This window comes from Bradyrhizobium sp. PUT101 (genome assembly GCF_052043945.1).
In the GTDB taxonomy this organism is placed as follows: domain Bacteria; phylum Pseudomonadota; class Alphaproteobacteria; order Rhizobiales; family Xanthobacteraceae; genus Bradyrhizobium.
Genome location: NZ_CP197207.1, coordinates 3,902,547 through 3,960,217, shown reverse-complemented (window position 1 = coordinate 3,960,217; position 57,671 = coordinate 3,902,547). Strand labels below are relative to the sequence as shown.

The 57,671-nt window shown below is 64.6% G+C and carries 44 protein-coding genes and 1 pseudogene (2 of these 45 cut by a window edge); 20 read left to right on the top strand and 25 right to left on the bottom strand.

The genetic code is table 11. The features are described from left to right. Both ACSHT2_RS19280 and ACSHT2_RS19275 read right to left on the bottom strand, forming a co-directional pair. On the bottom strand, window positions 1-307 hold the 5' end (the start) of the coding sequence (locus tag ACSHT2_RS19280; protein ID WP_440635808.1) for a response regulator. Its footprint begins 614 nt before the window's first position; 307 of the gene's 921 nt are visible here — the first part of the coding sequence; its start codon is at window positions 305-307; its stop codon lies beyond the left edge, outside the window. After that, window positions 297-3,668 carry a hybrid sensor histidine kinase/response regulator gene (locus ACSHT2_RS19275; protein WP_440635807.1) on the bottom strand — a complete coding sequence of 1,124 codons (3,372 nt, stop codon included), beginning with the start codon at window positions 3,666-3,668 and terminating at the stop codon, window positions 297-299. The genes ACSHT2_RS19280 and ACSHT2_RS19275 overlap by 11 nt, the downstream gene beginning before the upstream one ends. Before the next feature lie 170 nt (window positions 3,669-3,838). Here ACSHT2_RS19275 and urtA point away from each other — a divergent pair, with 170 nt between their 5' ends. The 8 genes from urtA to ACSHT2_RS19235 all read left to right on the top strand — a co-directional run bounded on the left by urtA (window position 3,839) and on the right by ACSHT2_RS19235 (window position 11,864). Next, the gene (urtA, locus tag ACSHT2_RS19270; RefSeq protein WP_028180849.1) at window positions 3,839-5,098 is read left to right on the top strand and encodes an urea ABC transporter substrate-binding protein; all 1,260 of its coding nucleotides are present in this window, start codon (window positions 3,839-3,841) and stop codon (window positions 5,096-5,098) included. Window positions 5,099-5,242: 144 nt separating this feature from the next. Next, complete coding sequence (urtB, locus tag ACSHT2_RS19265; protein WP_440635805.1) at window positions 5,243-6,169, top strand: urea ABC transporter permease subunit UrtB; 927 nt, start codon at window positions 5,243-5,245, stop codon at window positions 6,167-6,169. Between the two features lie 17 nt (window positions 6,170-6,186). After that, on the top strand, window positions 6,187-7,329 hold the full coding sequence (gene urtC / locus ACSHT2_RS19260) for an urea ABC transporter permease subunit UrtC (RefSeq protein ID WP_440635804.1): 1,143 nt from the start codon (window positions 6,187-6,189) through the stop codon (window positions 7,327-7,329). A 65-nt stretch (window positions 7,330-7,394) separates the two neighbouring features. Then, entirely contained in the window at window positions 7,395-8,150 is a 756-nt protein-coding gene (urtD, locus tag ACSHT2_RS19255) for an urea ABC transporter ATP-binding protein UrtD (RefSeq protein WP_091964397.1), read from the top strand. A 193-nt stretch (window positions 8,151-8,343) separates the two neighbouring features. Then, window positions 8,344-9,033, top strand: coding sequence for an urea ABC transporter ATP-binding subunit UrtE (urtE, locus tag ACSHT2_RS19250; protein ID WP_131874442.1), 690 nt, complete (start codon window positions 8,344-8,346; stop codon window positions 9,031-9,033). A 28-nt stretch (window positions 9,034-9,061) separates the two neighbouring features. Further along, window positions 9,062-10,291, top strand: a complete 1,230-nt coding sequence (fmdA, locus tag ACSHT2_RS19245; RefSeq protein ID WP_157285379.1) for a formamidase — start codon at window positions 9,062-9,064, stop codon at window positions 10,289-10,291. Between the two features lie 92 nt (window positions 10,292-10,383). Further along, complete coding sequence (locus ACSHT2_RS19240; protein WP_440635802.1) at window positions 10,384-10,761, top strand: FmdB family zinc ribbon protein; 378 nt, start codon at window positions 10,384-10,386, stop codon at window positions 10,759-10,761. Between the two features lie 62 nt (window positions 10,762-10,823). Then, the gene (locus ACSHT2_RS19235; RefSeq protein ID WP_440635801.1) at window positions 10,824-11,864 is read left to right on the top strand and encodes an aliphatic amidase; all 1,041 of its coding nucleotides are present in this window, start codon (window positions 10,824-10,826) and stop codon (window positions 11,862-11,864) included. A 60-nt stretch (window positions 11,865-11,924) separates the two neighbouring features. Here the strand turns inward: ACSHT2_RS19235 and ACSHT2_RS19230 are convergent, their stop codons facing one another. The 4 genes from ACSHT2_RS19230 to ACSHT2_RS19215 all read right to left on the bottom strand — a co-directional run bounded on the left by ACSHT2_RS19230 (window position 11,925) and on the right by ACSHT2_RS19215 (window position 18,266). Further along, complete coding sequence (locus ACSHT2_RS19230) at window positions 11,925-12,746, bottom strand: MlaD family protein (RefSeq protein WP_440635800.1); 822 nt, start codon at window positions 12,744-12,746, stop codon at window positions 11,925-11,927. A gap of 157 nt (window positions 12,747-12,903) precedes the next feature. Next, complete coding sequence (locus tag ACSHT2_RS19225) at window positions 12,904-15,120, bottom strand: acetate--CoA ligase family protein (protein WP_440635799.1); 2,217 nt, start codon at window positions 15,118-15,120, stop codon at window positions 12,904-12,906. 135 nt (window positions 15,121-15,255) lie between these two features. Continuing rightward, window positions 15,256-15,825: a class GN sortase gene (locus tag ACSHT2_RS19220; protein ID WP_440642877.1), complete on the bottom strand. Its 570-nt coding sequence runs from the start codon at window positions 15,823-15,825 to the stop codon at window positions 15,256-15,258. Window positions 15,826-16,001: 176 nt separating this feature from the next. Next, window positions 16,002-18,266, bottom strand: a complete 2,265-nt coding sequence (locus tag ACSHT2_RS19215; RefSeq protein WP_440635798.1) for a marine proteobacterial sortase target protein — start codon at window positions 18,264-18,266, stop codon at window positions 16,002-16,004. Between the two features lie 191 nt (window positions 18,267-18,457). Between ACSHT2_RS19215 and ACSHT2_RS19210 the strand changes: the two genes are divergently transcribed. Continuing rightward, window positions 18,458-19,213 (top strand): helix-turn-helix transcriptional regulator, encoded by a 756-nt coding sequence (locus tag ACSHT2_RS19210; protein ID WP_440635797.1) that lies wholly within the window; start codon window positions 18,458-18,460, stop codon window positions 19,211-19,213. A gap of 78 nt (window positions 19,214-19,291) precedes the next feature. Here ACSHT2_RS19210 and ACSHT2_RS19205 read toward each other — a convergent pair. Then, window positions 19,292-20,513: pseudogene (locus ACSHT2_RS19205) on the bottom strand (ABC transporter substrate-binding protein). A 74-nt stretch (window positions 20,514-20,587) separates the two neighbouring features. Further along, window positions 20,588-22,138, bottom strand: a complete 1,551-nt coding sequence (locus tag ACSHT2_RS19200) for an acyl-CoA synthetase (protein WP_440635795.1) — start codon at window positions 22,136-22,138, stop codon at window positions 20,588-20,590. 258 nt (window positions 22,139-22,396) lie between these two features. Between ACSHT2_RS19200 and ACSHT2_RS19195 the strand changes: the two genes are divergently transcribed. From ACSHT2_RS19195 to ACSHT2_RS19165, 7 genes are all read left to right on the top strand, one after another. After that, a complete protein-coding gene (locus ACSHT2_RS19195; RefSeq protein WP_440635794.1) occupies window positions 22,397-23,533 on the top strand; it encodes an acyl-CoA dehydrogenase family protein in 1,137 nt (378 codons plus the stop codon). Window positions 23,534-23,645: 112 nt separating this feature from the next. After that, window positions 23,646-24,809 (top strand): acyl-CoA dehydrogenase family protein, encoded by a 1,164-nt coding sequence (locus ACSHT2_RS19190; RefSeq protein ID WP_440635792.1) that lies wholly within the window; start codon window positions 23,646-23,648, stop codon window positions 24,807-24,809. Next, complete coding sequence (locus tag ACSHT2_RS19185) at window positions 24,809-25,465, top strand: glutathione S-transferase family protein (protein ID WP_440635790.1); 657 nt, start codon at window positions 24,809-24,811, stop codon at window positions 25,463-25,465. The genes ACSHT2_RS19190 and ACSHT2_RS19185 overlap by 1 nt, the downstream gene beginning before the upstream one ends. Before the next feature lie 191 nt (window positions 25,466-25,656). Beyond that, window positions 25,657-26,457, top strand: coding sequence for an AraC family transcriptional regulator (locus tag ACSHT2_RS19180; RefSeq protein WP_370116535.1), 801 nt, complete (start codon window positions 25,657-25,659; stop codon window positions 26,455-26,457). A 199-nt stretch (window positions 26,458-26,656) separates the two neighbouring features. Beyond that, complete coding sequence (locus ACSHT2_RS19175) at window positions 26,657-27,523, top strand: 3-keto-5-aminohexanoate cleavage protein (RefSeq protein WP_440635789.1); 867 nt, start codon at window positions 26,657-26,659, stop codon at window positions 27,521-27,523. 90 nt (window positions 27,524-27,613) lie between these two features. Next, entirely contained in the window at window positions 27,614-29,230 is a 1,617-nt protein-coding gene (locus tag ACSHT2_RS19170; RefSeq protein ID WP_440635788.1) for an acyl-CoA carboxylase subunit beta, read from the top strand. Continuing rightward, window positions 29,227-31,200: an acetyl-CoA carboxylase biotin carboxylase subunit gene (locus ACSHT2_RS19165; RefSeq protein ID WP_440635787.1), complete on the top strand. Its 1,974-nt coding sequence runs from the start codon at window positions 29,227-29,229 to the stop codon at window positions 31,198-31,200. Before ACSHT2_RS19170 ends, ACSHT2_RS19165 begins: the two co-directional genes overlap by 4 nt. A 95-nt stretch (window positions 31,201-31,295) precedes the next feature. Here the strand turns inward: ACSHT2_RS19165 and ACSHT2_RS19160 are convergent, their stop codons facing one another. The 7 genes from ACSHT2_RS19160 to ACSHT2_RS19130 form a co-directional block, all read right to left on the bottom strand. Next, window positions 31,296-32,282, bottom strand: a complete 987-nt coding sequence (locus tag ACSHT2_RS19160; RefSeq protein WP_440635785.1) for an ABC transporter ATP-binding protein — start codon at window positions 32,280-32,282, stop codon at window positions 31,296-31,298. After that, window positions 32,279-33,286, bottom strand: a complete 1,008-nt coding sequence (locus tag ACSHT2_RS19155) for an ABC transporter ATP-binding protein (protein WP_440635783.1) — start codon at window positions 33,284-33,286, stop codon at window positions 32,279-32,281. The genes ACSHT2_RS19160 and ACSHT2_RS19155 overlap by 4 nt, the downstream gene beginning before the upstream one ends. Next, window positions 33,286-34,179, bottom strand: a complete 894-nt coding sequence (locus ACSHT2_RS19150; RefSeq protein WP_440635781.1) for an ABC transporter permease — start codon at window positions 34,177-34,179, stop codon at window positions 33,286-33,288. The genes ACSHT2_RS19155 and ACSHT2_RS19150 overlap by 1 nt, the downstream gene beginning before the upstream one ends. A gap of 9 nt (window positions 34,180-34,188) precedes the next feature. Continuing rightward, on the bottom strand, window positions 34,189-35,136 hold the full coding sequence (locus ACSHT2_RS19145; protein WP_440635779.1) for an ABC transporter permease: 948 nt from the start codon (window positions 35,134-35,136) through the stop codon (window positions 34,189-34,191). A gap of 40 nt (window positions 35,137-35,176) precedes the next feature. After that, complete coding sequence (locus ACSHT2_RS19140) at window positions 35,177-36,775, bottom strand: ABC transporter substrate-binding protein (RefSeq protein WP_440635777.1); 1,599 nt, start codon at window positions 36,773-36,775, stop codon at window positions 35,177-35,179. 259 nt (window positions 36,776-37,034) lie between these two features. Further along, complete coding sequence (locus tag ACSHT2_RS19135; protein ID WP_440635775.1) at window positions 37,035-38,585, bottom strand: AMP-binding protein; 1,551 nt, start codon at window positions 38,583-38,585, stop codon at window positions 37,035-37,037. Between the two features lie 18 nt (window positions 38,586-38,603). Further along, window positions 38,604-39,758, bottom strand: coding sequence for an iron-containing alcohol dehydrogenase (locus ACSHT2_RS19130; protein WP_440635773.1), 1,155 nt, complete (start codon window positions 39,756-39,758; stop codon window positions 38,604-38,606). A gap of 286 nt (window positions 39,759-40,044) precedes the next feature. On the opposite strand from ACSHT2_RS19130, the gene ACSHT2_RS19125 reads away from it, so the two are divergent. The 3 genes from ACSHT2_RS19125 (at window position 40,045) to ACSHT2_RS19115 (ending at window position 45,783) form a co-directional block, all read left to right on the top strand. Further along, window positions 40,045-41,250 carry an efflux RND transporter periplasmic adaptor subunit gene (locus tag ACSHT2_RS19125; protein WP_440635771.1) on the top strand — a complete coding sequence of 402 codons (1,206 nt, stop codon included), beginning with the start codon at window positions 40,045-40,047 and terminating at the stop codon, window positions 41,248-41,250. Further along, window positions 41,247-44,411, top strand: a complete 3,165-nt coding sequence (locus ACSHT2_RS19120; RefSeq protein ID WP_440635770.1) for an efflux RND transporter permease subunit — start codon at window positions 41,247-41,249, stop codon at window positions 44,409-44,411. The genes ACSHT2_RS19125 and ACSHT2_RS19120 overlap by 4 nt, the downstream gene beginning before the upstream one ends. Window positions 44,412-44,589: 178 nt before the next feature. Then, on the top strand, window positions 44,590-45,783 hold the full coding sequence (locus ACSHT2_RS19115; protein WP_440635768.1) for an ABC transporter substrate-binding protein: 1,194 nt from the start codon (window positions 44,590-44,592) through the stop codon (window positions 45,781-45,783). A 206-nt stretch (window positions 45,784-45,989) separates the two neighbouring features. Here the strand turns inward: ACSHT2_RS19115 and ACSHT2_RS19110 are convergent, their stop codons facing one another. Genes ACSHT2_RS19110 through ACSHT2_RS19095 form a run of 4 tightly spaced genes read right to left on the bottom strand, consistent with a single transcriptional unit; the run spans window position 45,990 to window position 50,587 of the window. After that, window positions 45,990-46,376: an MAPEG family protein gene (locus tag ACSHT2_RS19110; RefSeq protein WP_440635766.1), complete on the bottom strand. Its 387-nt coding sequence runs from the start codon at window positions 46,374-46,376 to the stop codon at window positions 45,990-45,992. Window positions 46,377-46,402: 26 nt separating this feature from the next. Then, window positions 46,403-47,485, bottom strand: a complete 1,083-nt coding sequence (locus ACSHT2_RS19105; protein WP_440635764.1) for a lipocalin-like domain-containing protein — start codon at window positions 47,483-47,485, stop codon at window positions 46,403-46,405. Further along, a complete protein-coding gene (locus ACSHT2_RS19100; protein WP_440635762.1) occupies window positions 47,475-49,937 on the bottom strand; it encodes an FtsX-like permease family protein in 2,463 nt (820 codons plus the stop codon). The genes ACSHT2_RS19105 and ACSHT2_RS19100 overlap by 11 nt, the downstream gene beginning before the upstream one ends. After that, entirely contained in the window at window positions 49,934-50,587 is a 654-nt protein-coding gene (locus tag ACSHT2_RS19095) for an ABC transporter ATP-binding protein (protein WP_440635761.1), read from the bottom strand. Before ACSHT2_RS19095 ends, ACSHT2_RS19100 begins: the two co-directional genes overlap by 4 nt. A 144-nt stretch (window positions 50,588-50,731) precedes the next feature. Between ACSHT2_RS19095 and ACSHT2_RS19090 the strand changes: the two genes are divergently transcribed. Then, complete coding sequence (locus ACSHT2_RS19090) at window positions 50,732-52,069, top strand: MFS transporter (RefSeq protein WP_440635759.1); 1,338 nt, start codon at window positions 50,732-50,734, stop codon at window positions 52,067-52,069. Between the two features lie 286 nt (window positions 52,070-52,355). Here the strand turns inward: ACSHT2_RS19090 and ACSHT2_RS19085 are convergent, their stop codons facing one another. The 6 genes from ACSHT2_RS19085 to soxB all read right to left on the bottom strand — a co-directional run. Continuing rightward, complete coding sequence (locus ACSHT2_RS19085) at window positions 52,356-54,071, bottom strand: N-acyl-D-amino-acid deacylase family protein (RefSeq protein WP_440635757.1); 1,716 nt, start codon at window positions 54,069-54,071, stop codon at window positions 52,356-52,358. A gap of 206 nt (window positions 54,072-54,277) precedes the next feature. Next, window positions 54,278-55,483, bottom strand: a complete 1,206-nt coding sequence (locus ACSHT2_RS19080) for an MFS transporter (protein ID WP_440635755.1) — start codon at window positions 55,481-55,483, stop codon at window positions 54,278-54,280. 194 nt (window positions 55,484-55,677) lie between these two features. Continuing rightward, window positions 55,678-55,857: a hypothetical protein gene (locus ACSHT2_RS19075; protein WP_440635753.1), complete on the bottom strand. Its 180-nt coding sequence runs from the start codon at window positions 55,855-55,857 to the stop codon at window positions 55,678-55,680. An 88-nt stretch (window positions 55,858-55,945) separates the two neighbouring features. Continuing rightward, window positions 55,946-56,983 (bottom strand): MBL fold metallo-hydrolase, encoded by a 1,038-nt coding sequence (locus tag ACSHT2_RS19070; RefSeq protein ID WP_440635752.1) that lies wholly within the window; start codon window positions 56,981-56,983, stop codon window positions 55,946-55,948. Between the two features lie 225 nt (window positions 56,984-57,208). Next, window positions 57,209-57,667 (bottom strand): DsrE family protein, encoded by a 459-nt coding sequence (locus tag ACSHT2_RS19065; protein WP_440635751.1) that lies wholly within the window; start codon window positions 57,665-57,667, stop codon window positions 57,209-57,211. Next, on the bottom strand, window positions 57,664-57,671 hold the 3' end of the coding sequence (gene soxB / locus ACSHT2_RS19060) for a thiosulfohydrolase SoxB (RefSeq protein ID WP_440635749.1). 1,744 nt of this gene lie beyond the right edge of the window; the window shows 8 of its 1,752 coding nt (coding positions 1,745-1,752); its start codon lies off the right edge, out of view; the stop codon is at window positions 57,664-57,666. The genes ACSHT2_RS19065 and soxB overlap by 4 nt, the downstream gene beginning before the upstream one ends.

The following is a 57,671-nucleotide window of genomic DNA, read 5'->3' as shown; positions in this document are numbered from 1 at the left end:
CTTCCAGCCCACGCACGATGTGCTCGGTCTCGGCAAGTCCCGTCATGAAGATCACGGGGACATTGGCAAGACCCGCGTCGCGCTTGAGCCGGCGGCAGGTCTCGAAGCCGTCGATGCCGGGCATCACCGCATCGAGCAGAATGATGTCGGGCGTGAGCTGCTCGATGATGCGCATCGCCGCGGCGCCGTCAAGCGCCACCATGACCGTCATGCCGGCGCCGTCGAGCGCATCGGTGAGCAGCCGGAGCGTCTCCGGAGAGTCATCGACAACGAGCGCAACGTCGCGCTTCTTCGACTCAATGTTCATACGCGTGCAACGTCTTCAATGTGGCCATGTACTGGTCGAGATCGAAGCGATCGACCAGCGACCGCATCTGCGCGACGAAGTCGGCATGCCCGGGATGTTCGCTGCCGATCTCGTCCAGCTTCAACTGGATGCCCTTGACGTAGCCGATCTGGCCGAGCCCGATCAGCGCCTCGATGTGCCGCACCGGTGGCTTTGATCCGGTCTCGGGACGCCAGAGCGGCACCGCGATCTCGTCCGAACCGTATTGCCATTCGATCTTGAGCAGCTGGCGGATCGTCTCCAGGAGCCGCGGGATGTCGATCGGCTTCATCAGATAGCCGTCGTGGAAGGGTTGCGCCAGCGGAGCGCCGTGGGCCTCCAACGCGCTTGCCGACACCATGAGGATGCGCGCCTGGTGATGGCCGCTCGCGCGCAACGCCTCGGCCACGGTCCAGCCGTCCATGGCAGGCATCGAGATATCGAGCAGGAACAGATCGGGCCGACAATGCTGTGCCAGCGCGAGGCAGCCGGCGCCGTCCGGCGCGCTGAGCAGGATGAAACCGAGCGGCGTCAGCACCTCGCGCAGGAGATCGCGATGCACGGGGTCATCGTCGGTGACGAGAATCGTCTTGCGGGCGCCGTGATAGCCGGAGACCGGGGCCTCGACCGGTGCGATGCGCTGGGGATTGGTGACCTCCGAGAGCAGGAGCTTGACCTTGAACGTTGAGCCGGTGCCGACCGTGCTCACGACCTTGATATCGCCGCCCATCACGCCGGCGAGCAGGCGGCTGATGGTGAGGCCGAGGCCGGTCCCGGTCTGCGGCTGCGAGACGCCGAGCGCACCGCGCTCGAAAGGCGCGAAGATGCGTTCGAGATCGTCGCCCCGGATGCCCGGGCCGGTGTCGATCACCTCGAACTCGGCAACGGGACTACGATAGTGCACGACGAACTGCACGCTGCCGGACTGGGTGAACTTGATGGCGTTCGAGAGCAAATTGATCAGCACCTGACGCAGCCGCTTCTCGTCCGCATAGACCACGAGCGGCAGCGACGCCGGTCGCCTGAACACGAAGTCGATGCCCTTGGCCGCGGCCTGAAGGCGGAACATGCCGACGAGCTGATCGAGGAATTCGCCGAGGCGCACCTCGTCGCGCGACAGATACAGCCGCCCCGCCTCGATCTTGGAGATGTCCAGGATGCCGTCGATCAGGCCGGACAGGTGGTCGGCGCTGCGGCGGACGACGCGGACCTGATCGCGCGGCTTCGGGCCCAGTGTCGTATCCTGCTCGAGCAGCTGGGCATAGCCGCTGATCGCGTTCAGCGGCGAACGCAGCTCATGGCTCAGGCCCACCACGTAGCGGCTCTTGGCCAGGTTGGCGGATTCGGCGACCTCCTTGGCACGTTGGAGCTCGGCATCGGTGCGCTTGTGTGCGTCGATCTCTTGGATCAGCAGCGCGGTCTGCCGCCGCGTCTCGGCCTCGGCGGCGCGGCGGCTCTGCTGCGCCAGCACGAACAGCCACGCGATCACGCCGATGATGATGCTGAGCGAGAAGAATACCTTCCAGAGCACGTCGGAGACGAGCTCGTTTTCGCCACGGACGCTCGCCGACGTCTGCAGATAGATCAGTCCCAGCACCAGGGCGACCAGGCCGGCGGAGACCGCGAACACGCCGATATAGTGGCCGAGTTGCGAGTTGATCCGGGCATAGATCGATTGCGGCATCAGCTTGCCCAGCGTCTCTGCCACCTGTGCCTGGATTCGTGCATGCGGCTTGCAGAGATCGTGGCAGCGCGCGTCCAGCGAACAGCACAGCGAGCAGATCGGTCCGGCGTAAGCGGGGCAGGACGCCATGTCCTCAGGTTCGAACGAGTGCTCACAGATGCAGCACTGGATCGCTTCGATGTTCTGCCAGCTCCGCTTCGGCTTGCGTGCGATGTAGTACTTGCCGTCGGTGGCCCAAGCAATCAACGGCGCGGTGAGGAAGGCCACCGCGAGCGCTATGAAGGCTGACAGCGCCTTCGCGGTAGGTCCGAACAGGCCGTAAAAGGCGCTGATGGAGACGATGGTCGCGATCGTCATCGCGCCCACGCCGACCGGGTTGATGTCGTAGAGATGCGCGCGCTTGAATTCGATCTGCTGCGGTCGCAATCCAAGCGGCTTGTTGACGACGAGATCGGCCACCAGCGCGCCGACCCAGGCGATCGCGACGTTCGAATAGAGCGCCAGCGTCTGTTCCAGGGCCTTGTAGACGCCGATCTCCATCAACAGCAGTGCCACGATGACGTTGAAGACCAGCCAGACCACGCGCCCGGGATGGCTGTGGGTCAGACGCGAGAAGAAGTTCGACCAGGCGATCGAGCCGGCATAGGCGTTGGTGACGTTGATCTTGACTTGCGACAGGATCACGAAGGTGCCGGTCAATGCCAGCGCGAGGTCAGGCTGCGACAGCACATAGCGGAACGCTTCGAGATACATATGTGCCGGCTCGGCGGCCTCCTCGGGCGGCACGCCGTGGCTGAGCGCGAAGAAGGCGAGAAACGAGCCGGCCAGCAGCTTCAGCGCGCCGAGCACGATCCAGCCCGGTCCTGCGCTCATCAGCGCCATCCACCAGGAGGCCCTCGAGGCGCGGCGGTCGCGCGGCAGAAATCGCAGGAAGTCGACCTGCTCGCCGATCTGCGCCACCAGCGAAAACACGACCGAGGCCGCAACGCCGAACAGCAACAGATCGAAATGCCCGTTGAGATCGCCGTGCTCGCCCGAGAACTTGCGCCACTCCGTGAAGGAGTGCGGGTTGTGCCAGGCGATCGCCGCGAACGGAATGATATGAAGGATCACCCATAGGGGCTGCGTCCATAATTGGAAGCGGCTGATCAGCGTGATGCCGTAGGCCACCAGCGGGATGATGACGACGGCGCTGATGAGATAGCCGATCGGTCGCGGAATCCCGAAGCACATCTCGAGCGCGGACGCGAGGATCACGGCTTCGATCGCAAAGAAGATGAAGGTGAAGGACGCGTAGATCAGCGACGTGACGGTCGAGCCGATGTAACCGAAGCCGGCTCCCCGCGTCAGCAGGTCGATGTCGATGCCGCACTTGGCCGCATAATACGCGATGGGCACGCCGCAGCAGAAGATGATGATCGAGACCACGAGGATGGCGGCAGTCGCGTTGGTGACGCCATAGTTCAGCGTAATTGTGCCGCCGATCGCCTCCATCGCCAGGAACGAGATCGCGCCCAGGGCAGTGTTGGCGACGCGGGCGGCGGACCAGCGGCGTGCGCTCTTGGCGGTGAAGCGCAGGGCGTAGTCTTCCAGCGTCTGGTTGGCGACCCATTGGTTGTACTGGCGCCTGACGCGGTCTATTCGCTGCCGCCCTGCCACTTAACCCCCACTCCCGATACGGACCCGGACCCCTCGCAAATTCCGTACCAGAAGCCTACGTCGGCATTTTGCGGTGCAGTATACGCGATCTTGCGTATGCTTGTGCTGCATAAATTCGAGCCATCCTCACAGCACCAATAGCGTGTTCTCGAACAAAAGTGGGGGTGCTCATGTCAGACGAAGCAAACAAGGGCCTGTTGTCGCCGCTCCGGCGCAAATTGCTGATGGGGATGGCTGCCGTGCCGGCCGTCACGATGCTGCCGCGGGCGTCCTTTGCGCAGGCCCCGGCGACCTCGGCGGTCAACACCACGGGTCTTGCGGTCACCGACACCGAGGTCACGGTCGGCATCCTGCATTCGGCCACCGGCACCATGGCGATCTCCGAGACCGGCTCGATCGAGGCCGAAAAGCTCGCGATCGAGCAGATCAACGCGGCCGGCGGCGTGCTCGGGCGCAAGATCAAGTTCATCCAGGAGGACGGCGCCTCCGATTGGCCGACCTTCGCGGAAAAGGCCAAGAAGCTGCTGGTCAACGACAAGGTCGCGGCGATCATGGGCTGCTGGACCTCGGCCTCGCGCAAGGCGGTGCTGCCGGTCGTCGAGCAGTATAACGGCATGCTCTATTACCCGACCTTCTACGAAGGCCTCGAGCAGTCCAAGAATGTGATCTACACCGGCCAGGAAGCGACCCAGCAGATTCTCGCCGGCCTGAACTGGATCGCCAAGGAAAAGGGCGCGAAGACGTTCTTCTTCATCGGCTCCGACTACATCTGGCCGCGCACCTCGAACAAGATCGCGCGCAAGCACGTCGAGAACGTCCTGAAGGGCAAGGTCGTCGGCGAGGAGTACTACGCACTCGGCTCGACCCAGTTCAACTCGGTCATCAACAAGATCAAGCTGACCAAGCCCGACGTGATCTTCACCGACGTCGTCGGCGGCTCCAACGTCGCCTTCTACAAGCAGCTCAAGGCCGCCGGCATCGACCTCGCCAAGCAGCCGCTGCTGACGATCTCAGTAACCGAGGACGAAATCGACGGCATCGGCGGCGAGAACATTGCGGGCGCGTACGCCTGCATGAAGTACTTCCAGTCGCTCGACAATCCCAACAACAAGGCCTTCGTGCCCGCCTTCAAGAAGATGTGGGGCGAGAAGACCGTGATCGGAGACGTCACCCAGGCTGCGTATCTCGGCCCGTGGCTGTGGAAGTTGACGGTCGAGAAGGCCGGCTCCTTCGACGTCGACAAGATCGCGGCCGCGTCGCCCGGCGTCGAGTTCAAGGGGGCACCGGAAGGTTACGTGCGCATCCACGAGAACCATCATCTCTGGTCGAAGACCCGGGTGGGACGCGCCAAGCTCGATGGCCAGTTCGAGCTGATCTACGAGACCGCCGATCTCGTCGAGCCGGATCCGTTCCCGAAGGGCTACCAGTAAGAAGCGCTACCAGTAAGCGGCGGCATCCGCCGCGCTTTCTCCAGACGCCAAGCCGCTCCCTGGCGTGGATCGCAAGTCCATGCCCAAGCCCCCGCGTCGCGAACCTGCTCGCGACGCGGGACCTCATCTCGACGGAGGACATAGATGTTCGGCGACTATTCGATTGGCGACCTTGGCTCGATCTTCGTCATGCAGGGTTTTGCCGGACTGATCCTGTTCTCCGTCTATGTCCTCATGGCGCTCGGACTTGCCATCATCTTCGGCCAGATGGGCGTTATCAACATGGCCCATGGCGAGTTCATGATCCTCGGGGCCTACGTCACCTGGATGACCTCGAATTTCTTCCAGGCCTACATGCCGAACCTGTTCGGCGGCTACTTCTTCCTCGCGATGATCCTGGCCTTCATCGCATCCGGCGCGCTGGGCATGCTGGTGGAGTGGGTGCTGATTCGGCACCTCTACAAGCGCCCGCTCGATACGCTGCTTGCCACCTGGGGCCTCAGCCTGATGCTTCAGCAGGCCTATCGCTCCGTGTTCGGCGCGCGCGAGGTCGGCGTCGAGCTGCCGCAATGGATGCTGGGCTCGCTGCACGTGACCGACAGCATCGAAGTGCCGATCAACGGCGTCTTCGTGATGGGTCTCACCTTGCTGATCACCGTTTCCGTTGCCTACGTTCTCTACCTGTCGCGCTGGGGTCGCCAGGTGCGTGCGGTCGTGCAGAACCGCATCATCGCCGGCGCGGTCGGCATCAACACCGAAAAGGTCGATCGCTACACCTTCGGCCTCGGCTGCGGCATCGCGGGCGTCGCCGGCAGCGCCTTCACCATGATCGGGTCGACCGGGCCGACCTCCGGTCAGCTCTACATCGTCGATACCTTCCTGGTGGTGGTGTTCGGCGGTGCCGCGAGCCTGCTCGGCACCATCGCCTCGGCCTTCTCGATCTCGCAGACGCAATCAACCCTCGAGTTCTTCATGTCGGGTTCGATGGCCAAGGTGCTCACGCTGCTCGCTGTCGTCGGCATCCTGATGCTGCGGCCGCAGGGTCTGTTCGCCCTCAAAGTCCGCAAATAACGAGAAGCAGGCAAGTCATGATCATCAACTCACGCTTCTTCAATCGCTCCGAACTCACGGGCTTCATCGTCCTGGCCGCCGTGTTGTTCGTGATCCTGCCGCTGTCGCTGGATGTGTTCCGCCTCAATCTCGTCGCGAAATACCTGACCTACGCCTTCGTTGCGCTCGGCCTCGTGCTGTGCTGGGGCTATGGCGGCATTCTGAGCCTGGGGCAGGGCGTGTTCTTCGGCCTCGGCGGCTATTGCATGGCGATGTTCCTCAAGCTCGAGGCATCGAGCGTCGAGAACACCAAGATCCAGTCGACGCCCGGCATCCCTGATTTCATGGACTGGAATCAGATCACGTCGCTGCCGTTGTTCTGGCAACCGTTTCACAGCCTGACCTTCACCATCCTCGCCATCATCCTGGTTCCCGGTCTCTTCGCCCTGATCATCGGCACTGCGATGTTCAAGCGCCGCGTCGGTGGCACCTACTTCGCGATCATCACCCAGGCCGTCGCCGCCATCCTGACCATCCTGATCGTCGGGCAGCAGGGCTACACCGGCGGCATCAACGGCATGACCGATCTGCGCACGCTCAAGGGTTGGGACATCCGGCCCGACCACGCCAAGGTCATCCTGTACTTCGTCGAGGTGGTGCTGCTGTTCGCCTGCATCGGCATCGCACAGTTCATCCGCCTGACCAAGCTCGGCCGCATCCTGGTCGCGATGCGCGAGCAGGAAGACCGCGTCCGCTTCTCCGGCTACAGCGTCGCCAACTTCAAGATCTTTGCCTTCTGCATGGCCGCGATCTTCGCCGCGATCGGCGGCGCCATGTTCGCGCTCAATGTCGGTTTCATGTCGCCGTCCTTCGTCGGCATCGTGCCGTCGATCGAGATGGTGATCTACACGGCCGTCGGCGGGCGGACGTCGATCTTCGGCGCGATCTGGGGAGCCATCCTGGTGAACTTCGCCAAGACCAGCCTGTCGGAATCCTTCCCGCAGCTCTGGCTGTTCGGCCTCGGCGCGCTGTTCATCGCGGTCGTGCTTGCCTTCCCGAACGGTCTGTCCGGGCTCTGGGCCGACTACGTGCAGCCTCGCATCGATCGGTTGTTCGGCTCGCGCAAGACGAAGGCGGGCTGGAACGGCAATTCGGTCGCCGACGGCGCACCGGCAGAGTGAGGAGACCCATCATGCTCGTCGGTCATCACGATGCCGATGCCACGCTGGCAGTGAGGAGATAGATCATGCTCGTCGGTCATCAGCCGAAGGAATTCCTGCTCGCGGTCTCCGGACTGACCGTCTCGTTCGACGGGTTCAAGGCAGTCAACGACCTCTCCTTCTATGTCGAGGAGAACGAGATCCGCGTCATCATCGGTCCCAACGGCGCGGGCAAGACCACGGTGCTTGACCTGATCTGCGGCAAGACCAAGGCGACCTCGGGCTCGATTCAATTTCGTGGCAAGGAGCTCACGAAGATGAAGGAGAACGAGATCGTGCAGACCGGCGTCGGGCGCAAATTCCAGACGCCGTCGGTGTTCGAGGATCTCACGGTCTTCGAGAACCTCGAGATCTCGTTTCCCCGCGGTCGCACCGTGTTCGGCTCGCTGACCTTTCAGCGCGACCAGCTGGTGAAGGACCGGGTGGAGGAGGTCGCGGAGATGATCTTTCTCAAGGACAAGCTCAACACCTATGCCGACGAGCTGAGCCACGGCCAGAAGCAGTGGCTCGAGATCGGCATGCTGCTGATCCAGGACCCGGACTTGCTGATGTTGGACGAGCCCGTGGCTGGCATGAGCGTGTCGGAGCGCGCCAAGACCGCCGAGCTACTCAACCGCATCATCAAGAACCGGTCGGTGCTGGTGATCGAGCACGACATGAAGTTCGTCGAGGACATCGCGCACAAGGTCACCGTGCTCCACCAGGGGCAGATCCTCTCGGAGGGGACGATGGAGAAGGTGAAGAACGATCCCAAGGTCATCGAAGTCTATCTGGGCCACTGAGCGATGGCGAAGTTCGGCGAAGCTGCAGTGGCGATGACGGTCCACCTCTCCCATAGGGAGAGGTCGAATTGCGCAGCAATTCGGGTGAGGGGCTTCGCTCTCTCGTGGGGTCTGCACCCCCTCACCCGGCGCTACGCGCCGACCTCTCCCCGGTGGGGAGAGGTGAAGAAGCACCGAGTCTAGGAGCACGCTGATGCTGGCAATTTCCGATCTCCACGTCGCCTACGGCCAGAGCGAGGTGCTGCACGGCCTCAACGTCAAGGTCGCGCCCAACGAGATCGTCGCGATCATGGGCCGCAACGGCATGGGCAAGACCACGCTGATGAAGTCGCTGATGGGGATACTGCCGGCGAAAAGCGGCTCGGTGACCATGGACGGCGCTGAGCTCGGCAGCCTCAAGAGCTACGAGCGCGTCGCGAAGGGGATCGCCTATGTGCCGCAGGGCCGCATGATCTTTTCGACCATGACGGTGAAGGAGAACATCGAAACCGGGCTCGTCGTCTCCGGCGGCTCCGAGGTCCCCGGCGACATCTACGAATTGTTTCCGGTCCTGCTCGAGATGAAGGACCGCCGCGGCGGCAATCTCTCCGGCGGCCAGCAGCAGCAGCTCGCGATCGCGCGCGCGCTCGCAACCAAGCCGAAAGTGCTGCTGCTGGACGAGCCGACCGAAGGCATCCAGCCGTCGATCATCAAGGAGATGGCGCGCACCCTCAAGCGCATCCGCGACGAGAAGGGCCTCTCGATCGTCGTGTCCGAGCAGGTCCTGAGCTTTGCGCTCGACATCGCCGACCGCGTGCTGGTGATCGAGAACGGCGAGATCGTCCGCGACGACCGGCGCGATGCCGTCGATGCCGCGCAGGTCTCGAAATATCTGTCCGTCTAACCAACCGTAGTAAAAGGGGAGCATCTCGATGCCAGAGACACTGATCAAGGTCGATCTCACCAAATCGGCCTACGAAAATGACATGGTGCACAACCGCTGGCACCCCGACATTCCGATCGTGGCCTGGGTCAATCCCGGCGACGATTTCATCATCGAGACCTATGACTGGACCGGCGGCTTCATCAAGAACAACGATTCCGCCGACGACGTGCGCGACATCGACCTGTCGATCGTGCACTTCCTGTCCGGTCCGATCGGCGTCAAGGGCGCCGAGCCCGGCGACCTCCTCGTCGTCGATCTGCTCGACGTGGGGCCGCTCAAGGAGAGCCTGTGGGGCTTCAACGGCTTCTTCTCCAAGCAGAATGGCGGCGGCTTCCTTACCGATCATTTCCCGCTGGCGCAGAAGTCGATCTGGGACATCAAGGGGCTCTACACCTCGTCCCGCCACGTGCCCGGCGTCAACTTCGCCGGCCTGATCCATCCTGGCCTGATCGGCTGTCTGCCCGATCCGAAGATGCTGGAAACCTGGAACAAGCGCGAGGCCGAGCTGATCTCGACCAATCCGACCCGCGTGCCCGGCCTTGCCAATCCGCCCTTCGCGCCGACCGCCCATGGTGGCCGCGCCAAGGGCGATGTGAAAGCCAAGATCGGCGCAGAAGGCGCGCGCACCGTGCCGCCGCGCGAGCACGGCGGTAATTGCGACATCAAGGATCTGTCGCGCGGCTCGAAGATCTACTTCCCGGTTTACGTGCCCGGCGCCGGTCTCTCGATGGGCGATCTGCACTTCAGCCAGGGCGACGGCGAGATCACCTTCTGCGGCGCCATCGAGATGGCCGGCTGGCTGCACCTGAAGGTCGAAGTGATCAAGGACGGTATGTCGAAATACGGCATCAAGAACCCGATATTCAAGCCGTCGCCGATCACGCCGAACTACAAGGACTATCTGATCTTCGAAGGCATCTCGGTGGATGAAGCCGGCAAGCAGCACTATCTCGACGTCCACATCGCCTATCGCCAGGCCTGCCTCAACGCCATCGAGTATCTGAAGAAGTTCGGCTATTCCGGCGCCCAGGCCTATTCGATCCTCGGCACCGCGCCATGCCAGGGCCACATCTCCGGCGTGGTCGACGTGCCCAACGCCTGCGCCACGCTGTGGCTGCCGACCGAGATCTTCGACTTCGACGTGATGCCGTCGGCGGCCGGTCCCATCAAGCACATCACCGGCGATATCCAGATGCCGATCTCGCCGGACAAGTAATCCCTGCGCGACGGAATGCGGGACGGCGTTTGCTTGCCGCCCCGCATCCGCCGCCAGGTGTGTTGAACAAGCTACAGCGTGGGGATGATGCGATGCCGGTCTACGAATATCTCTGTGACGACTGCGGTCCATTCAAGGACCTTCGCCCGATGGCGGAGTACGACGATCCGCAGAGCTGCCCGCACTGCGAGACGCTGGCGCCCCGCGTCATCCTGACCGCGCCGAACTTCTTCTGCATGCCGGCGGACAAGCGCAAGGCGCACGCCGTCAACGAGCGCAGCACGCATGCGCCGCAGACGCTCGCACAGTACAAGGCCTCGCACGGCCCCGGCTGCGGCTGCTGCTCCTCGGGCAAGACCGTGAAGGACAAGGGCGCGACGGACAGGAAAAAGCCGGCGCGTCTGATGACCAAGACCACGAGCGGCGCCAAGGGCTTTCCGACGGCGCGGCCCTGGATGATCAGTCACTAACTCACGCGATCGCCTGATCGGCGGCGATCCAGAACAACGAGTCAAGTACAGGAGCGATCGACATGCTTCACGGCGATATCTCAAGCAGCAACGACACGGTCGGCGTTGCAGTGGTCAACTACAAGATGCCCCGGCTGCACACCAAAGCCGAGGTGCTCGATAACGCCCGCAAGATCGCCGACATGGTCGTTGGCATGAAGCTCGGCCTGCCCGGCATGGACCTCGTGATCTTTCCCGAATATTCCACCCACGGCATCATGTACGACTCCAATGAGATGTACGAGACGGCATCCATGGTCCCGGGCGAGGAAACCGCGATCTTCGCCGAGGCCTGCCGCAAGGCCAAGGTCTGGGGCGTATTCTCGCTCACCGGCGAGCGCCACGAGGAGCATCCGCACAAGGCGCCCTACAACACCTTGATCCTGATGAACGACAAGGGCGAGATCGTGCAGAAATACCGCAAGATCATGCCCTGGGTGCCGATCGAGGGCTGGTATCCCGGCAATTGCACCTACGTCTCCGAGGGGCCGAAAGGGCTCAAGGTCAGCCTGATCATCTGCGATGACGGCAACTATCCCGAGATCTGGCGTGACTGCGCCATGAAGGGCGCCGAACTGATCGTGCGCTGCCAGGGCTACATGTATCCGGCCAAGGAGCAGCAGGTCATGATCTCCAAGGCCATGGCGTGGGCCAACAACGTCTATGTCGCGGTCGCCAATGCCGCCGGCTTCGACGGGGTCTACTCCTATTTCGGCCACTCCGCGATCATCGGCTTCGATGGCCGCACTCTCGGCGAGACCGGCGAGGAGGAGTACGGCATCCAATATGCCCAGCTGTCGAAACATCTGATCCGCGATGCACGCCGCAACGGCCAGTCGCAGAACCATCTCTACAAGCTGGTCCACCGCGGCTACACCGGCATGATCAATTCCGGCGACAGCCCGCGCGGCGTCGCGGCGTGCCCGTATGATTTCTACAAGAACTGGATCAAGGACCCCGAAGGCACGCGCGACATGGTGGAAGCGATGACCCGCTCGACCCCGGGTACGGACGAATGCCCGATCGAGGGAATCCCGAATGGAGCGTCCCCGAGCAACTACTGAGTCAGTGCTGGGATACGTTACCCGCTCGTACGCCGGACGTCGGGTGCCACGCAGCGGGTACTACCGCTTCTGCTCCGTGGGCTTGCGCGGTGGACGCGGAGGCGCGGGTGTCCCACTCATCTTGTTGGCGGCTTCGCTGACGTCGAGCAGCGAGCGGCGGATGTCTTCGAGGTAGGTCGCCGACTTCTTCTGCATGGTGCCGGCAAGCTCGTGCAGTCCCTTGATCTTCTCGAACAGCTCGTCGGCCTTGCCGTCGACGAAGCCTGGCACGGCGCCCTCGATCTTCGCGACCGCCTTGTCGAATCCCGCAAAGGCGCTGTCGACCTTGGTCATGACCGAATCGATTTCCGCGCCCTTGCTCCTGAGGTCGGCAGTGTGGCTCTCGAACGTGCGCAGGCCTTCCTTGATCGCCGGCGCGTTGCTCACGATGGTGCGGTCGACGCTGTGCAGGGTTTCGACGATGGATTCGGCGTCGCTGAGATCGGCCGTCAGCACGGGAATGCCGTCCCTGTCCAGCGGCACCGGCGGCGCAGAGGGAGCGCCGCCGATCAGCGAGATCGCGGCAACGCCGGTGAGGCCCTGGAACTCGATGCCTGCCACGGTGTCCTTGCGGATCGGCGCGGTGTTGTCGAGCATCACCAGCGCCACGATCCTGCGGGGGCTGTCGAGCTTGATCGACAGGATCTGGCCGGCGGGCACGCCGTCGAAATTGACCGGCCCGCCGCGGCGCAGTCCGCTGGCGGAACCACCCTCGAATACCACGCGCAACTGGCTGCGGCTCTGGATGGTGCGCCATTTCTGCACGCCGAGCAGGCCGCCGAACGCCACGGCGATCGCCGCCAGCGTTGCCGTTCCGATCACAAGATTGCTCGCGCGCGCCATGGGGTCGAGTCTACGGCCAAAGCCGGATGGTTGGAAGGTGTTCGAATGGCCGCGATTCTAGGTGGGGCGGGTTAGCGAAGGGTAACCCGCCAACGCGTTGCGCTTCGATGGACCGAACTGGCAGATTGCACTGCCGCCAATCCGCCCTACGACATCCTCAATGGCCGGCCGCGCGCTTTGCCGCGGCATTGTTCAACACGATCAGCGCATCGACGGCCACGCCCGTCCTGGTGTTGATCAGGAAGGGGTTGATGTCGATCGAGGCGATCCGGTTGCCGGCATCCGCGATCAGGTTGGAGAGGCCGACCAGCGCCTTCACCGCCGAGGCCTCGTGCAGGGCCGGCTTGCCGCGATAGCCGCGCATCTTGATGCCGGCCTTGGTGCGGCCGATCAAAACACGGGCCTCGGCCTCGTCCAGCGGCGCGCCGGCGAGGGCGACGTCCTTCATCAGCTCGATGTCGATGCCGCCGGTGCCGAACAGCACGACCGGCCCCATCTCGGCATCGAGCGAGGCGCCGACCACGAGCTCGAGATCGGCCTTGACCTGCTGCGCGATCAGGATGCCGTCGAGCTTCGGCTTGCCCTTCAGCTTCTTGACCCGCGCGGTGATGTCGGCGAACGCCTTCTTCACCTCGGCCGCGCTGTCGAGGTTCAGCATCACGCCGCCGATGTCGGACTTGTGCAGGATCTCTGCGCTGACGACCTTTGCCACGACCGGAAAGCCGATCTGCTTTGCAATTTTCACCGCTTCGGCCGCCGTCTGCGCGATCGCCTCCTTCGAGATCGGGATGCCGTAAGCCTTGAGGAGCTTCTTCGAGGCGACCTCGTCGAGCGCGGCGCCAGTCGCCGATCTCAATGCCTTCTCCAGCACGGCGCGGGCGGCGGGCTTCGAGCTCGAGACGATATCGGGCACCTCTTTGCGCAGCTTCGCGTAGTCGAGCAGCGACTTGATCGCGGTCACCGCACGGTCCATGCCTTGCATGACCGCAAGATGCGGCAACGACCTGCGCAAGTCCTTGGTGAACTCGGTGAAGCCGATCGACATCGCGCTGATATAGATCACTGGCTTGCCGGCCTGGCCTGCCATCTCGTCGACGATGCGCAAGTTGCGCTCGCGCAGCTCGTGCGGCGCCTTCGGCAGTTCGGCATCGACGATGACGATGTCGATATCGGGGTCGTCGATCATCAGCTTGATCGACTTCATATAGACGGAGGGATCGACGACCGCGGCAAAGCCGGCGTCGAGCGGATTGCCGACGATCGAGCCCGGCCCGAGCATCTTCGCCAGCTCCGAGCTGACATGCGGGCTCAGCGGCGCGAAGTTCAGGCTCGCGGCGTAGAAGGCATCGATCAGCATGCCGCGCTTGCCGCCGGACAGCGTGACGGCGGCGAGGCGATCGCCTTTGGGTACGGCAGCGTGCACGAAGCATTCGGTGGTCTCGATCAGCTCGTCGAGCCCTCCGACCCGGATCACGCCTTCACGCGTTGCGATGGCGTCGAACGTCTCGATCGAGCCAGCGAGCGCGCCGGTATGCGCCATCGCTGCGGCGCGGCCACCCTCTGATGCGCCAAGCTTGAGCGCGATCACGGGCTTGCTCGCGGCGCGCGCCGCCTTGCAGGCGTCGCGAAAGGCCTTGGTGTTGCGCACGCCTTCGAGGTAGACGACGATCGCCTTGATGCTCGGGTCCTCGGCGAAATAGCGCATGAGGTCCGGCGTCTCGAGGCCGGCCTCGTTGCCGGTGGTCACCATATAGCCGACACCGACACCCCGGTCCTCCAGCGCCTGGCGGATCGCCATGACGATGGCGCCGGATTGCCCGGCGATCGCCACCGCGCCCTGTTCCATGGTGACGATTCGATCGTCGATGTTGGTGAAGAGCTTTTCGCCGGCGCTCAAATTGCCGAGGCAGTTCGGGCCGGTGACGGCAAGGCCCGTCTCGCGCACGGCCGCCTGCAGCTCGGCGGCAAGCTTCTGGCTTTCTTCATCCTGCAACTCGCTGAATCCCGAGGTGACGATGGTGGCCGAACGCGCGCCGGCCGCGGCGGCGTCGCGGATCACCTGCACGGCGAAGCGCGCGGGCACAAGCACCAGGACGTGATCGGGTTTTTCGGGAAGGCTCGCAAAATCCTTGTAGCAGGGGACGCCCCAGACGGCGTCGCGCTTGGCGTTGACCGGATAGAGGCCGCCCTCGTAACCGTACTTGACCAGATTGTTCCAGATGCGCTCGGCATAATTGCCGGGCTTGTCGGTCGCTCCCACCAGCACGATGTTGTGCGGGTGCAGCATGGCGTGGATACCCTTGACGATGTCGCTGGCATCGGGCGGCGGAGACCATGGATGGAACGCGGACGCAGCAGACACCTGGGCTTCCATGGCGTGACCTCACCTGTTGTTCTTCTTGGTTGAGCGTCACTCCGTTCTATGGCGACTCCTTCGGAGTGGCAACCATGCGGGTGGTATGCCGTGTGGTGGAATGAGCGACGCCGTGTCGTCGGCTCGGCAAGCGATCTATCTGTCGGCTCCAACCAATGTTGCATGCAGGATGTAGCGCTCGGGGCCGGAGGTGACGGCATCGAATGGCCAGCAGGTCGCGAGAACAAGCTCGAAACCCCGTGTCGTGGCGTCGATGCCCGATGCATCGAAACGGACCACGGCCGAGGAATCCGCGCGATAGCGAAAATGTCGACCGTCGCTACGTGTGACGTCGATGACGTCACCAATGGCAACATCCCGCAAAAAGCGGAAATGAGTGTCGCGATGGGCGGCATAGACAGCAATCCCGCGTTCACCCGCATCAGCCGATTGGTCGATATGGCCGGGTCCAAAAGCGAGCGCCTGTCCGCTCGCGCCTTCCAGCACGATGGCGCTGGCGCCGATCCGCTTGACCTCGATCCGCGCGACCGGCCAGGTGTCGGCCCACGACCACGGCCTCACCGCCTGTCCCATCGCAATGCTTCGGTCGAACGCCCGCTCTAGCAGCACCTGCGCCAGCCAGGCCTTGGCATGGATGTAGGCGCCATCTCCGAACAGGATGAGGCCGATCAGCGCCAGAACGAGGGGAGGGATGAAGCGGGACATCTGCTTCTCTTTGGTGGTCATTCCGGGGCGGCTCGTAGAGCCGAACCCGGAATCTCGGGATTCCGGGTTCGATGCTCCGCATCGCCCCGGAATGACATTTCCTAAAAAGGCGCGCGCGGCCGTTTGTAGGGGACGGGCAGCCGCGCGCGCTAACAGAGGAGTTCGGGGCTCCTCTCTCAAGCGGCGTCAGTGAGCAAAGGCCGACGCCGGTTGAACACGTACAGGATCAGGGCGAGCACGATCAGGGCCAGGCCCGCGATCATCTTCAGCTCGGCCGAGGTGGCAGTCTTGGGCAGGCGGATCGCATCGGGCGCGGCAGGCGCCGGCCGCCTCAGCTCCGGCTGGTTGCGCGCATCGGCATGACGTTCGCGCAGCTGTGTTGGCGTGAGATGCGGCCGCTCGCCGAACACCTTCTCGAAATCCCAGCCGGCCGGAAGATTGATCGGCAGGTCGCTGAGCTTGAGCGGCTCGTCTTCGGGCCGGCTCGGCGTCCTGTCGACCGCAACGAGGCTGGTCAGCCGCGTGACGATCTGATGATCGAGCGCCAGCGCCAGGATCGCCTTGTCGGATTCTTCGGGCGTCATCTCGCGCATGGCGCGCGCCACTTCGGCATCGCCGATCTTGCGCCTGGCCCAGAGCTTCGACAGGCCCTTGCCCTCAGCGGCGCTTTGCAGCGGCAGCGTCACCGACCACGGGCGCTCGCCGACGCGTCCCTTGATTTCGAGGGAGCCCGCGAGCTTGTCGAGCCTGGCCGCCAGCACCAGCGGTTCGTCACGATAGACGTCCGGAATGATCGCCGGGGTGATGTCGGCCTTGGCGTCGGAAAATCTCGCGGTGAGGCCGGTCACCGCTGGATTCTCCAGCTTGGCGAACAGGCCGCGCATGCGCTCCTCGACCTGCTCGACCGATCCGATATGGGTGAAGGCGCCCCGGCCGAGCTCGGCGGCGCGCGTCATCAGATAGGTGTTGGGCGCGGAGCCGATGCCGACCATGAACACGCGCGAACGGCCGCGCATTGCGGTGATCGTCCCGAACAATTGCTGCTCGTTGCCGATCGCGCCGTCGGTCAGGAATACGACCTGGCGGACCATGCTGCTGTCGTCGAGCTTGTCGGAGAGCGCAGCGCGCATCGCCGGCACCATCTCTGTGCCGCCCCGCGCCTGCAAAGCGCTGACGAACGAGGTCGCCTCGCCGACATGCGCGGCATCCGCCGGCACCGAGGCCGGAAACAGCACGTCCATGGTGTCATCGAAACGGATCACGTTGAAACGGTCATTCGGCTGGAGGCGGCTGAGGGCATAAAGCAGGCTCGCCTTGGCCTGAACGATGGAGGTGCCGCCCATCGAGCCGGAATTGTCGATCACGAACACGACTTCGCGGGGCAGCGGCTTCGGCATTGCCTGCTCGGCGCTGGGCGGAGTGACGAAGGCGAGCAGGTAATCGGCGTCGCCGACATGCTCGCGGAACAGACCGACCGACGGCGCCATCCCGGCGGCCGGCTTCCACGTCAGCTCGAAATCACGGTCGGCGGGGACAGCGCCATCAGCGAGCGTGACGATACGCGTCGTGTTGTCCGCACTCTCGACCTTGACGTTATGGTGGTGGCTCCTGACCTCGCCCAGCGCAAAGCCGGCCTTCAGACGCACTGTGATGCTGGTCGGGTTGATCGGCGCATGTCTGGCGGGATCCAGCACCTGCGGCGAGATGCGGTCGCGATCCGGAACCGGGTCTGATGTCGCTGCGCCCCAGCCGGAGCCGTCCTTGCGGAAGTCGACGCTCTGCACGATCGGCGCCGGATTGTAGCGCGGGGCGACCACCAGCGGCACGCGGAGCGAATATTCGTCGCCGGCTTGATGCACCGGCTCCTGATATTCAATCTGCACCAGCACGGTCTCGCCGGGACCGATATTGGCGACCGAGTTGGTAAAGATGTTGGGCCGTTCCTGCTCGGTGAGCGCGGCCTTCTGGCCGGCGCTCCGCGCCTGCTCGTAGATCACGCGGGCTTGCTGCCGCTCCTTGATGTCGCCGACGATGACGTGGTCGCCGACCACCATCTTCAGCGTGTCGACGGCACCATTGGCTGCGAGCGGATAGACATAGGTGGCCGCGACCCAGTCCTTGGTCGGATTGCGGAACAGTTGCGTGACGCGGGCGCGCAGCGTCGGGCCCGATACGGTGATGTCGATGTCGGTGCCGAGACGGATCGCCTCCGTATAGGCGCCGTCTTCCTTCAGCAGCAGGCTACCCGACCGTGCCTCGCCGGGTTGCAGCAGGCTGGCCGGCTCGGCCGTTGCCGACCAACCCGTTCCGAAGCTCACCAGCAGGGCCACGAAGGCCACCAGCATCACCGCGATGCCCTGCGCGAGAAGGAATAATCCGAGCTTGATCAGCCGGCCCAGCACGGGATGTTCGTCGCTGTCGGCTGTGTCGTAGGTATTCATTTGGCTTGCTCCCGGGGGCTGTTGCTGGCCCTCAGAATCGGTCTTGAGAGGCTGATTTCGCGAGCAGAATGATCGGCAATGTTCCGCCGCGGCCGGCCCAAGCAGGCCGCCGCCGGGCGGCCATGTGCGGTTTTGTGCTGGTTTGTCCGCCCTGCTAGAATGGTACTTCCAGGGCAGGGCTGACGGTGCAAATGCAGGCTGACAAGCAGCTTTCGGACGAGCAGAGCCGCGAAATCGCGGAGACCATTCGCGAAGAGCTGGCCAGACGCCGGATCTCCCGGCAAGCCCTGGCCGAGCAGGCCAAGCTGAGCCTGTCGACGTTGGAGAAGGTGCTCGGCGGCCGCCGGCCATTCACGCTGGCGACGACGGTCCGGCTCGAGCAGGCGCTAGGCGTCTCCTTGCGCAAAAGTGCCATCGTGGTGACGCCTCCGGCCGCAAACGACGTCGCGCCCGACAGCCTCGGCTCCTATGCTCATCGCGCCGTGACCTGGCTCGAGGACGTCTACATCACCCTGCGCCCGTCCTTTGGCGACAAGGACGCGATCTTTGCCTATCGCACCGAGATCGTCTGGGAGCCGAAGGTCTCCGCGCTGGTCTTCCGGGAGGGCGAGCGGACCGACGCAGCCTATGAGCACACCGGCGAGGTCGCCGTTCCCCATCAGTCCGGCTTCATCTACCTCGTCATCATCAAGCACGGCCAGCATCGCGTGATCACGGTGTCGCGGCCGACGGTTTCCGGCGAGATGTACGGCATCATCTCGACGCTTCGTGCCGGCCCCGGCTCGCAGCTCACGCCGATCGCTGCACCCATCGCCTATGTGCCGCTCGGGAATATTCCAAAGCCGTCCCTGGGGCGGGTTGCGCCCGACGACGGCAACTACGTCTTGTATCGAAAGCATCTGCGCCGCACGGTGGAAGAGCCCTTTGCGCTTTTCCTGCCGGCATAGCCCTGCTTCGACCTCGTTCACACAAAAGATAGCGGCCTTTCGACCGCTATCTGAATTGGCATGTTCAGCTGATGCGGGCTAACCCCCGGTCTCGGCGCTGATGATGTCGCCGAACAGCTCCCACTGGCCAGCCTTGAAGCGGATCATCTTGAGCTGCTCGATCGGCGCGAAGTCGTTGGCGCCGGTGTTGATCTTGATGCCGGGGATCAGCGTGTCGGGCGCAAAATCCTTCAGGCTCGCGGCCTGCTTCATCACGTTCTCCCGCGTCAGGTTGTCCCCACACTGCTTCAATGTCTGAACCAGGGTCTGCGCGGCGGCGTAGCCGTAGACGATGTTGGTGTCGGAGACGTTGGCGCCCGGCATGTATTTGTCGATGAAGGCGAGGAACTTCTTCATGCCCTCGTCGTCCTTCCATTGCGGGTCCGATGCGTCCTTCAGATAGCTCGCCGACAGCACGCCTTCCGACGCATCGAGTCCGGCCGGCTTCATCACCGCGCCGATCGAGATCGACACGTCCGTCATCACATGCATCGGCCTCCATTCGAGCTCGGCGATCTTCTTGATCGCCTGCGCCGCAAATTTCGGCGTCGAGATGTTGACGAAGACGTTGGCGCCGGTGCCCTTCAGCTTGACGATGTGGGAATCGATCGACGGCTCGGTGGTCTCATAGCTCTCCTCCGCCACGATCAGCGAGGATGCCTTGTCGCCGAAGATCTCCTTGATGCCGGCGACGTAGTCCTTGCCGAAATCGTCATTGGCATAGAAGATCGCGACCTTGGCATCCGGCTTCGCCTGCAAGATGTACTTGGCGAAGATCCGCGCCTCGACCCGGTAGCTCGGCTGGAAGCCCATGGTCCAGGGAAAACCCTTCGGGTCGTTCCATTTGCTGGCGCCTGTGGCGAGGAAGAGCTGCGGGACCTTCTTGGCGTTGTGATATTTCTGCACGGCGGTCTGGGTCGGCGTGCCCAGCGCGTTGAAGACGAGGAACACCTCGTCGCTCTCGATCAGCTTGCGGACCTGCTCCACGGTCTTGGGCGGCGAGTAGCCGTCGTCATAGGAAATCCAGTTGATCTTGCGGCCGTTGATGCCGCCCTGGTGTGATCATCTTGAAATAGGCTTCCTCGGTCTTGCCGATGATGCCGTAGGCGGAGGCAGGACCCGAATAGGCCTCGACATTGCCGATCTTGATCTCGGTGTCGCTGGCACCCGTGTCGTATTTCTTTTGCGCGTAAGCGCCTTGAACCGAAAGCAAGGTCAGGGCTGCTGCTGCGGCGAGTAACGCGATTTTCTTGTTCTTCATGGAAATTCCTTGGAGTTTCTTGTTGGTAGGGCAGGCACTTCAAAAAGGAAAAGCGCCCGCGAGGGGCGCTTTGGTCAGGCATTGGCGACCTTCTTGTCGACTTCGGAAGCCACCGAGAATTCCTTGCGCAAGGTCGGTTTGTGGATCTTGCCGGTGGCGTTGCGCGGTAGCGCCTCGACGAATCGGATCTGGCGCGGACATTTGAAACGCGCCAGATTGGCCGCACAATGGGCGAAGACCTCTGTCTCCGTCAGCTTTTGTCCGGGCTTGACCGCGACGATGGCAAGGCCCACCTCGCCCCATTGCGGATCGGGAATGCCGATCACGGCAGCCTCCGCGATAGCCGTGAGCTGGTGCAGGACGTTCTCGACCTCGGCCGGGTAGACGTTCTCGCCGCCGGAAATGTACATGTCCTTCCAGCGATCGACGATGTAGTAGAAGCCCTCCTCGTCGACGCGGGTCGCATCGCCGGTGTGCAGCCAGCCGTCGGTGAAGGATGTCTTGTTCGCCTCCGGCCTGTTCCAGTAGCCCGGCGTGATGTTGGGTCCCTTGACCCAGAGCTCGCCGAGCTCGCCGACATCGGCGTCGCTGCCGTCCGGACGCACGATGCGCACCTCCGTGTGCAGCACCGGCTTGCCGGCGGAGCCGGCTTTGCGCGCGGCATCCTCGCGATCGAGCACCAGCACGGCCGGTGAGGTCTCGGTCATGCCGTAGCCCTGCTGAAGCGCGACGCCGCGCGCCTCCCAGACCTTCAACAATGGCACCGGCATCGGAGCGCCGCCGACACCGCCGACGATCAGCCGGCTGAGGTCGGTCGTCGCGAAGGCCGGGTGCTGCGCCATGAACTGGTAGATCGCGGGCACGCCGAAGAACACGTTGATGCCCTGCGCGGGATCGTTGATCAGGCCGAGCGCCGCGCCGGGATCGAAGGCGCGCATGATCATTACGGTGCCGCCGGCGTGCAGCACCGGATTGGTGTAGCAATTGAGCCCGCCGGTGTGGAACAGCGGCAGCACCGTGAGCAGCACCGAGGCCGGCCCGATGCAGGCGGGGCCGCCGAGATTGACGCAGTTCCAGAAGGTCATGCCATGCGTGATGGTCGCGCCCTTCGGACGGCCCGTCGTGCCCGAGGTGTACATGACGGTGGAGACGTCATCGAGCGTGACTTCTTCGGCGCGGTCGAGCGGCTTCGCGGCGGCGATGCCGGCTTCATAGGTGCCGCCGGGGCCGAGCAGCAGGCTGGTCGCAACGTTGCAGAGCTTTGCGACGGCGAGCGCCGTCTCGGCCAGGTCTGTGTCGTGGATCATCACCTTCGGCGCACAATCGGCAGTGATGAACTGGAGCTCGGGGACGGTGAGGCGGGTGTTCAGCGGTACGAAGATGGCACCTAACCGGCCGCAGGCGAGCTGCACCTCCAGCGTATCGGTCGTGTTCAGCGCCAGGACGGCGACGCGGTCGCCGCGCGAGACCTTCAGCGTATGACGCAGGAACGAGGCGAGGCGCGAGACGCGGGCGTCGAGCTGCGAATAGGTGAAGCGGCGCTCGCTTGCGAGGTCGATCACCGCAACCTTGTTCGGTGTGCGGCGGCCATGATGGGCGATCCAGTCGTAGTAACGAACGGCCAAGAATTCCTCCCTCGGCGGTCGGTGCCGCCCTCCATCCTGCTGCCCGTGCACCATGCCCGGCGTGGCGCTAGCCGGAGTCTGTGCAGCAACGTTTTTTTTAACCAGAGTTAGCCTGTGCGGGACGAAAATCGTCTTGCGTGGAGTTGCTAGGCCATAGGCTGCGGTGGAGCGGCTCCTCCGGTCAGCCACTCTGCGCAAGTGAAAGGCAAATGTTCCAGCCATGGTGGACGAGCGAATCCGCCAACAGGCGAGACTACGATGAAGAGCCCGTTCTATACCGCCGAGCACGACGCCTTCCGCGACGTCATGCGCCGTTTCGTCGAGAAGGAGATCACCCCGTTCGCCCATGAGTGGGACGAGGCCGGTGAATTCCCGCGCGTGCTCTATCGCAAGGCCGCCGAGATCGGCCTCCTGGGGCTCGGATTTCCCGAGGAATATGGCGGGATTGCCGCCGACCAGTTCATGAAGATCGTCGCCAGCCAGGAGCTGGCGCGCGCAGGCGCCGGCGGCGTCAGTGCCAGTCTGATGAGCCACACCATCGGCTCGCCGCCGATCGCACGCGCGGCCTGGCCCGAGGTGAAGGCACGTGTGCTGCCGCAGGTGTTGTCAGGCGAGAAAATCTCAGCGCTGGCGATCACCGAGCCGGGCGGCGGTTCCGACGTGGCGAATCTGCGCACCCGCGCGCGGCGGGACGGCGATCACTACGTCGTGAGCGGGGAGAAGACCTTCATCACCTCAGGCATGCGCGCCGATTATCTGACCGTGGCCGTGCGCACCGGTGGCGAGGGTGCCGGCGGCGTCAGCCTGCTCCTGATCGAAGGCGACACGCCCGGCCTGTCGCGGACGAAGCTGAAGAAGATGGGCTGGTGGGCCTCGGACACCGCGACGCTGCATTTCGACCAATGCCGCGTCCCGGCAGGAAACCTGATCGGCGAGGAGGGCCAGGGGTTCAAGATCATCATGCAGAACTTCAACAGCGAGCGCATGGGCATGGCGGCAAGCTGCACCGCCTTCGCGCGGGTCTGCCTCGACGAGGCGATTTCTTACGCGAAAGAGCGCAAGACCTTCGGCAAGCCGCTCGCCCAGCACCAGGTCATCCGCCACAAGATCGTCGACATGGCGCAGAAGGTCGCGGCGTCCCAGGCGATGCTGGAGATGCTGGCCTGGCGGCTCGAGCAGGGCGAAAGCCCGGTCGCGGAAATCTGCATGATGAAGAACCAGGCGACGCAGACCATGGCCTTCTGCGCCTCGGAAGCCGTGCAGATCTTCGGTGGCGCCGGCTTCATGCGCGGCATCAAGGCCGAGCGCATCTACCGCGAGGTCAAGGTCAACGCCATCGGCGGCGGCACCGAGGAGATCATGAAGGACCTGGCATCCAGGCAGATGGGGTTGTGATAACCGTCGTCCCGGGGCGCGCGCAGCGCGAACCCGGGACCCAGAGATGAGTCCAACAATATCGAGATTCCGGGTTCGGCGCTTCGCGCCGCCCCGGAATGACAGGAGCAAAATGCTATTCACCGCTGACCACGACGACATCCGCCGCTCGCTGCAAAAGTTCATCGCGGGCGAGATCAATCCCCATGTCGATGAGTGGGAGAAGGCTGACATCTTCCCGGCGCACGAGCTGTTCAAGAAGATGGGCAATCTCGGCTTCCTCGGTCTGAACAAACCGGTCGAGTTCGGCGGTTCCGGCCTCGACTACTCCTACGCGCTGATGATGGCGGAGGAGTTAGGGGCCATCACCTGCGGCGGCGTGCCGATGGCGATCGGGGTGCAGACCGACATGGCGACGCCCGCGCTGGCACGATTCGGCTCAGATGAGGTTCGTCGCGAATTTCTGGCACCCTCGATTGCCGGGGATTATGTCGCCTGCATCGGCGTCTCCGAGCCCGGCGCGGGCTCCGATGTCGCCTCGATCAAGACCCAGGCGCGCTCCGACGGCGACGATTACGTCATCAACGGCGGCAAGATGTGGATCACCAATGGCACGCAGGCCGACTGGATCTGCCTGCTCGCCAACACCGGCGATGGGCCCGTTCATCGCAACAAGTCGCTGATCTGCGTGCCCATGAAGAGCAAGGGCGTCACGGTCGCGCGAAAGCTCGACAAGATGGGCATGCGTTCCTCCGACACAGCGCAGATCTTCTTCGACAATGTCCGCGTGCCCAAGCGCAACCGCATCGGTGAGGAGGGCAAGGGCTTCACCTATCAAATGATCCAGTTCCAGGAGGAGCGGCTGTGGGGTGCGGCCGCCTGCCTCAAGTCGCACGAATACATCATCAACGAGACCATCGCGTACACTCGCAATCGCAAGGCCTTTGGCCAGAGCATCCTCGACAACCAGGTCGTGCACTTCAAGCTCGCAGAGATGCAAACGGAGGTCGAGCTGCTGCGCGCGCTGATCTATCGTGCCGCCGAGCAGCTGGTGGCGGGCGAAGACGTGACGAGGCTTGCGACCATGGCCAAGCTGAAGGCCGGCCGCCTCGGCCGCGAGCTCACCGACGCCTGCTTGCAATATTGGGGCGGAATGGGCTTTACCAACGAGACGCCGGTCAGCCGCGCCTATCGCGACAGCCGCCTGACCTCGATCGGCGGCGGCGCCGACGAGGTCATGCTGATGGTCCTGTGCAAGATGATGGGCACGTTGCCCGGCAGCAAAGGAGGTGCTTGATGATCACGCTCTATCACTGCGACGCCGCGCGCTCGTTTCGCCCGCTCTGGATGCTGGAGGAGATGGGGCTGGCCTATGAGCTGAAGATGCTGCCGTTCCCGCCGCGCGTCTTCGCCAAGGAATATCTTGCACTCAATCCGCTCGGCACGATTCCCTTCATGGTCGACGGCGAAACGAAGATGACCGAATCCTCTGGCATCTGCCACTATCTCGGCGTCAAATACGGGCCGACGCCGTTGATGGTCGGACCGGAGGATCCCGCCTATGGCGCCTTCCTGAACTGGATGTATTTCAGCGACGCCACGTTAACCTTCCCGCAGACGCTGGTGCTCCGATACACCCAGCTCGAGCCGGAGGAGCGCCGCAACCCGCAAGTCGCCACCGACTACGCAAAGTGGTTCTTGGGGAGACTGCGCGCCGTCGAGGCAGCCACGGCGAATGCCGAAACATTGTGCGCGGGCCGCTTCACCGCCGCTGACATTGTCATCGGATACGCGCTTCGCCTGGCGAGCAACATCGGGCTCGCCAAGGATTTCGGTCCAAATGTCGCAGCCTATTGGGCTCGCCTGCAGCAGCGCGACGGTTTCAAGCGCGCAGTTGCTGCGGAACAGAAGGCTGGCGCCGAGCAGAATGTTGCAGCGAGGGTGAGGGCGTAAGTTTCCGTCATTCCGAGGCGATGCGCAGCATCGAGCCCGGAATCTCGAGGTTCCCGGCTCGGTCCTGCCGACTGCCCCGGAACGATGGCGCCTGTTTCCATGACAGCGCTATCCTATCGTGACAGCGGCCAAATTTCCGCTAAGGTGACCTCCGTCCGCAGCGGCCAGAGAGCCGCGCGAGGAGGACCCCAATGGAAGATAAAGGTCGCGAATCCGACCATCTGATGCTGATCACGCCCGAGCGGGTATTCTATGCCGGCCTGCTCGGCCGTCCCCGCAAGCGCACCCCCGGTAGCTGCCATGTCTATGTCGCGGTGAAGGGCAGCCTGCATCTGACGATCGACGACGTCCAGACCTCGGACGAGTTGGTCGTGACCCTGCCGAACCAGCGGCACACCATCGCCAGCGACTATCGCACCGTCATCAGCGTGACGCTGGAGCCGGAGAGCATGCCGGATGGCGTGATCGAGGCTTTGGCCGAGCGGCTCCGGGGGCCCGACAAGGCCGCCTATGCGCGCAAGATCCTGGCCGCCTACACGCTGCTGCGCCAGCGCCGCTACGGCGACATCACCACCGCCGAGTTCGACGAGATGTGCTTTGGCGAGGCGCTGCCACGTCGCGTGCTCGACCCGCGCGTGATGCGCGCGGTCGCCCGCATCGGGCGTTTCTCCGGCGAGCCGGTAACGGCGGATACGTGTGCGGCAGAAGCGGGCCTCTCGGCATCGCGCTTCCTGCATCTGTTCAAGGAGGAGACCGGCATCTCCTTCCGCTCCTTCCGTGCCTGGAAGCGCGCGCGGCATCTTCTGCACTTCGCCAACCAGGACCTCAACCTCGCTCATCTCGCGCAGGACATCGGCTATCCCGACTCGACGCATTTCAGTCACTCGATCCGCCGCTTCTACGGATTGAAACCGCGTGCGATCTTCGTCGGCTCGCGCGACCTTGCGATCTACCGCAGCACCGAGACGGTGCGGCTCGCCGAAGCGAGCTGACTTCGGTCTCGCAGGGTGGGCAAAGCGTAGCGTGCCCACCGTCGTCACCGAACCTTGAAACGTGGTGGGCACGGCGCAAGCGCGCCTTTGCCTACCCTACGATTTGCCGTTGCTTTCCAGCTTCTCCGCGCAAGAAGCCGCATGTCGCGCGTCACATGATCGCAAGCGTTGAATTCTCAACGTGCGAGACATTAGTGGCATGAGCGACAAGGCCGTCATCACCTGCGCGCTGAACGGCGTGCTCACCGACCCGAAGCAGCACAACGTGCCTGTGACGCCCGAGCAGATGGCGCGCGAGGCCAAGGCTGCGTTCGATGCCGGCGCGTCCATCATGCACATCCATCTGCGCCAGCAGGCGCCGAACAAGGGGCATCTGCCGTCCTGGGAGGTCGCTGTCAGCAAGGAGATCCAGCAGGCGATCCGCGAGGCGTGCCCGGGCGTGATCATCAACCACACCTCGGGCGTGTCAGGGCCGAACTACTCAGGCGCGCTCGATTGCATCCGCGAGACCAAGCCGGAGATCGCCGCCTGCAATGCCGGTTCGCTGAACTACCTGAAAGTGAAGGCCGACAACACCTGGGCCTGGCCGCCGATGATGTTCGACAATGCGGTCGAGAAGGTGAAGGACTATCTCGACGTCATGAACGCGGTCGGCACCATCCCCGAGTTCGAGTGCTTCGATGTCGGCATCGTCCGCTGCGTCGGCATGTACCGCCAGGTCGGCATGTACAACGGCCCGCTCGAGTACAATTTCGTGATGGGTGTTGCCTCCGGCATGCCTGCTGATCCCGAGCTGCTGCCGATCCTGATCAAGCTGAAGCGCCCCGAGGCGAACTGGCAGGTCACCGCGATCGGCCGCGAGGAGATCTGGCCGCTGCACCAACGCTGCGCCGAGCTCGGCGGCCACTTGCGCACCGGCCTCGAGGACACCTTCTATCTCGCCGACGGCAAGAAGGTGACCTCGAACGGCCAGCTCATCGAAGCCGTCGCCGCCTGCGCGCGGCGTGCCGGCCGCGAGATCGCGAGCCCGGCCGAGGCGCGGAAGATCTTTGGGACGAATCGCTGAACGTCGTTCCGGGGCGCGCGAAGCGCGAACCCGGAACCTCGAGATTCCGGGTTCGATGCCGCGCCTCGCCCCGGAATGACGGAGTAAACTGTGTCCATTCTCGAAAACACCATTTCCCCCGGCGGCGCCGCGTACCAGGCCAGCCGTGACGGCATGCTCGCGCTGATCGACCGCATGCGCGCTCTGGAAGAGCGCACACGGGCGGCGTCGGCCGCGGCCAAGGATCGCTTCCACAAGCGCGGACAATTGCTGCCGCGCGAACGCGTCGCCCTTGTGCTCGATCCCGGTGCGCCCTTCATCGAGCTGTCCACCCTCGCGGGCTACATGTTCGACGTGCCGGATGCGAACAAGAGCGTGCCCGGCGGCGGCGTCATCGCCGGCATCGGCTTCGTCTCGGGCATTCGCTGCATGGTCAGCGCCAGTGATTCCGGCATCGACGCCGGTGCGCTGCAACCTTACGGTCTCGACAAGACGCTGCGGGTGCAGGAGCTCGCGCTGGAGAACAAGCTGCCTTACGTGCAGCTCGTCGAAAGCGCCGGCGCAAACTTGCTGCGCTACCGCGTCGAGGATTTTGTCCGCGGCGGCAACATCTTTCGCAACCTGGCGCGCCTTTCCGCGGCCGGCCTGCCGGTCGTCACCGTCACGCACGGCTCGTCCACCGCCGGCGGCGCCTATCAGACCGGTCTCTCCGACTACATCGTCATGGTCCGCGGCCGCACCCGTGCGTTCCTCGCCGGACCGCCGCTGCTGAAGGCCGCGACCGGCGAGATCGCGACCGAGGAAGAGCTCGGCGGCGCCGAGATGCACACGCAGGTCTCCGGCCTCGGCGATTACCTGGCCGAGGACGATCGCGACGCGCTGCGCATCGCCCGCGAGATCATGGCGGCGCTGGAATGGGAGCGGCCGGGCAGGGCGACGCCAGAATTCAAGCCGCCGCGCTACGATCAGGACGAGCTGCTCGGCATCATGCCGATGGACCACAAGCGTCCGGTCGACATGAAGCAGGTGATCGCGCGCATCATCGACGATTCCGACTTCACCGAGATGGCGCCGAATTACGGGCCCGCCACGGTGTGCGGCCATGCTCGCATCGAAGGGCAGGCCATCGGCATCATCACCAACAATGGCCCGCTCGATCCCGCCGGCGCCAACAAGGCGACGCATTTCATCCAGGCCTGCTGCCAGACCCGCACACCGCTGCTCTATCTGAACAACACGACCGGCTATATGGTCGGCAAGGCCTACGAAGAGGCCGGCATGATCAAGCACGGCTCCAAGATGATCCAGGCGGTCACCTCGGCGACGGTGCCGCAGATCACCATCTATTGCGGAGCGTCCTTCGGGGCCGGCAATTACGGCATGTGCGGGCGCGGCTTCCATCCGCGCTTCTGCTTCTCCTGGCCGAATGCCAAGACGGCCGTGATGGGCGGCGAGCAGGCGGCCGAAACCATGGCGATCGTGACCGAAGCCGCCGCGGCGCGCCGCGGCAAGCCGATCGAGAAGGACAAGCTGGACGCCATGAAGGCGCAGATCGTCGGTGTGTTCGACGGCCAGATGGATGTGTTCTCCACCAGCGCACGCGTGCTCGACGACGGCGTGATCGACCCGCGCGATACCCGCGCGGTTCTCTCGGAAGTGCTCGCGATCTGCCGCGAGGGCGACGCACGGAACCCCCAGCGCATGCAGTTTTCGGTGGCCCGCCCATGAGGAACGGATCAGTGCAGCACCGGCCGTTCTTCAAGATCCTGGTGGCCAATCGCGGCGAGATCGCCTTGCGCGTGATGCGTAGCGCGCGGCGCTTGGGCTTAAGCGTGGTCGCGGTCTATTCGGATGCCGATCGCGACGCGCTCCACGTGAAGCACGCCGATCAGGCCGTGCGCATCGGCGAAGCGCTTCCGGCGCAATCCTATCTCAGCATCCCCGCGATCATTGCCGCCGCCAGGGCGAGTGATGCGGATGCCGTGCATCCCGGCTACGGCTTCCTTGCCGAGAACGAGGAGTTCGCGCGCGCCTGCAAGGAGGCCGATCTCGTCTTCATCGGCCCATCGCCGCAGGCGATCGAGGCGATGGGCAACAAGGCCGGCGCCAAGGAGATCATGAAGAAGGCCGGCGTCCCTATCGTGCCCGGCTATCAGGGCGCAGACCAGGGCGACGAGGTGATGCTCGCGGAAGCCAGAAAGATCGGCTTTCCCGTGATGATCAAGGCGGTCGCCGGTGGCGGCGGGCGCGGCATGCGGCTCGTGGCAGATGCAGCCTCGTTTCCCGATGCGCTGCGCAGTGCGCGTTCCGAGGCGAAGGCCGCGTTTGGCGACCCGACCGTCATCCTCGAGCGCGCGATCCAGAATCCCCGCCATATCGAGATCCAGGTGTTCGGCGACAGCCACGGCAATGCCATTCATCTCGGCGAGCGCGACTGCTCGGTGCAGCGGCGGCACCAGAAGCTGATCGAGGAAGCGCCGTCGCCCGCGGTGACGCCGGAGCTGCGGGCAAGGATGGGCGAGGTCGCAGTCGCCGCGGTGAAGGCGCTGCGCTATGAGGGCGCCGGCACGCTGGAATTCCTGCTCGACGAACGTGGCGAGTTCTACTTCATGGAGATGAACACGCGTCTCCAGGTGGAGCATCCCGTGACCGAGGCGGTTACCGGGCTCGATCTCGTCGAGTTGCAGCTGCGCGTCGCGCGTGGCGAACCGTTGCCGGTGAGGCAGCAGGACATCCGCTTCGAGGGCCATGCCATCGAGGTGCGGCTCTGCTCGGAGGACGCCGCGCAGGATTTCATGCCGCAGTCCGGCCGCATGGCGCGCTGGCAGGTGCCCGACGGCATCCGCGTCGAGCACGCGCTGCAGTCGGGCTCGGAAATCCCACCGTTCTACGATTCCATGATCGCCAAGATCATCAGCCATGGTGCGAGTCGCGAGGAGGCGAGGGGACGGCTGATCGTCGGCCTGGAGCAGCTCACGGCGTTTGGCGTGACCACGAACCAGGCGTTCCTGATGTCCTGCCTGCGCCATCCCGGGTTTGCCAAGGGCGAGGCGACGACGGCGTTCATCGGCGCACATCGCGACGAGCTGCTGGCGCCGCGCAGGGGCGCCACATTCGATACGGTATTGGCGGGGTTGCTGCTCTACGTCACCAACCCGCGCGCGACTGTCTGGCAAAGTGGCCGGAGTCTGTCCGCGACGTTCCCGCTTCCAGCGAAACTCGAGATCGCCGGCCACGTCCACGAGCTCGAAGTCACGCGCGAGCGCGATGGCAGCTACACCGTCGCCACCGACGGCCGTCGGGACAGGTTCGAGATCGAGCAGATCGATGCCGATGCGATTCGTTTTCGCCATGACGGTGTGATGGACAGCGCCAAATTCCTGCGCGATGGCGACCGGCTCTACCTCCAGCATCGCGGCATCCCGCTTGCGGTGATCGATCTCACGCTGGCCGCGCCGAAGGCTGCAGCAAGCAACGGCGGCGACGGCAAGGTCCGCGCCGCCATGAATGGCCGCGTCGTCGCCGTCCTGGTCAAGCCCGGCGATCGCGTCACCGCTGGCCAGCCGGTGCTGACGCTGGAAGCGATGAAGATGGAGCACGTCCACAAGGCCGGCCTCGACGGCGTCATCGCGGCGATCGACGTTGCCGAAGGCGAGCAGGTGACCACCGGCAGGATCGTGGCGGAGATCGAGGTGTAGTCTCGTGTCCCGGACGCGCGAAGCGCGAGCCGGGGCACATGGCTCCGAGTCTGACGATGCTATCCTGCGTCCCCGCCTTTGCGGGGACACGAGACCTATGCCGGTCGCCCCGTCCCCTCATTGAGCAAGCACGCCACCTGGTGCACGTCGCCAGCGTCCACCAGCGCCGGCCGCTCCGTCCTGCAGCGTTCCATCGCAAACCGGCAGCGCGTGTGAAACGCACAGCCCGAAGGCGGGTTGACCGGGCTCGGCACGTCGCCGTCGACCAGCGGCGCCAGCCTCTTCGCGAGCGGATTTGCAACCGGCACGGAGGCGAGCAGCGCCTGCGTATAGGGATGTCGCGGATTGCGGAACAGCTCGTCCTTGTCGGCGATCTCGACGATCCGCCCGAGATACATCACCGCGACGCGGTGGCTGATATGGGCGACCACGGCGAGATCGTGGGCGATGAAGAGGTAGGAGAAGCCGTGCCGGCGTTGCAGGTCGATCAGCAGATTGATCACCTGCGCCTGGATCGAGACGTCGAGCGCGGACACCGGCTCGTCGCACACGATCAGGCGCGGCCCCAGCGCCAGGGCCCGTGCAATGCAGATGCGCTGGCGCTGGCCGCCGGAGAACTGGTGCGGGAAGTTGCGCATCTGGTCCGGCCGCAGTCCGACCTGCTCGAACAGTCTTGCGACCCGTGTCTCCAGTTCCTTGCCGGTTGCAAGCCCATGCACGGCGAGCGGCTCGCCGACGATGTCGCCCGCGGTCATGCGCGGATTGAGCGAGGCAAACGGGTCCTGGAACACGATCTGCATCGAACGGCGATGCGGGCGCAGCGCCGTCTTGGACAGATGCGTGATGTCCTCGCCGTCGAGACGAATTTGTCCCGAGGTCGGCTCGACCAGCCGCAGCACGCTCCGCGCCACCGTGGACTTGCCGCAGCCGGATTCGCCGACGAGGCCGAGCGTCTCGCCGGTTCCGAGCGCGAATGAGACGCCGTCGACTGCATGCACGGTGCCGACTTGCCGGCGCAACACGCCGGCGCGCACCGGGTAGTGCTTCTTGAGGTCGGTGACTTCGAGCAGCGCCTCGGTCATGCCACCTCCGCGACTTCTTCCGCGCGCCAGCAGGCAGCGAGATGGCCGCCGCCCCAGTCAGCGAGCGGCGGATACTCGGCCTCGCAGCGTTTGATGGCGAGCTTGCAGCGCGGCGCGAAAGCGCAGCCCTTCGGCAGCCCCACCAGCGAGGGCACTGTGCCGGGGATTTCGTTCAGCCGCGCCTGCGCAGGGACACCGGATGCCGGGACGGCCGGGATCGAGGCCATCAACCCGCGTGTATAGGGATGCCTTGGCGAGGCGAACAGCGCTTCGACGCCGGCCTCCTCGACCTTTCGCCCCGCATACATCACGATCACGCGCTGCGCGGTCTGCGCGACGACGCCGAGATCGTGCGTGATCAGCACGAGTCCGGTGCCGAGCTCTTTCTGGAGATCGAGGATCAGCGCCAGGATCTGCGCCTGGATGGTGACGTCGAGCGCAGTGGTCGGCTCGTCTGCGATCAGCAGCACCGGCCGGCAGGCCAGGGCCATCGCGATCATCGCGCGCTGGCGCATGCCGCCGGAGAGCTGGTGCGGATATTCCCGCGCGCGCCGCGCCGGCTCGGGAATGCGCACCAGCCTCAGCATCTCGACCGCGATACTTTGCGCTTCCTTCGACGTGATGTTCCGATGCAGCCGCACCGCCTCGACGATCTGGTCGCCGATCCGCATCACCGGATTGAGCGAGGTCATCGGCTCTTGGAAGATCATGGAGATGCGGTTGCCCCTGACCGCGCGCATCTGTGCTTCATCCAGCGACAGCAGGTCGGTGCCTTCGAGCGAGACGGAGCCGCCGACGATGCGACCGGGCGGATCGGGTACGAGCCGCATCAAGGACAGCGCGGTGACGCTCTTGCCGCAGCCGGATTCGCCGACGATCGCCAGCGTCTCGCCGCGCTTCACGCTGAACGAGAGATCGTCGACGGCCTTGAAGAGGCCGGAGTTGGTGAAGAACACCGTCCTCAGGTTCCTCACGTCGAGCACGAGATCGGATTTGTCCGCCATCAGCCGCGTTGCCTCGGATCCAGGATGTCGCGCAGGGCGTCACCGAACAGGTTGGCGCCGAATACGGCGAGGCTGATCGCGATGCCCGGAAAAATCACGAGCCACGGCGCGGTGCGGACATATTCGGCGGCGGATTCCGACAGCATGCGGCCCCATGACGGATAAGGCTCGGGGATGCCGAGGCCGAGGAAGGACAGCGAGGCTTCGGTGAGGATGGTCGAGCCGAGCTGCGCGGTCGCCAGCACGATCAGCGGCGCCAGCGTGTTCGGCAGCACGTGGCGCAGCGCGATCCGCATCTCGCTCATGCCGATCGACTTGGCGGCTTCCACGAACGGCTGCTCGCGAAGCGCCAGCGTATTGGCGCGGATGACGCGCGCGACCGTCGGGATCAGCGGAATGGCGATGGCGATGATCACATTGGGCAGCGAAGGGCCGAGCGCCGCCGTCATCACCAGGGCCAGCACCAGTAGCGGCAGCGCCTGGAGAACGTCGGAGACGCGCTGGAATACGAGATCGACCCAGCCCGAGAGATAGCCGGAGGTGAGGCCGACGATTACGCCGATTGAGCCGCCGAGTGCGGTCGAACCGAGTCCAACCGCGAGCGAGATCCGCGCGCCGTGGATGATGCGGCTGAATACGTCGCGGCCGAAGGAATCGGTCCCCATCCAGTGCGCCAGGCTCGGACGGGCCAGCGCGCGGGCGGAATCGACCGTCAGCGGATCATAGCGCGCGATGAAGTCGGCAAAGATCGCGGTCAGCACGAACACCGTCAGGATGACGAGGCCGGCCGCGCCCAGCACATGCCGTTGCGCCATGAAAAGCACGCGCCGCCAGCCACCGGTCGCATATGCGCCGGCCCGCCTCAGTTCAACGTCGAAGTCGATCGCGGCCAAGCTGATCTCCTAGTCCGTGTATCTGATGCGCGGGTCGAATACCGCGTAGAGCATGTCGACGGTGAAATTCGCGAACACCACCACGACCGCGATGAACATCACGAGGTTCTGCACGATCGGATAGTCGCGCCAGCGGATAGCCTCGACCAGGAAGCGCGCGACGCCGGGAATGTTGAACACGGTCTCGGTGACGATCAGGCCGCCGATCAGGAATGCCGCCTCGATGCCGATCACGGTGATCACGGGCAGGATCGCGTTCTTCAGCGCGTGACGATAGTTCACCGCGGCATCGGAGGCGCCCTTGGCGCGGGCTGTGCGGATATAGTCCTGCCGCAGCACCTCCAGCATCGAGGAGCGGGTGATGCGCATGGTCAGCGCGGCGCTGCGGAAGCCGACGGCGGCGGCCGGCACGGCGTAGGTCGCGAACGCCTCGAGCCAGGTTTGCGGATTCGGATTGAAGATCGGCATCTGGCCGAACATCGCCACCGACGCAGTGAGGATCAGAAGGCCGAGCCAGAACGAGGGCAGGGACAATCCGCTGAGGCTGACGACGCGGAGCGCGTAGTCGAGCTTCGTCCCCTGCTTCACCGCGCTGATGACGCCGAGCGGAATGCCGATCGATGCCGAGAACAGCAGCGCGAGGCCGGCGAGCCGCGCCGTGATCGGGATCCGCGGCAGGATCTCCTGGAGCGCAGGCTTCTCCGAGACATAGGAGTAGCCGAGATCTCCGCGCAGCAAGCCACCGATCCACTGCAGATATTGCGCAACCAGTGGCTGGTCGATGCCGAGCTGTTTCTCGAGATCGGCCTTGTCGGCCGGATCGACGTATCCGGCGGCGGCGAACAGGATATCGACGATGTTGCCGGGGACGATGCGCAGCAGGAAGAAGATGACGATCGAGATCCCGAACAGGGTCACGAGCATCAGGAACAGGCGCCGCACCAGATAGGCAAACATGCATCGCCCTCCGCGAGCCGCTAGTCGTCAGCCTGGCCTGCTACTTGTCGAGCCACACATCCTCGTAGCGGAAGCCGTTGTAGGAGCTGTTCGACATGATCGTGATGCCCTTGACATAGGGCTGCCAGCAGGTGCCGGCCCGTGCATGGAAGATGATCGGGCGGGCGACATCCTCCTGCAGCTTCTTGTCGATATCCCACACCAATGGCTTGCGCTTGCTGGCGTCGGTCTCCTGCGACTGCACGTCGAACAGCTTCTCGATCTCCTTGTTGCAGTAGTTGGTATAGTTCCGTTCCGAGCCGCAGGAATAGTTCTCGTAGAACGACTGGTCGGGATCGTCGACGGCATTGCCGGTCAGATTGAGGCCGAGCATGTAGTCCTTGCGCGCGACCTTCGGGAACCAGTTCGCGGTTTCCACGACGTCGAGCTCGCCGTCGATATAGATGGTCTTGAGCTGGTCGATGAGGATCACGGCGGGGTCGCGATACTCCGCGATATTCCGTGTCGAGACCTTCACCGCGAGATGCTTGTCCGGGCCATAGCCCGCTTTCTGCATCAGCTTCTTCGCTTGCTCCCGGTTGGCGTTGATGTCCCGGCCGTAACCTGGAATGGTCTCCAGCTTGTCCTTGGGCATGCCCCAGATGCCTTGAGGCGGCGGCAGCATGGTGCCGCCGATGTCGGCCTGGCCTTCGAACAGGATGTCGACGAACGCCTTGCGGTCGAGTGCAAGCGCCATCGCCCGGCGGATGTCGATATTGTCGAACGGCGGCGAGGTCGAATTGACGATGATGTTGGTCGAAACGTTGGTCGGCTCGACGGCGCAGACCGCGTTCGGCGCCTGCGACTTGATGTCCTTCAGGAGCGGGATCGTGATATGCGTCGGAAAGGTCATGTCGAACTTGCCGGCAACGAAAGCGAGAATCGCGGTCGAGCGGTTCGTGATGATCGTGTACTCGATGCCGTCGAGATAAGGCAGGCCCTTCTTCCAGTAATCCGGATTTCGCGTGAGCTTGATCGATTCGTTGGCCTTGAACTCGACGAACTTGAACGGTCCGGTCCCGATCGGATGGGTGCGCATGTCCGCCGGCGAGACGTGACAGGGATAGATCGGCGTGTAACCGGAGGCCAGCATCGCCAGCAGCGAGGGCTGCGGCCGCTTCAGGTCGAAGGAAACCTCGAATTCGCCGCTCGTCGTGACGTCGTTGACTTCGCTGTACCAGGCCTTGCGCGGATTCTGCCGCAGCTTCTGCTGTGATTTGCCCATCAGCAGGTCGAAGGTGCACTTGACGTCGGCCGATGTGAACGGCTTGCCGTCGTGCCATTTCACGCCCTGGCGCAGTTTGAACGTCAGCTTCTTGTTGTCGCTGCTCCAGGACCAGCTCTCCGCCAGTTCAGGCCTGAGCGTGTCAGGACTGTTCTGCGCAATGTGCTGATCGTAGATGACGAGGTTGTTGAACACGCCCATGAACGGCACGTTGACCGAATAGGTCGCACCCTCGAGAATTGACGCGTTGGCCGGGCTGTCGCGGTGGTACATCCGCAGGATGCCGCCCTGCTTGGGCTCGCCGGCGAGCGCGGCGGTTGAGGCCGTCAGCACAGATAGCGCCGCCATTGCGGCGAGCGCCCACACGCTCCGCATGCTCATCCTCCCTGGACCTCGGCCTTTTTGGCCGTTTGTCAGACGATAGCGAGGCGCGTGCAGCGAGGCAACCCGCAAGGCGGCGCAGCCTCTCGACAATTCGGATGACGGCAGGCAGCGGGTTTATCTCTCATCCTGTGAGAGTGCAGGTGCGAAGAGGCCGTTCCTGCGTCTTGTGTAGATGCTGTGCGCGGCCGCACAAACAAAGCTGCCGTCGTCCCGGCTCCGCCAGGATGACAGCGGGCCTGCCGCTACGCCCTCACACGATCCTTGATGCCTTGTTCCCCCAATACCGGTCCCGTAATAGCCGCTTGTACAACTTCCCCGTCGGCAGCCGCGGCAACTCCTTCTCGAAATCGACCGAGCGCGGCACCTTCTGCCGCGACAGCGATTTTGCGCAGAACGCGATCAGCTCTTCTGCGAGAGCCGGCCCCGGCACCACGCCCGGCATCGGTTGCACCACGGCCTTCACCTCTTCGCCGAGATCGGCATTGGGCACACCGAAAACGGCGGCATCGGCAACCTTCGGATGGGTGATCAGCAGGTTCTCGCATTCCTGCGGGTAGATATTCACTCCGCCGGAGATGATCATGAAGGTCGCGCGGTCGGTCAGGTACAGGAAGCGGTCGGCGTCGACATAGCCGACGTCGCCGACCGTGCTCATGCTGCCGTCGGGCGAGCGCGCCTCCCTGGTCTTCTCGGGATCGCTAAAATATTCGAACGGCGTTGCCGTCTTGAACCAGACCTGACCGGGGGTGCCGGTCGGGCATTCCCGCATGTTCTCATCCAGGATGTGGAGGTCGCCGAGCAGCACCTTGCCGACGGTGCCGCGATGGCCGAGCCATTCCTCGCTGTCGCAGGCGGTGAAGCCGAGACCCTCGGTCGCGCCGTAATATTCGTGGATGATCGGTCCCCACCACTTGATCATGTCGTCCTTGACCAGGGCCGGGCAGGGCGCGGCGGCGTGGATCGCGATCTCCAGCGAGGACAGGTCGTAGCGCTTTCGGATCTCCTCCGGCAGCTTCAGCATGCGCGAGAACATCGTCGGCACCAGCTGGGTGTGGGTGATGCCCCATTGCTCGACGAGCTGGAGGTAACGCTCGGGATCGAAACTTTCCATGATGATCACGGTACCGCCCATGCGGATCGTGAGGTTCACGGCAGCCTGCGGAGCGGAGTGATAGAGCGGGGCGGGCGACAGATAGACCATGCCTTCCCGGTAGTGCCAAAGCTTCGTCAGAAAATCGAATAGCGGCAGATTGTGTTTCGGTGGCTCTTCCGGCAGGGGCCGCAAGATGCCCTTCGGCCGTCCCGTCGTGCCGGACGAATAGAGCATGGCGGTACCGAGCCACTCGTCGGCGATCGGCGTCTTGGGTAGCTCGGCAGTCGCTTCCGCAAGCCCGACGATACGTTCGCTCTCACCCGGGCCGTCGGCGACGATGCAGAGCTTGACGTCGGGGCAGGCCTTGATCGCCTCGCGCGCGATATCGAGCTTGGCCATGGACGTGATCAGGATCTTCGACTGGCTGTTGACGAGGAGATAGGCGAGCTCGCCCGGCGTCAGGAAGGAGTTGATGCAGGTGTAGTAGAGCCCGGCGCGTTCACCCGCGCCGCAGGCTTCCAGATAACGCGAATTGTTCTCCATGAAGATCGAGTAGTGATCGAGCCGCCTCAAGCCGTGCTTGCGGAACAGATGCGCCAGCCGGTTGCTGCGTGCCTCGAGCTCGCGATAGGTGACCGCCTCGCCCGTCGCCGCCATGATGAAGGCGGGCTGGAGCGGGCGAAGGCGGGCATGCGTACCAGTATACATCGATCCTCCGAGTTTCGATCAGGCGGCAAGAAGCAGGATTTCGCGCACGTCTGCGGGGCCATCGATCTTGCGTGGGTTGCGCGGAATCCAGTTCGTACGCATCGCCTGTTCGGCGATGGCGTCGAAATGCTCCGGCGACACACGCACGTCAGTGAGGCTGCGCGGCATGCCGAGCGAACGGATGAAGGCATCGAGCACATCGGCGGCGTTGCGGCCGGGATAGCCCATGGCGGCGGAAACGATCATTTGCCGCTCGGCGTTGTCGCGTGCATTCCAGCGCATCACCGCCGGCAGCATGATGCAGGAGGTGTAGCCGTGCGGCACGTCGAAGGCCGCGCCCAACACGTAGCCGATGCCGTGGCTCGCGCCCATGGGCACGCCGGCTGAAAGTGCGCCCATCGACAGCCAGGTGCCGATCTGCGCGTCCATCCGGGCGTCGAGATCGGCAGGATCGGCCTTCACCCGCGGCAACGCGTCGGCGAGCATGGCGAGCCCCTTCACCGCTTGCGCATCGGCATAGGGATGCGTCTCGCGCGAGCAGATCGCTTCGACGCAATGATCGACGGCGCGGATGCCGGTGGACAGGAACAGCCATTCCGGCGTGTGCACGGTGATGGCGGGATCGAGGATGGTCGCGCGCGGCACAATGAGCGGATGCCGCAGCATCTGCTTCACATCCGTGCTGCGGTCGGTGACGCCAGCGATCGCGCTGAACTCGCCGCCGGCGATCGTGGTCGGCACGCTGATCTGTCGCACGCTTGGCGCGGTCATCTCGGGCGCGGTGCCCTTATGGACGCGGATGCGCTCGATGCCCTCGATGTCGTCGATATCGTTGGCAAGGCAGAGCTGCACCGCCTTGGCACCGTCGGTGATCGAGCCGCCGCCCACGGTGACGATGAGGTCGGCGCCCGCTTCGCGTGCGCTTTGGGTCGCCGCAATCACCGCCTCACGCGGCGTATGTGCCGGCATGGCGTCGAATAGTCCCGCGCAGCGCGGGCCAAGCGCCTCCTTGATCTTCGTGATCTCGTCGGTCTGTCGGTGGAGCGTGCCCGAAACCATCAGGAACGCGCGGCGCGTTCCCAGCCGGTCCATCTGCGCGACGATGGCGCCGGCTGCAGGATGGCCGAACACGACCTCCTCGATCGCGCCGAAAACGACACGTCCCTGATGCACGCCGGTCCTCCCCGGACAATTCGTCTTGTTTTTGTAGGGGCAGCCTAGCCGAGTGGTGGCCGTCCGTCATGCGCGAAGGCGCTGGGGTGGCCGCTCTGCTCCCTTGCAGGTTCTTACCGGGAGATGGACGGAAGAAAGCCCTGTCAACCCGCCATCCGGTCAAGGTGCTTGTCCAAGCCTCGCGCGCAGCGCGGTCTTGAACAGTTCATCATCGCAACACATCTTGTGTCGCCCGCGGGTAGGCGAGTACCCTGCTTTTTCTGCGGCTTTGATGCGAGGACCTGGGATGAGCGGACCTGACGGAAGCGAGCAGTTTGTCAAAAAGCACGATTTCGTTCAGCCTCGGCTCTACGCGACTATAGGCCTTCTCGCTGTGGCATTCGCGCTGGCCGGCTGCGACAAGCCGGCATCACAGGCCGCTGCCCCGCCGCCGGCGCAGGTGACAGTCGCCCAGCCGGTCAAGCGCACGGTCACCGATTGGGACGAGTTCACCGGCCGCTTCGAGGCGGTGGAGGAGGTGCAGGTGCGGCCGCGCGTCGGCGGCTTCGTCAACTCAGTCGAGTTCACGGACGGCGCCATCGTGCGTCAGGGCGATCTGCTCTACGTGATCGACCCGCGGCCGTTCGAGGCGGTGGCCACTCAGGCGGAGGGGCAGCTGTCGGATGCACGGGCCAAGGTGGAACTCGCCAAGCGCGAGCTCGATCGCGGCCTCAGCCTGGTGCAGACCAGTGCCGTCTCCGAGCAAGTGGTCGATCAGCGCCGCCAGGCCTTGCAGGCCGCGCATGCGGCCGAGATGCAGGCGGAAGGCGCGCTGAAGGCGGCGAAGCTCAACATCGAATTCACGCATGTCACGGCGCCGCTGACCGGCCGCGTCAGCCGCCACCTCGTCAGCCCCGGCAATCTCGTGCAGGGCAGCGACAACGCAACGTCGACGTTGCTGACCTCCATCGTGACGCTCGATCCGATCTACATCTATTTCGACATGGATGAGGCGACATTCATCAAATACAGCAAGCTGTGGTTCGAAGGTCGTCGCCCGAGCTCGCGCGACACGGCAAACCCGGTGCAAGTGTCTCTCGCCGGCGAGACCAAGCCGTCTCACGAAGGCGCCATCAACTTCCTCGACAATCGCCTCGACGTCTCCACGGGAACGCTGCGCAGCCGCGCGGTGGTCAAGAACACCGATTTGTCGATCCTGCCCGGCCAGTTCGGCCGCGTCCGCCTGATCGCGAGCGCGCCTTATGAGGCGCTGCTGATTCCGGACGCCGCTGTTGCGACCGACCAGTCCCGCAAGATAGTTCTCGTGGTGAAACCTGATGATACGGTCGAGGCGCGCCCTGTCTCGCTCGGGCCACTCGACGAGGGCCTGCGCGTGATCCGTGAAGGGCTGAAGCCGGACGATCGCGTCATCGTCAGCGGCATCCAGCGCGCCCGCGTCGGTGCCAAGGTCGCCCCGCAGACCGCGCAAACCCCGGCCGGTGGCAAGTCATGAACCTCGGCCGCCTCTCCATCAACCAGCCCATCCTGGCGATGGTGCTGTCGATCGTGCTGCTGATCGTCGGCGCGCTCGCTTATACCACGCTGCCGGTGTCCGAATATCCGCAAGTGGTGCCGCCCACCGTGGTCGTCACCACGCAATATCCCGGCGCCTCGGCGCAGACCGTGTCCGACACGGTCGCGGCTCCGATCGAGCAGCAGATCAACGGCGTCGAGGACATGCTGTATCTTTACAGCCAGGCGACCTCGAACGGACAGTTGACGATCACCGTCACCTTCAAGCTCGGCACCGATCTCGACAAGGCCCAGGTGCTGGTGCAGAACCGCGTCGCGATTGCACAGCCGCAATTGCCGGACGAGGTGCAGCGCAACGGCGTCGTCACCCGCAAGAACTCGCCCGACATCCTGATGGTCGTGTTCATGCTGTCGCCGGACGACACCTTCGACCAGCTCTACATATCCAACTACGCGCTGCTTCAGGTCCGCGACCAGCTGCTGCGCATCGACGGCGTCGGCGACATCCAGATTTTCGGCGCGCGCGACTATTCGATGCGGCTGTGGCTCGACCCTGACCGAATTGCCAATCTCGGCCTGACTTCGACCGAGGTGCTGGCCGCGATCCGCGCGCAGAACGTGCAGATTGCAGGCGGCCAGATCGCCGAGCCGCCGATCGCGGACCGCGCCTTCCAGCCCAACCTCACCTTCACCGGACGCCTGAAAGACCAGAAGCAGTTCGAGGACATCCTGATCAAGGCCGGTTCCGACGGTCGTACGGTGCGGCTGCGCGATGTCGCCCGCATCGAGCTCGGCGCACTGGCGTATTCCACCAACAGTTTCCTGTTGCGCAAATCGGCCGTCGCCATGCTGGTGACCCAGCGGCCCGGATCGAACGCGCTCGCGACGGCAAAGAGCATCTCCGACACCATGACGAAGCTCAAGGAGAGCTTTCCGAAAGGTCTCGACTACAACATCGGCTATAATCCGACCGAGTTCATCGCCCAGTCCGTCCACGAGCTGATCAAGACAATCTACGAAGCCATGCTGCTGGTGGTCGTCGTGGTGCTGGTGTTCCTGCAGGGATGGCGTCCCGCGATCATCCCGATCATCGCTATCCCGGTCTCGCTGGTCGGCACGTTTGCGGTGATGGCGGCGCTTGGATTCTCCATCAACAATCTGACCTTGTTCGGGCTCGTCCTCGCCGTCGGCATCGTCGTCGACGACGCCATCGTCGTGGTGGAGAATGTCGAGCGACATCTCGAGCATGGCATGAGCAGGCGTGATGCCGCGCTCAAGACCATGGAGGAGGTCGGCGGCGCGCTGGTCTCGATTGCGCTGGTGCTCAGCGCCGTGTTCGTGCCGACCGCGTTCTTAGGAGGCATATCCGGGCAGTTCTTCCAGCAATTCGCCGTCACCATTGCGGTTGCGACGGCGATCTCCTGCTTCTGCTCGCTGACGCTGTCGCCGGCGCTGGCCTCGCTGATCCTGACGCCGCACGAGGAGAAGAAGCCTCCGGCCGCTTGGAACGTGATCGCGCGCGGCTGGAACGCCTTCACCGGCGTCTTCAACCGCGTGTTCGACCGGCTCGCGCACGGCTATGCCAGCGTCGCCGATTTCGTGATCCGGCATTCCGTCGTGATGATCCTGATCTACGTCGTGCTGATCGGCAGCGCCGGCTGGCTGATCGTGACCACGCCGCAGGGCTTCATCCCGGCGCAGGATCGCGGCTACGTCATCATATCGGTGCAATTGCCCGGGGCGGCCTCGCTGGCGCGTACCACCGAGGTCGTGCGCGAGATCGAGCGGATCTCGCTGGATACGCCGGGTATCGTCCGCGTCGCCGCCTTCGCCGGTTTTTCCGGCGCCACGCGCACCCAGGCCGGCAATGCGGCGGCGCTGTTCCCGGTGTTCGACGAGCCCGAGGCGCGGCTGAAGAAGGGGCTGTCCGCGAACGCCATCACGGTCGAGCTGCGCAAGCGCCTGGCCGCGATCCAGGGCGCCTTCATCATCGTGATTCCGCCGCCGGCCGTACCCGGCATCGGCACCGGCGGCGGCTTCACCATCCGCATCCAGGACCGCCAGGGTCGCGGGCCTGAGCTGCTCGCCGCGGCCACCGACGAGCTCGTCGCCGCGGCGCGCAAATCGCCCTTGCTGCTCGCTCCGACGGTGTTCTCGCCGTTCTCAGCCAACACGCCGCAGCTCTTCGTCGACATCGACCGCACCAAGGCGCAGAAGCTCGGCGTGCCCATCGCCAACGTCAACGACACGATCCAGACCTATTTCGGATCGACCTATGTCAACGACTTCAATCTGTTCGGGCGCACCTATCACGTCACGGCGCAGGCGGACTTCCCGTTCCGGAAAGAGCCCAGCGATCTCGCGCGATTGCGGACGCGCAACGCCAATGGCGACATGGTGATGCTCGGCAGTGTGGTCGAGTTCAAGGACGTGTCCGGCCCCGACCGCGTGGCGCGCTACAATCTCTATGCGGCGTCCGAACTTCAGGGCGAACCGGCGCCGGGCACCAGCTCGACCACCGCGCTCAACACCATCAAGCAGCTCGCGGACGACACGCTGCCGAGCGGCTTCACCTTCGAGTGGACGGACCTGTCCTACCAGCAGATCACTGGCGGCAACGCCGGCCTCTACGTGTTCCCGATCTGCGTGCTGTTCGTCTATCTCGTGCTCGCCGCGCAATATGGCAGCTGGACGCTTCCGTTCGCGGTGATCCTGATCGTGCCGATGTGCCTGTTGGCTGCCACCATCGGCGTGCGCATCATGGGCCAGGACGTCAACATCCTCACGCAGATCGGCTTCGTCGTTCTGGTGGGGCTTGCAGCGAAGAACGCGATCCTGATCGTCGAGTTCGCGCGCGACATCGAGAACGAGGGCAAGCCGCGGCTGGAAGCCGTGATCGAGGCCTGCCGCCTGCGCCTGCGGCCGATCCTGATGACGTCGTTCGCCTTCATCCTCGGCGTGCTGCCGCTGGTGATCTCCAGCGGCTCCGGCTCGGAGATGCGGCAGGCCGTGGGCGTTGCCGTGTTCTTCGGCATGATCGGCGTCACGCTGTTCGGGCTTCTGTTCACGCCGATCTTCTATGTGGTGGTGCGGAACCTCGCAGAGGGACGGCGGGACAAGAAGCCGGAGATCGCGGCCTGACGACGGTCGGTGGTCACTGGCGCATCCCCATCACGGCTGTCGTCCCCGACGAGCGGCGACACGATTTTTGTGACACGCAGCTCCATACTAACGGCCTATTTGAAATGGATGGGCACGCGCGGGGTTCTTCACTAATATCCGCGCGATTTCACAACAGAAGACTTCTGGGAGTTAACATATGAAATCAGCCCTTTTGGTCGCTGCTGCAACCTCGGCCGTATTGCTCGCCGCGCCGGCCTCCGCGCAAGGCGTCAAGATCGGCATCCTCAACGATCAGTCCGGCGTCTATGCCGACTACGGCGGCAAATGGTCGGTCGAAGCGGCCAGGATGGCGATCGAGGATTTCGGCGGCGAGGTACTCGGCCAGAAGATCGAGCTCGTCACCGCCGACCACCAGAACAAGCCGGATCTCGCCAGCTCGATCGCGCGCCGCTGGTATGATGTCGAGAACGTCGACATGATCACGGAGCTGACGACCTCCTCGGTCGCGCTCGCGATCCACGAGCTTTCCAAGGAAAAGAAGAAGATCGACATCGTCGTCGGCGCCGCGACCTCGCGCCTCACCGGCGATGCCTGCCAGCCCTATGGCTTCCACTGGGCCTACGACACCCACGCGCTCGGCGTCGGCACCGGCGGCGCACTGACCAAGGCCGGCGGCGACACCTGGTTCTTCCTCACCGCGGATTACGCCTTCGGCTATGCGCTGGAGAAGGACACCAGCGAGATCGTCACCGCCAATGGCGGCAAGGTGGTCGGCTCGGTTCGCGTGCCGCTCAACTCCTCGGACTTCTCCTCCTTCCTGCTCCAGGCGCAGAGCTCGAAGGCGAAGATCGTGGGCCTCGCCAATGCCGGCCTCGACACCACCAACTCAATCAAGCAGGCGTCCGAGTTCGGCATCGTCTCAGGCGGCCAGAAGCTCGCGGGCCTCTTGATGACGCTCGCCGAAGTCAACGGCCTCGGTCTCCAGGCCGCGCAAGGCCTGGTGCTCACCGAAGGCTATTACTGGGATCTCAACGACAAGACGCGCAATCTCGGCGAACGCTTCCTCAAGCGCACCGGACGGATGCCGAGCATGATCCATGCGGGCACCTATTCGGCAACGCTGAGCTACCTGAAGGCCGTCAAGGCCGCCGGTACCAAGGACCCGGATGCCGTCGCCAAGAAGCTGAAGGAGCTGCCGGTCAACGACGATTTCGCGCAAGGCGGCAAGGTGCTCGAGAACGGCCGCATGGTCCACGACATGTATCTGTTCGAGGTCAAGAAGCCGTCGGAGTCGAAGAAGCCGTGGGACTATTACAAGCTGCTCGCCACGGTCCCGGGCGACAAGGCCTTCTTCACCGCCAAGGAAAGCGGCTGCCCGCTGACGAAGTAGGGAAGCGGCACAGCGAGCGCCACACACTCGGTGTCATCCCCGCCTAGTGCGCAATTGCGCACGGGAGCGGGGATCCATAACCCCAGGGAGACGTGTGGCGCGAGATGCCCACTCCGAGTCTTCGCAAAACGACTTACTGTGGGTATGGGTCGGATCTTCGCTGCGCTCGTCCGGGACGACAGCGGAATGTATGGCGGCGGATTGCCTCACACCATCCGCAACACCACAGCTCCCAGCGTTCCTGCCCACAACGCCATGGCGGCGATGCTCTGGATCGCGAAACCCATGCCGCGCTTGGCCGCAGCCTTCGAATAGCCGACGAAATAGACGATGCGGCCGATGATCCAGATCACGCCGATACCCGCCGCGATGGCGTCGCTGATATAGATCGCGAACAGCCACAGCGCTGGCAGGAAGATCGGCATCCATTCCAGCGTGTTCATCTGGATGCGGAAGGCGCGTTCGAAATCCGGATGGCCCGACATCGCGGGCACCTTGACGCCGGTCTTTGTGCGCGAGCGTGACACGTTGATGGCGGTGAAGAAATAAAAGGCGATCGCAAGCAGCGTGACCAGGGCGGTGAGATGATACATGGTTGGTTCCTCGATGAGATGGCGCTTCAATAGCCCGTCAGCTCGAGATAGCCAACGCCGTCATGCGTCCCGGCAAAGCTGATCGGTCCTTCCCAATAGGAAAAGCCGGTCCCCATCCAGGCCCTGGGATTGAGCGGCTTGCACAGAATCGAGAACGATCGCGAGGGGATTGCGATCTGCCACTCCACCGGCAACTTGCGTCCCGCGACATCCGCGGTTGCCTTCGGCATCATCTGGATGTCGCTGCCCGCAATCATCTGCGTCTCGCCCGTGGCGCTGATCCAGTTGCCGAACGGATAATCCTTGCCGTCCTTCTGCCGCAGCCGGTACAGCATCAGCTTGTCGCCGGATGCGAGATGCAGCGAGAGCCAGTCCCAGCCGGTCTGGTCGGTATCGAGCGGCTGGCTGCTCCATTCCCTGTCCATCCAGGCCTGGCCGGTGACATCGACGGACCTGGCATCGATCGTGAAGTTGCCGCGCGCCCGATAGAACGGCTGGCTGTAATAGTAGGATGCCTGGCCGCGCTCGGACTTGCGGCTGTAGCCGCCGTCGCCTTGCAAGACCACCGGCCGGTCCGCCTCCAGCGTCAGCGCATAGCTGAAATCGGTGCCGGACGCCTTCAGCGTCAGCGGCGCCAGTGTGCGATCATCGGTGCGCTCGCTACTCTTCATCTCCCAGTCGTCGATCCAGGCATCGAACGGTTTGGCTGTCACGCCGGCCTGCCCCACGCCACCGCGCGAAAACGTTTCGGCGAAGCGGTGGGTGTCGGCGCGCGTCACCGCGGCATGCGCCATCCACACCTGCTGATTGGCCCAGCCTTCGCCTTGCGGACCCGGCTGCGCGGCCTGGCGGAACAGCGTCCATTGCAGGCCGCACGCCGCGCCGCTGCCATCGACGAGGTTTGCCGTGAGATACCACCATTCGATGCGAAAGTCCGGATGCGGCCCGTGATCGGCGGGAAAGGTGAATGCCTTTCCCGGCGTGACCTTGGCAAAGCCGTCGGCGGTCTCGCCGAGCCCGGCATAGCCCTGCGCGCCGGCGCGCCGCGCGAGAGCGAGGGCGGCGATGCCGGCGGCGAAGGCGCGCCGCGAGATCCGGTCAGCGCTCATTGGCAAACACCTTGACGAGAGTCGCCGGCTGCATCCGTGCCAGCCGCAGCATCGGCAGCAAGGCGGCCACCAGCGAAGCAAGCAGTGCGACCACGACCAGCTCGATCAATTGCAGCGGAAACACGTGGAACGGCAGCCGCCAGCCGAATGCCTTCACATTGACGATCGCAATCAGGCACCACGCCACCAGCAGGCCGAGCGGCACCGCCAGCACGGACGTGAACAGTGCGACCGAGAGCGCCTTGGTCAGCTCGATCGCGGCAAGGCGCGGCCGCGTGATGCCGATCGCCCACAGCGGCGCGAGCTGCGGCAGTCGGGAATTCGCCAGCGTCAGCAGGCTCGTGAGAAGCGCGATGCCGGCGACGCCGAGCGTGAAGGCGTTCAGCGCCGAGGTGACCGCGAAGGTGCGATTGAAGATGCGGATCGATTCCGCCTTCACCGTCGCCTGATCGGCGACGCTGCGGTCGTCGAGCGCAAACTGCTTCTGCAAAGCCGCGATCAGGCCGGGGATATTTTCCTTGGCGACGATCAGGCCCATCCGCGTCTGCGGCGTCTGCGGAAACTGCCGGACCAGCGCCGCGACATTCACGGCAAGCTGCCCCCTGGGATTGCCGTAATCGGCATAGATGCCGACGATGTCGAGCTCCCAGGTGCCGCCCGGCGCCGGCACTTCGATCACATCACCGAGGCGCACATTCAGCCGGCGGCTCAACTGCTCGCTGATGAAGGCGGCGTTCCCCGGCACCAGCCGGGTCCAGGCGCGCGGCGCGGCTTGCAGCAGCGGCCAGCGCTCGCGATACAGCGCGTGATCGGGCAGGCCGAGCAGCTCCACGGGCTGGCCCTGAATCTGCGCTTCCGCGCGTCCGCCCGAGAGGGTCGCCTGGACTTCGCTGCGCTGCTTCAGCCAGTTGCGGATCGCAACGCCTTGGGCATTGTCGGACGCGCTGATGTAGACGTCGGCGGCGAGCCGCCCGTCGAGCCAGCCGATGAAGGTGCGGCTGAAGGTCTCCACCATGGTGGACACGCCGACATTGACGGCGAGGGCGAGCAGCAGCGCCATCAGCGCGAGCGACAATCCGGAAAGCTGTTGTCGGCTGTCCGCCCAGAACCACAGCGCAAGCGGGCCACGCGCGACGCGCTGGCCGGCGAGCAGGATGATGTCGAGGAAGGCCGGCAGGATCAGCGCCGCACCTAACATCAGGGCGGCGAGCACGCCAAAGCCCGCGATCAGCGATTGCCCGTAGTGGAGCAGCAACAGAGCGACCGCGAACACGGCGCAGGCCGCACAGCTCTGCAGGACCAGCCAGCGGCGTTGCCGTTGCTGCCAGGCTCGCGGCTGGGCGGTTGCCAGCACCGGCATCCTGATCGCCTTGATCAGGCTCGTTGTTGCCGCCACCAGCGCGCCGGCAACGCTGATGCCGATGCCGGCGAGCCACCATTCGCCTCGCAGGCTGAGCTGCCCCGGGATCTGCGCGCCATAGAGCCCGCGCAGCGAGGCCGCGACGTCGGGCAGCAGGGCCGCGGCGATGAAATAGCCGCAAGCGAGCCCGATCAGCCCGGCGATCAGCGCCAGTGCCACCAGCTCGACCACCAGCACCGTGTTGACCAGCCGCGCCGAGGCGCCGCAGGCGCGCAAGGTCCGCAGCATCGGCAGCCGCTGCTCGAAGGCGAGGCCGACGGCCGAATTGACGATGAACAGGCCGACAAAGAACGACAACAGGCCGAACGCGGTGAGATTGAGATGGAAACTGTCGGTGAGGTGCTCAAGCTCCGTCTCGGCATCCGGCTCGACCCGCTGCAACTGCTCGCCAACGACGCTGGCCAGCGGCGCCGGCTTGCCCTTCGGTTTGCCGATCAGGAGCCGGGACACCTGATCCGGCTTGTTGAGGAGGCGCTGTGCCACGCCGATATCGACCACGAGCACGTCTGGCACGAGTTGCGGCAGCACGCGCAGCGGCGGCAGCTTTGCGCCATTGCTGATCGCCGGCGCCGCGCCTTCCGCCTCCTGCAAGTCGGCCAGCGTTTCCCGCGCGACCAGCGTCTGGCCCGGCGGCGCCACGAAGCTGCCCAGATCTGCGGCACCGAGACGCGGCGCGTTGCCGACATCGGCCGGCAGCGTCACCGGCTCGATGCCGAGCAGCCGCGCCGAGCGCCCGTTGATTTGGACCCGTCCCTCCAGCACCGGCGAGACCGGCCAGCCCGCGCGCCGGAGCTTGACGAACAGTTCCTGGGAAAAGGTTGCCGCATTTGGCGCCACCAGCATCGCCGTGCGCACGCCGCCGAACGTCGCCGCGGCACGGTCATAGGCATTGCGGGCCTGCTGGTTGATCGCCTGCACGCCGCTCCATAGCGCGGTCGCCGCGATCAGCCCGATCAGCAGCGTGGCGAACTGCATCTTGTGACGCCGCCAATGGCTGAGCAGCACGGCGAGGATCCACAGCGCGCGCCTCATGCGATGCGCCCCGCATGCAGGGTGAGGTGACGGTCGAGGGTCGCAGCCAGATGCAGGCTGTGCGTCACCATCAGGAAGCCGCAGCCGGTGCGCGCGACGAGGTCGCGCGTCAGCGACAGCACGTCCTCGGCGGTGGCTTCGTCCAGATTGCCGGTCGGCTCGTCCGCGAGCAGCAACGCGGGCTTTGTCGCCAGCGCGCGGCCGATCGCGACCCGTTGTTGCTGGCCGCCTGATATTTGCTCTGGATAACGCTTGAGCAGGCTGCCGAGTCCGAGCCGCTCGACAAGCTCCTTGATCCAGGCGGCATCAAGTCGGCCGGCGATCCGGGCCTGGAAGGCGAGATTGTCCGCGACCGAGAGGCTCGGAATCAGGTTGAATTGCTGAAAGACCAGCCCGATGCGATCCCGCCGCAAGCTGGCGCGTCCCGCATCCGACAGCTTGGTGACCTCGATCTCCTCGAGCCGGATCGTGCCGCCGTCGGCAGCATCGAGCCCCGCGATCAGGTGCAGCAATGTGCTCTTGCCGCTGCCGGACTCGCCGGTCAGCGCGACGCGTTCGCCGTGCCTGAGGTCGAGATCGACGCCGCGCAGCACATGGACCGGCTCGTCGGCCGACGAGAACGTCTTGGAAAGATTTCGGATGCTCAGCACGATGAATGGCGCCGGACGGAATTAACGGAATTGCTGCGTAGCACACCTGCTGCGGAAATGCCGGGTTGCGTTGGTTGTGAAGCCGTTGTTAGCTTCCAAGACGGCCAAATCAAAAAAGGGCCAAAAAGACATACGGGGAGATTCATGAGCGCTCAGGGAACGCCAGCGGTGGCGGGCAAGACGGCAGGGCAATCCAAGGCAACGCCGAAGGGAGCCTGGACCGTTACATTTCTCCTCTTTCTCTTCATGGTGGTGAACTTCGCGGACAAGATCGTCGTGGGTCTCGCCGGCGTGCCGATCATGACAGACATGAAACTCAGCGCCGAGCAGTTCGGCCTGCTCGGATCTTCTTTCTTCTTCCTGTTCTCGATCTCCGCCATCGTGGTCGGCTTCATCGTCAACAAGGTGCCGACGCGCTGGGTGCTGCTTGCTCTGGCTGTCATCTGGGCGCTGGCGCAATTTCCGATGGTCGGCACCGTCTCCTTCACCACGCTCCTGATCTGCCGCATCGTGCTGGGCGCCGGCGAAGGCCCGGCCTTCTCGGTCGCCGCGCACGCCATCTACAAATGGTTCCCCGACGAGAAGCGCACGCTGCCGACCGCGATCCTGTCGCAAGGCTCGGCCTTCGGCGTCATCCTCGCGGTGCCGGCGCTGAACTGGGTCATCGTCAACCATTCCTGGCACTATGCCTTCGGCGCGCTTGGCGTCGTCGGCCTGATCTGGGTTGCGGCCTGGCTCACGCTCGGCAAGGAAGGGCCGCTGGAGGACACGCAAGTCTCGGCCGCGACCGAGCCGAAGATCCCTTATTTGCAGCTTCTCACCTCGCGCACCTTCATCGGCTGCGTCGCCGCAACCTTCGGCGCCTATTGGGCGCTGTCGCTCGGCCTGACATGGTTCACGCCGTTCATCGTCAAGGGGCTCGGCTTCTCACAGAGCCAGGCCGGCTTCATCTCGATCCTGCCCTGGGTGTTCGGCGCCACCGTCGTCATGCTCACCGGCTGGATCTCGCAGGTGATGATGGCGCGCGGCTACAACACCCGTGCGGCGCGCGGCGTTCTCGGCTCGGTGCCGCTGGTGATCGGCGGGCTGATCCTGGCGATGATGCCGCATGTCCAGGGCGCGGGCCTCCAGATCGCGTTGCTTGTGGTCGGCTCGGGCCTGTGCGGGGCGATCTATGTCGTCTGCCCGCCCATGCTCGGCGAATTCACTCCGACGTCGCAGCGCGGCGCGATTCTCGCGATCTACGGAGCGCTCTACACGCTCGCCGGCATCATCGCGCCGGCCGTGATGGGGGCCACGATCCAGCGTGCCGGCAGCATGCTCGACGGCTACATGACCGGCTTCACCATCAACGCCGTGATCATGGTCTGCTCCGGCCTGCTCGGCCTGCTGCTGTTGTGGCCGAACACCGAAAAGGCCAGGCTGACGCGTGGCGCCGCTCCGCAGGCCGCAGCACTGAAGGGCGCGGTGTCGCCGACGTAAGGCGATGCTCTCCTGCCCTCCCCTGGAGGGCAGGGCTATCGCATATGGAAGCGCGGCGGGAAACTCGCCTGCGGCCATCCTTCGAGACGCCCGCCTCGGCGGGCCCTCAGGATGAGGGCGGAGTGTGCAGCGGCAGTTTCAAAGGACACCGCTCTAGCGAAGCCTCATCCTGAGGAGACCGCGGAGCGGTCGTCTCGAAGGACGAGGCGCTTGCTCAGACCTTTCCGAGAGATCATATGCGATTCCCCTCCCCTCCAGGGGAGGGTAAGCAAGGCCGCCCGTCTCGCTAATTCAGCCCCTGCGCACCACGAATCAGCCTGCCCGGCCGACGTCCCGTGGCCGCGCCGTGCCGCCGCGTCACCACGCCCGACACGATGGTCGCCTCGTAGCCATCGACATCCTGCAGCAACCTCCGCCCGCCGACCGGCAGATCGTAATGCACCTTCGGCGGATGCAGATGCAGCCGGTCGTAGTCGATCACGTTGACGTCGGCCTTGTAGCCGGGCGCAATCAGGCCGCGGTCGGTGAGGCCGACCGAGAGCGCGGTCTTGCGCGACTGCGCCGCGACCACGAACGGGATCGTGAGCTTCTCGCCGCGCCTGCGGTCGCGCGTCCAGTGCGTCAGCAGATAGGTCGGGAAGCTCGCGTCGCAGATGATGCCGCAATGCGCGCCGCCGTCGGACAGGCCCGGCACCGATTGCGGATCGAGCAGCATCTCGCGCGTCGCATCGAGATTGCCGTCGGAATAGTTCAGGAAGGGCACGTAGAGCATGCCGCGGCCTTCGTCCGACAGCATGGCATCATAGGCGAGCTCCTCCGGCTGACGGCCCTGCCTGCGCGCTTGCGCCCCCAGCGCGTTCTCCGGCGGCTGCTCGTAATCGGGGGGATCGCCGAGCAGAAACATCTTGTCGTAGTCGGGACGGAAGAACAGCGGATCGTCGGTCGCGGTCGCCGTCTCGCTCAGGATCGCCTTGCGCACGTCAGGCTGGCGCAGCCGCGCCAAACGTTCCTGCAGCGGCAGATGGGCGGTCGCCCTGTAGCTCGGATGGGTCTGGAAAGGGTTGCGCGAGAGCTCGAGCCCGAGCAAGAGACCAACGGGGCGCGCCGCGATCTGGGCGGTGATGGAGAGGCCGCGCCGCGCTGCCGCATTGATCTCGTCCAGCGTCTGGCGCCAGCGCTGCGGTGCCTTGTCGTTCTGCGTGATCGAGAACGAGATCGGGCATTTCGTCGATTCTGCGACCCGCAGCATCATCGGCAAGTCTTCGTGGATGGTGGAGAGGTCGAGCACGAACTGCAGCACGCTGCGGCCCTGCCGGTGCATCGCGCCGGCAATCGCGGTGAGCTCGTCCTCGCCTGCTTTCAGCGTCGGCGTGAAATCGCCGGTCGAGGTGCGGTGGTTGAGCGTGCGCGAGGTCGAGAAGCCGAGCGCACCGGATCGCACTGCCTCGCCCGCGAGCTTTGCCATCGCCGCATTGTCCTCCGCGGTCGAGGGATCGCGGCGCGCGCCACGCTCGCCCATGACATAGACGCGCAGCGCCGCATGCGGCAGTTGCGCGCCGACATCGATGTCGAAATCGCGCCTGGAGAGCCAGTCCATGTAATCCGGAAAGCTCTCCCAGGCCCAGGGAATGCCGGCGCTCAGCACCGGCTCCGGAATATCCTCGACGCCTTCCATGAGCTGGATCAGGCGGGTGTGGTCATCAGGCTTGCACGGCGCAAAGCCGACGCCGCAATTGCCCATGATCGCCGTGGTGACGCCGTTCTGCGAGGACGGCGTGATGTCCTGGCTCCAGGTGACCTGCCCGTCGTAGTGGGTGTGCACGTCGACGAAGCCAGGTGTCACCAGCTTGCCGCGCGCGTCGATCTCTTCGTGTCCCTTCGACGCAATCTTGCCGACCGCGCTGATCTTACCGCCGGTGATGGCGACATCAGCCTCGAACAGCTCGCCGCCGCTGCCGTCCGCGACGGTGCCGCCGCGGATCACGAGATCAGGGGTGCTCATGGTGTTTCTTCCCGTTTTGCTGTTTTGCTTTTCTCTATCCGTCGTCCCGGACAAGCGAAGCGCTGATCCGGGACCCATCCACAGGGAGACGTTTTGCGAAGACTCGTCGTGACCTGTCTTGCGCTGCGATTCCTCCCTGTGGTTATGGGTCCCTGCGCCCCGTGCGCAATTGCGCACTCGGCAGGGACGACGGTTGAATTTGTAGCTCAAGCCTTGGCCGGCTTCCGCTCCGTGAACGGCGACAGCACCACCGTCGCGAGCATGAAGATCACGGACGCCCCGAACACCCAGTGTGGCGCATTCTGGTCCATGATCCAGCCGAACAGCAGCGGGCTGACGATGCCGCCGAGATTGAAACCGGTGGAGACGATGCCGAAGGCGCGCCCCGCAGCGCCGGCGGGCGCCGCATTGCGCACCAGCATGTCGCGGGAGGGCGCGATCACGCCGGAGAGGAAGCCCGCGGTCGCCATCGTGGCGGTCAGCGCCCAGCCCGGCAGCGTCACCAGCGCGATCAGCAGCACGATTGCCGCGTTCGCCGCAAAGCAGGCAGCCGCGACATAGCCGTGACGCTCGGTGTGGTCGGCGAGGAAGCCGCCCGCGAGCACGCCGATGGCGCTGGCGCCCAGGAACGCCGTCAGCGCGATGTTGGCGGCGGAGTAAGAGGCGTCGTAACCGCTCATCAGCGCCACTACGCCGAAATTGTTGATGCCGGCGACCGACAGGCTGAGCAGCATGAACAGCGCGGTCAGGGTGATCAGCGCCGGCGTGATCACCGCCTGCTTCGGCGCGGTCTCGCCGCCCGGCTTCTTCTTGTGCGCGCCGGCCTCGGGAATACCCATGGCGATCAGCAGCAACGCCACCAGGATCGCGATCGCGCCCGACGCGATCAGCGCGCCGCCGCCGCCGGACACGGTGACGAGCGCGGCAACGATCGCCGGCGCCACCGCACCACCGAGAAAGCCAGCAAAGGTGTGGATCGAAAAGGCGCGGCCCATCCGCGCTTCGTCCATGTGCTCGGCCAGGATCGCGTAATCGGCGGGATGGTAGACGCTGTTGGCGAGGCCGAGCAGCACGGCGCAGGCGATCAGTGAAGCGTAGCTGAGGTGCAGCCCAAGCAGGATCAGCGCGCAGCCGCCGAGCGTCAGCCCGGCCAGCAAAATCCTGCGCGCACCGAAATGGTCGACGAGATAGCCGGTCGGCGCCTGCGTCAGACCCGAGACGACGGCGAGTGTGGTCAGCGCAAAGCCGAGCTCGACATAGCCGACGCCGAGCTTTTCCTTCAGGAACGGGAACAGCATCGGCAGGACCAGCAGATGGAAATGGCTGACCCAATGCGCGATCGAGATTCCGGTCAGCGTGCGCGGCGCACTGTCCGCCTTGGCTTGCTGCGGTGCGGCGAGAACGTCGACCATTGCAGTTCCGTTTCACTCCCGATGGAGGCGCAAACTATCGGGGAGAGCGGTTATTTGTCCATGAACGCAGGCGCATGGCAGCTAGCGCGGGTCGGGGCGCTGCCATCTCAAGACTTGCTCACTGGTTCAGCGAGGCACACTGCGCTCCCTCCCCCACGCGGGAACGCACCGTTCGTGAGGCGAATTCCACACCCTCACAACGGCTCGTCATCCGGACCGTAGCGGTCGCGTTTGGGCGTAGCGATGTCGCCGTCCTCGTAATCATCCTCATCGAGAGGAGGAGGGGGTATCTTTGCCTTGTCTTCCGCCCGCTTCGTGTCGGCGGTCTTGGGCGGCTCGCTCGGCTTGACGGTCGTATTCCCGGTCTTGGCCATGGCTGGTCCCGGATGGTGATGCTGCATCCGAATCTACCCGCCAAATATGTGCGGTTCCTGACTTAACTCAAGGCCCGCGACGAAGCCCTCAGTGCACGACCGGCCCGCCCGCCTTCTTCCAGGCATCGATGCCGCCGGCGATATGGGCGGTGTTGAGAAGCCCGGCCTCCTTCGCGGCCGCAACCGCCATCGCCGAGCGTTCGCCGAAGGCACAGAAGAACACCACGCGGCGGCCGGTGGCGGCGGCGACCTCGCGCAGCATGCCGCCGGGCTTGAGACCCTCCTCGACGGACGGATAGGGCGTGTGCAGCGCGCCCTCGATCATGCCGTGCTTCAACCGCTCATTGGTCTCGCGCAGATCGACCAGCAGCATGTCGGGTCGGCCGAGAATCCGGATCGCCTCGCCGGCGCTGAGCGCGCGGCCCTCTTTCTCGAGCTCCTCCTGATGCAGGCCGACATGCATGTTGGCGGGCACCGCCACGTCCATCATCTTCGGATTGGGCAGCTTCAGGTTCGCCATCAGCTCGATATATTCGTCGACCGAGCGCACCTGGAGCCGCGGATTGTAGCGCTTCTCCTCGCCGATGGTGGAGACGGTATCGCCCTTGTAGTCATGCGCCGGGAACACCATCGTCTCGTCCGGCAGCTTCAAGAGGCGGTTGAAGATCGAATCGTATTGCGCGCGGGATGAGCCGTTCTGGAAATCGGTGCGGCCGGTGCCGCGGATCAGAAGCGTGTCACCGGTGAAGACGCGGTCGCCCATCAGATAGGAATACGAATCGTCGGTGTGACCCGGCGTGTACATCACGTCGAGCGACAAGCCCTCGATCGTCACCCTGTCGCCGTCGGCCACCCGCATCGCCACCACGTCGGCCTTGGTCTGGTCGCCCATCACGGTCATGCAATGGGTGCGGTCGCGCAGTTCGCCGAGGCCGGTGACGTGGTCGGCATGCAGATGCGTATCGACGGCTTTCACCAGCTTGAGGTCGAGCTCGCGCAGCAATTGGCAGTAGCGGTCGACCTTCTCCAGCACGGGATCGAGGATCAGCGCCTCGCCGCCGGCACGACTGGCCAAGAGATAGCTGTAGGTGCCTGAAACGCTGTCGAAGAGCTGGCGAAAGATCATGGCTGGGACCCGGCGTGGAACCAATTTTTGAAGATTCTACTACGCTACGGGTCAGAAAGAGAAGCAATTCACTGTGTGGACAAGAAAATTTAGAAGATCTTTATTGCAGACGGAGCGGGGGGATGGTTCGGGCGATGACCGGTCCACAAATTCGGTGTCGTCCCTGCGAACGCAGGGATGACAGGGAGAGGGTCGCGGCGGCATGCTACAAACCCCCGGTCAGGCCTACGGCCTCACCACCGTGTACCCGTTCTCCGCCAGAAACAGGATCTGCCCAACCCCCACCTGCACCGGCGTCGCCGCTGGGATGAACTCCGGCCGCTTGCCTGTCTCCCGCTCGATCGTATCGACGGTGTTGAGGCAGATGTCGAAGCGAACGCCCTGTGCGATCAGGCTCTCGACCTGCTTGCGGCGGTCGCTGCCGGCGAGAAGCAGGTCGATGCCGGGACCGAACACCACCACCTCGATCGCGATCTTGTCGGGATCGTAGGCCTTCAGCAGGTTATTGGCGACGCTCAGCACCAGCGCCTGCTTCTTCGCCTCGCCGTCGGAGAGCTGCAGCACGATCCTGTGCTCGGCGAACGGCTTGTCCTGGAGCGGCACCTGTTGTGCCAGAGCGGGCGGGGCCGCCGCCCAGACGAGCAGTGCCAGCATCATCGCGGATATGAGCTGCGACCTCATCATCCCT

What these genes read in the sequence shown, in the direction of transcription:
- ACSHT2_RS19180 (WP_370116535.1), top strand. Translation starts at nt 25,657, where the DNA reads ATGGAAGATAAAGGTCGCGAATCCGACCATCTGATGCTGATCACGCCC.
- ACSHT2_RS19100 (WP_440635762.1), bottom strand. Translation starts at nt 49,937, where the DNA reads ATGAGGCGCGCGCTGTGGATCCTCGCCGTGCTGCTCAGCCATTGGCGG.
- ACSHT2_RS19090 (WP_440635759.1), top strand. Translation starts at nt 50,732, where the DNA reads ATGAGCGCTCAGGGAACGCCAGCGGTGGCGGGCAAGACGGCAGGGCAA.
- ACSHT2_RS19215 (WP_440635798.1), bottom strand. Translation starts at nt 18,266, where the DNA reads ATGAATACCTACGACACAGCCGACAGCGACGAACATCCCGTGCTGGGC.
- ACSHT2_RS19070 (WP_440635752.1), bottom strand. Translation starts at nt 56,983, where the DNA reads ATGATCTTTCGCCAGCTCTTCGACAGCGTTTCAGGCACCTACAGCTAT.
- ACSHT2_RS19190 (WP_440635792.1), top strand. Translation starts at nt 23,646, where the DNA reads ATGCTATTCACCGCTGACCACGACGACATCCGCCGCTCGCTGCAAAAG.
- ACSHT2_RS19145 (WP_440635779.1), bottom strand. Translation starts at nt 35,136, where the DNA reads ATGTTTGCCTATCTGGTGCGGCGCCTGTTCCTGATGCTCGTGACCCTG.
- ACSHT2_RS19175 (WP_440635789.1), top strand. Translation starts at nt 26,657, where the DNA reads ATGAGCGACAAGGCCGTCATCACCTGCGCGCTGAACGGCGTGCTCACC.
- ACSHT2_RS19140 (WP_440635777.1), bottom strand. Translation starts at nt 36,775, where the DNA reads ATGCGGAGCGTGTGGGCGCTCGCCGCAATGGCGGCGCTATCTGTGCTG.
- ACSHT2_RS19125 (WP_440635771.1), top strand. Translation starts at nt 40,045, where the DNA reads ATGAGCGGACCTGACGGAAGCGAGCAGTTTGTCAAAAAGCACGATTTC.
- ACSHT2_RS19135 (WP_440635775.1), bottom strand. Translation starts at nt 38,585, where the DNA reads ATGTATACTGGTACGCATGCCCGCCTTCGCCCGCTCCAGCCCGCCTTC.
- ACSHT2_RS19075 (WP_440635753.1), bottom strand. Translation starts at nt 55,857, where the DNA reads ATGGCCAAGACCGGGAATACGACCGTCAAGCCGAGCGAGCCGCCCAAG.
- urtA (WP_028180849.1), top strand. Translation starts at nt 3,839, where the DNA reads ATGTCAGACGAAGCAAACAAGGGCCTGTTGTCGCCGCTCCGGCGCAAA.
- urtD (WP_091964397.1), top strand. Translation starts at nt 7,395, where the DNA reads ATGCTCGTCGGTCATCAGCCGAAGGAATTCCTGCTCGCGGTCTCCGGA.
- ACSHT2_RS19085 (WP_440635757.1), bottom strand. Translation starts at nt 54,071, where the DNA reads ATGAGCACCCCTGATCTCGTGATCCGCGGCGGCACCGTCGCGGACGGC.
- ACSHT2_RS19230 (WP_440635800.1), bottom strand. Translation starts at nt 12,746, where the DNA reads ATGGCGCGCGCGAGCAATCTTGTGATCGGAACGGCAACGCTGGCGGCG.
- urtB (WP_440635805.1), top strand. Translation starts at nt 5,243, where the DNA reads ATGTTCGGCGACTATTCGATTGGCGACCTTGGCTCGATCTTCGTCATG.
- urtC (WP_440635804.1), top strand. Translation starts at nt 6,187, where the DNA reads ATGATCATCAACTCACGCTTCTTCAATCGCTCCGAACTCACGGGCTTC.
- ACSHT2_RS19210 (WP_440635797.1), top strand. Translation starts at nt 18,458, where the DNA reads ATGCAGGCTGACAAGCAGCTTTCGGACGAGCAGAGCCGCGAAATCGCG.
- ACSHT2_RS19165 (WP_440635787.1), top strand. Translation starts at nt 29,227, where the DNA reads ATGAGGAACGGATCAGTGCAGCACCGGCCGTTCTTCAAGATCCTGGTG.
- ACSHT2_RS19155 (WP_440635783.1), bottom strand. Translation starts at nt 33,286, where the DNA reads ATGGCGGACAAATCCGATCTCGTGCTCGACGTGAGGAACCTGAGGACG.
- ACSHT2_RS19120 (WP_440635770.1), top strand. Translation starts at nt 41,247, where the DNA reads ATGAACCTCGGCCGCCTCTCCATCAACCAGCCCATCCTGGCGATGGTG.
- ACSHT2_RS19105 (WP_440635764.1), bottom strand. Translation starts at nt 47,485, where the DNA reads ATGAGCGCTGACCGGATCTCGCGGCGCGCCTTCGCCGCCGGCATCGCC.
- ACSHT2_RS19185 (WP_440635790.1), top strand. Translation starts at nt 24,809, where the DNA reads ATGATCACGCTCTATCACTGCGACGCCGCGCGCTCGTTTCGCCCGCTC.
- urtE (WP_131874442.1), top strand. Translation starts at nt 8,344, where the DNA reads ATGCTGGCAATTTCCGATCTCCACGTCGCCTACGGCCAGAGCGAGGTG.
- ACSHT2_RS19195 (WP_440635794.1), top strand. Translation starts at nt 22,397, where the DNA reads ATGAAGAGCCCGTTCTATACCGCCGAGCACGACGCCTTCCGCGACGTC.
- ACSHT2_RS19110 (WP_440635766.1), bottom strand. Translation starts at nt 46,376, where the DNA reads ATGTATCATCTCACCGCCCTGGTCACGCTGCTTGCGATCGCCTTTTAT.
- ACSHT2_RS19160 (WP_440635785.1), bottom strand. Translation starts at nt 32,282, where the DNA reads ATGACCGAGGCGCTGCTCGAAGTCACCGACCTCAAGAAGCACTACCCG.
- ACSHT2_RS19115 (WP_440635768.1), top strand. Translation starts at nt 44,590, where the DNA reads ATGAAATCAGCCCTTTTGGTCGCTGCTGCAACCTCGGCCGTATTGCTC.
- ACSHT2_RS19240 (WP_440635802.1), top strand. Translation starts at nt 10,384, where the DNA reads ATGCCGGTCTACGAATATCTCTGTGACGACTGCGGTCCATTCAAGGAC.
- fmdA (WP_157285379.1), top strand. Translation starts at nt 9,062, where the DNA reads ATGCCAGAGACACTGATCAAGGTCGATCTCACCAAATCGGCCTACGAA.
- ACSHT2_RS19220 (WP_440642877.1), bottom strand. Translation starts at nt 15,825, where the DNA reads ATGTCCCGCTTCATCCCTCCCCTCGTTCTGGCGCTGATCGGCCTCATC.
- ACSHT2_RS19080 (WP_440635755.1), bottom strand. Translation starts at nt 55,483, where the DNA reads ATGGTCGACGTTCTCGCCGCACCGCAGCAAGCCAAGGCGGACAGTGCG.
- ACSHT2_RS19225 (WP_440635799.1), bottom strand. Translation starts at nt 15,120, where the DNA reads ATGGAAGCCCAGGTGTCTGCTGCGTCCGCGTTCCATCCATGGTCTCCG.
- ACSHT2_RS19235 (WP_440635801.1), top strand. Translation starts at nt 10,824, where the DNA reads ATGCTTCACGGCGATATCTCAAGCAGCAACGACACGGTCGGCGTTGCA.
- ACSHT2_RS19065 (WP_440635751.1), bottom strand. Translation starts at nt 57,667, where the DNA reads ATGATGAGGTCGCAGCTCATATCCGCGATGATGCTGGCACTGCTCGTC.